Origin of the sequence: Sinorhizobium sp. FG01 (genome assembly GCF_002531875.1) — a bacterium.
Classification (GTDB): Bacteria; Pseudomonadota; Alphaproteobacteria; order Rhizobiales; family Rhizobiaceae; genus Sinorhizobium; species Sinorhizobium fredii_C.
Window position 1 is genome coordinate 170584 of the sequence record NZ_NWTB01000009.1, and the last position, 57395, is coordinate 227978.

General features: G+C 62.8%; 50 protein-coding genes and 1 pseudogene (2 of these 51 only partly in view). 31 read left to right on the forward strand and 20 right to left on the reverse strand.

From position 1 onward, the window contains the following. Together CO656_RS16880 and CO656_RS16885 are read left to right on the forward strand one after the other, a co-directional pair. Positions 1 to 380, forward strand: the 3' end of a protein-coding gene (locus CO656_RS16880; RefSeq protein ID WP_037413933.1) for a carbohydrate ABC transporter permease. 472 nt of this gene lie to the left of the window's left edge; only the last 380 of its 852 coding nucleotides appear in the window; the start codon falls outside the window, past its left edge; it ends in the stop codon at positions 378 to 380. Positions 381 to 460: 80 nt separating this feature from the next. Then, on the forward strand, positions 461 to 1786 hold the full coding sequence (locus CO656_RS16885) for an extracellular solute-binding protein (RefSeq protein WP_097526475.1): 1326 nt from the start codon (positions 461 to 463) through the stop codon (positions 1784 to 1786). A 212-nt stretch (positions 1787 to 1998) separates the two neighbouring features. Here CO656_RS16885 and CO656_RS16890 read toward each other — a convergent pair whose 3' ends face one another. Beyond that, complete coding sequence (locus tag CO656_RS16890; RefSeq protein WP_097526476.1) at positions 1999 to 2379, reverse strand: rhodanese-like domain-containing protein; 381 nt, start codon at positions 2377 to 2379, stop codon at positions 1999 to 2001. Between the two features lie 253 nt (positions 2380 to 2632). Next, positions 2633 to 4420 (reverse strand): aspartate--tRNA ligase, encoded by a 1788-nt coding sequence (gene aspS, locus CO656_RS16895; protein WP_097526563.1) that lies wholly within the window; start codon positions 4418 to 4420, stop codon positions 2633 to 2635. Between the two features lie 292 nt (positions 4421 to 4712). On the opposite strand from aspS, the gene CO656_RS16900 reads away from it, so the two are divergent. The 5 genes from CO656_RS16900 (at position 4713) to CO656_RS16920 (ending at position 11396) form a co-directional block, all read left to right on the forward strand. Further along, complete coding sequence (locus CO656_RS16900) at positions 4713 to 5999, forward strand: MFS transporter (RefSeq protein WP_097526477.1); 1287 nt, start codon at positions 4713 to 4715, stop codon at positions 5997 to 5999. A gap of 72 nt (positions 6000 to 6071) precedes the next feature. Further along, positions 6072 to 7472: a multicopper oxidase family protein gene (locus CO656_RS16905; RefSeq protein WP_097526478.1), complete on the forward strand. Its 1401-nt coding sequence runs from the start codon at positions 6072 to 6074 to the stop codon at positions 7470 to 7472. 80 nt (positions 7473 to 7552) lie between these two features. Next, the gene (rnd, locus tag CO656_RS16910; protein WP_097526479.1) at positions 7553 to 8704 is read left to right on the forward strand and encodes a ribonuclease D; all 1152 of its coding nucleotides are present in this window, start codon (positions 7553 to 7555) and stop codon (positions 8702 to 8704) included. A gap of 159 nt (positions 8705 to 8863) precedes the next feature. Beyond that, the gene (locus CO656_RS16915) at positions 8864 to 9925 is read left to right on the forward strand and encodes an adenylate/guanylate cyclase domain-containing protein (RefSeq protein WP_097526480.1); all 1062 of its coding nucleotides are present in this window, start codon (positions 8864 to 8866) and stop codon (positions 9923 to 9925) included. Positions 9926 to 10043: 118 nt separating this feature from the next. Further along, entirely contained in the window at positions 10044 to 11396 is a 1353-nt protein-coding gene (locus CO656_RS16920) for an esterase-like activity of phytase family protein (RefSeq protein ID WP_097526564.1), read from the forward strand. Between the two features lie 71 nt (positions 11397 to 11467). Here CO656_RS16920 and ppx read toward each other — a convergent pair whose 3' ends face one another. The 4 genes from ppx to CO656_RS16940 form a co-directional block, all read right to left on the reverse strand. Continuing rightward, positions 11468 to 12991 carry an exopolyphosphatase gene (gene ppx / locus CO656_RS16925; RefSeq protein WP_097526481.1) on the reverse strand — a complete coding sequence of 508 codons (1524 nt, stop codon included), beginning with the start codon at positions 12989 to 12991 and terminating at the stop codon, positions 11468 to 11470. An 11-nt stretch (positions 12992 to 13002) separates the two neighbouring features. After that, positions 13003 to 15189 carry an RNA degradosome polyphosphate kinase gene (locus tag CO656_RS16930; RefSeq protein WP_086022722.1) on the reverse strand — a complete coding sequence of 729 codons (2187 nt, stop codon included), beginning with the start codon at positions 15187 to 15189 and terminating at the stop codon, positions 13003 to 13005. Positions 15190 to 15253: 64 nt separating this feature from the next. Continuing rightward, a complete protein-coding gene (gene hdaA, locus CO656_RS16935) occupies positions 15254 to 15943 on the reverse strand; it encodes a DnaA regulatory inactivator HdaA (RefSeq protein WP_037413926.1) in 690 nt (229 codons plus the stop codon). Further along, positions 15927 to 17093: an AI-2E family transporter gene (locus tag CO656_RS16940; RefSeq protein ID WP_097526482.1), complete on the reverse strand. Its 1167-nt coding sequence runs from the start codon at positions 17091 to 17093 to the stop codon at positions 15927 to 15929. Before CO656_RS16940 ends, hdaA begins: the two co-directional genes overlap by 17 nt. 239 nt (positions 17094 to 17332) lie before the next feature. Between CO656_RS16940 and purM the strand changes: the two genes are divergently transcribed. Continuing rightward, the gene (purM, locus tag CO656_RS16945) at positions 17333 to 18403 is read left to right on the forward strand and encodes a phosphoribosylformylglycinamidine cyclo-ligase (protein ID WP_097526483.1); all 1071 of its coding nucleotides are present in this window, start codon (positions 17333 to 17335) and stop codon (positions 18401 to 18403) included. Next, a complete protein-coding gene (gene purN, locus CO656_RS16950) occupies positions 18400 to 19065 on the forward strand; it encodes a phosphoribosylglycinamide formyltransferase (RefSeq protein ID WP_097526484.1) in 666 nt (221 codons plus the stop codon). Before purM ends, purN begins: the two co-directional genes overlap by 4 nt. A 16-nt stretch (positions 19066 to 19081) precedes the next feature. On the opposite strand, the gene CO656_RS16955 is transcribed toward purN, so the two are convergent. The 5 genes from CO656_RS16955 to CO656_RS16975 all read right to left on the reverse strand — a co-directional run bounded on the left by CO656_RS16955 (position 19082) and on the right by CO656_RS16975 (position 27984). Further along, a complete protein-coding gene (locus CO656_RS16955; RefSeq protein WP_097526485.1) occupies positions 19082 to 20956 on the reverse strand; it encodes an adenylate/guanylate cyclase domain-containing protein in 1875 nt (624 codons plus the stop codon). A gap of 156 nt (positions 20957 to 21112) precedes the next feature. After that, entirely contained in the window at positions 21113 to 22492 is a 1380-nt protein-coding gene (locus tag CO656_RS16960) for an AcvB/VirJ family lysyl-phosphatidylglycerol hydrolase (protein WP_097526486.1), read from the reverse strand. Beyond that, positions 22489 to 25101 carry a bifunctional lysylphosphatidylglycerol flippase/synthetase MprF gene (mprF, locus tag CO656_RS16965; RefSeq protein WP_097526487.1) on the reverse strand — a complete coding sequence of 871 codons (2613 nt, stop codon included), beginning with the start codon at positions 25099 to 25101 and terminating at the stop codon, positions 22489 to 22491. Before mprF ends, CO656_RS16960 begins: the two co-directional genes overlap by 4 nt. A 95-nt stretch (positions 25102 to 25196) precedes the next feature. Then, positions 25197 to 25793, reverse strand: a complete 597-nt coding sequence (locus tag CO656_RS16970; protein WP_097526488.1) for an NUDIX domain-containing protein — start codon at positions 25791 to 25793, stop codon at positions 25197 to 25199. A 58-nt stretch (positions 25794 to 25851) separates the two neighbouring features. Next, positions 25852 to 27984: a molybdopterin oxidoreductase family protein gene (locus CO656_RS16975; protein ID WP_097526489.1), complete on the reverse strand. Its 2133-nt coding sequence runs from the start codon at positions 27982 to 27984 to the stop codon at positions 25852 to 25854. 68 nt (positions 27985 to 28052) lie between these two features. Here CO656_RS16975 and CO656_RS16980 point away from each other — a divergent pair, with 68 nt between their 5' ends. The 4 genes from CO656_RS16980 (at position 28053) to CO656_RS16995 (ending at position 30833) form a co-directional block, all read left to right on the forward strand. After that, complete coding sequence (locus CO656_RS16980) at positions 28053 to 28934, forward strand: 23S rRNA (adenine(2030)-N(6))-methyltransferase RlmJ (protein WP_037413912.1); 882 nt, start codon at positions 28053 to 28055, stop codon at positions 28932 to 28934. A 152-nt stretch (positions 28935 to 29086) separates the two neighbouring features. Further along, the gene (locus tag CO656_RS16985; protein ID WP_037413910.1) at positions 29087 to 29530 is read left to right on the forward strand and encodes a hypothetical protein; all 444 of its coding nucleotides are present in this window, start codon (positions 29087 to 29089) and stop codon (positions 29528 to 29530) included. After that, positions 29527 to 30228 carry a ribonuclease T(2) gene (locus tag CO656_RS16990; RefSeq protein ID WP_234819787.1) on the forward strand — a complete coding sequence of 234 codons (702 nt, stop codon included), beginning with the start codon at positions 29527 to 29529 and terminating at the stop codon, positions 30226 to 30228. The genes CO656_RS16985 and CO656_RS16990 overlap by 4 nt, the downstream gene beginning before the upstream one ends. Before the next feature lie 14 nt (positions 30229 to 30242). Further along, positions 30243 to 30833, forward strand: a complete 591-nt coding sequence (locus CO656_RS16995) for a glutathione S-transferase (protein ID WP_097526490.1) — start codon at positions 30243 to 30245, stop codon at positions 30831 to 30833. A gap of 58 nt (positions 30834 to 30891) precedes the next feature. Here the strand turns inward: CO656_RS16995 and CO656_RS17000 are convergent, their stop codons facing one another. Then, positions 30892 to 31530 carry an outer membrane protein gene (locus CO656_RS17000; protein WP_037413904.1) on the reverse strand — a complete coding sequence of 213 codons (639 nt, stop codon included), beginning with the start codon at positions 31528 to 31530 and terminating at the stop codon, positions 30892 to 30894. Between the two features lie 370 nt (positions 31531 to 31900). Between CO656_RS17000 and CO656_RS17005 the strand changes: the two genes are divergently transcribed. The 5 genes from CO656_RS17005 to CO656_RS17025 all read left to right on the forward strand — a co-directional run bounded on the left by CO656_RS17005 (position 31901) and on the right by CO656_RS17025 (position 36215). Then, positions 31901 to 32665: an SDR family oxidoreductase gene (locus CO656_RS17005; protein ID WP_037413902.1), complete on the forward strand. Its 765-nt coding sequence runs from the start codon at positions 31901 to 31903 to the stop codon at positions 32663 to 32665. Further along, on the forward strand, positions 32662 to 34683 hold the full coding sequence (uvrC, locus tag CO656_RS17010) for an excinuclease ABC subunit UvrC (RefSeq protein WP_097526491.1): 2022 nt from the start codon (positions 32662 to 32664) through the stop codon (positions 34681 to 34683). Before CO656_RS17005 ends, uvrC begins: the two co-directional genes overlap by 4 nt. Before the next feature lie 218 nt (positions 34684 to 34901). Continuing rightward, positions 34902 to 35489: a CDP-diacylglycerol--glycerol-3-phosphate 3-phosphatidyltransferase gene (gene pgsA, locus CO656_RS17015; protein ID WP_037379793.1), complete on the forward strand. Its 588-nt coding sequence runs from the start codon at positions 34902 to 34904 to the stop codon at positions 35487 to 35489. Next, on the forward strand, positions 35486 to 35746 hold the full coding sequence (moaD, locus tag CO656_RS17020; RefSeq protein WP_037413895.1) for a molybdopterin converting factor subunit 1: 261 nt from the start codon (positions 35486 to 35488) through the stop codon (positions 35744 to 35746). The genes pgsA and moaD overlap by 4 nt, the downstream gene beginning before the upstream one ends. Before the next feature lie 4 nt (positions 35747 to 35750). Continuing rightward, positions 35751 to 36215 (forward strand): molybdenum cofactor biosynthesis protein MoaE, encoded by a 465-nt coding sequence (locus tag CO656_RS17025; RefSeq protein WP_097526492.1) that lies wholly within the window; start codon positions 35751 to 35753, stop codon positions 36213 to 36215. Between the two features lie 10 nt (positions 36216 to 36225). On the opposite strand, the gene CO656_RS17030 is transcribed toward CO656_RS17025, so the two are convergent. Beyond that, a complete protein-coding gene (locus CO656_RS17030; RefSeq protein WP_097526493.1) occupies positions 36226 to 37122 on the reverse strand; it encodes a branched-chain amino acid ABC transporter permease in 897 nt (298 codons plus the stop codon). Here CO656_RS17030 and CO656_RS30245 point away from each other — a divergent pair. The 3 genes from CO656_RS30245 (at position 37121) to CO656_RS17040 (ending at position 38452) form a co-directional block, all read left to right on the forward strand. Next, positions 37121 to 37288: a hypothetical protein gene (locus tag CO656_RS30245; protein ID WP_158254925.1), complete on the forward strand. Its 168-nt coding sequence runs from the start codon at positions 37121 to 37123 to the stop codon at positions 37286 to 37288. The genes CO656_RS17030 and CO656_RS30245 overlap by 2 nt on opposite strands. Before the next feature lie 106 nt (positions 37289 to 37394). After that, on the forward strand, positions 37395 to 37955 hold the full coding sequence (locus tag CO656_RS17035) for a CGNR zinc finger domain-containing protein (RefSeq protein WP_097526494.1): 561 nt from the start codon (positions 37395 to 37397) through the stop codon (positions 37953 to 37955). Next, positions 37952 to 38452 (forward strand): hypothetical protein, encoded by a 501-nt coding sequence (locus CO656_RS17040; RefSeq protein WP_097526495.1) that lies wholly within the window; start codon positions 37952 to 37954, stop codon positions 38450 to 38452. Before CO656_RS17035 ends, CO656_RS17040 begins: the two co-directional genes overlap by 4 nt. 74 nt (positions 38453 to 38526) lie before the next feature. Here CO656_RS17040 and ndk read toward each other — a convergent pair whose 3' ends face one another. Both ndk and CO656_RS17050 read right to left on the reverse strand, forming a co-directional pair. Next, positions 38527 to 38949, reverse strand: a complete 423-nt coding sequence (gene ndk / locus CO656_RS17045; RefSeq protein WP_012707487.1) for a nucleoside-diphosphate kinase — start codon at positions 38947 to 38949, stop codon at positions 38527 to 38529. A 102-nt stretch (positions 38950 to 39051) separates the two neighbouring features. Continuing rightward, positions 39052 to 39741 (reverse strand): glutathione S-transferase family protein, encoded by a 690-nt coding sequence (locus CO656_RS17050; RefSeq protein ID WP_097526496.1) that lies wholly within the window; start codon positions 39739 to 39741, stop codon positions 39052 to 39054. 139 nt (positions 39742 to 39880) lie between these two features. Between CO656_RS17050 and CO656_RS17055 the strand changes: the two genes are divergently transcribed. After that, complete coding sequence (locus CO656_RS17055; RefSeq protein WP_097526497.1) at positions 39881 to 40393, forward strand: DinB family protein; 513 nt, start codon at positions 39881 to 39883, stop codon at positions 40391 to 40393. Here CO656_RS17055 and CO656_RS17060 read toward each other — a convergent pair. Both CO656_RS17060 and CO656_RS17065 read right to left on the reverse strand, forming a co-directional pair. Beyond that, positions 40337 to 42997, reverse strand: a pseudogene (locus CO656_RS17060) (AMP-binding protein); the annotation flags it as partial. The gene CO656_RS17055 and the pseudogene CO656_RS17060 overlap by 57 nt on opposite strands. 224 nt (positions 42998 to 43221) lie before the next feature. After that, complete coding sequence (locus tag CO656_RS17065) at positions 43222 to 43500, reverse strand: hypothetical protein (protein ID WP_097526498.1); 279 nt, start codon at positions 43498 to 43500, stop codon at positions 43222 to 43224. A gap of 319 nt (positions 43501 to 43819) precedes the next feature. Here CO656_RS17065 and CO656_RS17070 point away from each other — a divergent pair, with 319 nt between their 5' ends. After that, positions 43820 to 45709, forward strand: coding sequence for an ABC-F family ATP-binding cassette domain-containing protein (locus CO656_RS17070; RefSeq protein WP_037413879.1), 1890 nt, complete (start codon positions 43820 to 43822; stop codon positions 45707 to 45709). Positions 45710 to 45721: 12 nt separating this feature from the next. On the opposite strand, the gene CO656_RS17075 is transcribed toward CO656_RS17070, so the two are convergent. After that, a complete protein-coding gene (locus CO656_RS17075) occupies positions 45722 to 46561 on the reverse strand; it encodes a GNAT family N-acetyltransferase (RefSeq protein ID WP_037413876.1) in 840 nt (279 codons plus the stop codon). Between the two features lie 187 nt (positions 46562 to 46748). Here CO656_RS17075 and CO656_RS17080 point away from each other — a divergent pair, with 187 nt between their 5' ends. Beyond that, on the forward strand, positions 46749 to 47675 hold the full coding sequence (locus tag CO656_RS17080) for a Gfo/Idh/MocA family oxidoreductase (RefSeq protein ID WP_097526499.1): 927 nt from the start codon (positions 46749 to 46751) through the stop codon (positions 47673 to 47675). 203 nt (positions 47676 to 47878) lie between these two features. On the opposite strand, the gene CO656_RS17085 is transcribed toward CO656_RS17080, so the two are convergent. Continuing rightward, positions 47879 to 48343 (reverse strand): DNA polymerase III subunit chi, encoded by a 465-nt coding sequence (locus tag CO656_RS17085; protein WP_097526500.1) that lies wholly within the window; start codon positions 48341 to 48343, stop codon positions 47879 to 47881. 120 nt (positions 48344 to 48463) lie between these two features. After that, positions 48464 to 49957 carry a leucyl aminopeptidase gene (locus tag CO656_RS17090; RefSeq protein WP_097526501.1) on the reverse strand — a complete coding sequence of 498 codons (1494 nt, stop codon included), beginning with the start codon at positions 49955 to 49957 and terminating at the stop codon, positions 48464 to 48466. On the opposite strand from CO656_RS17090, the gene CO656_RS17095 reads away from it, so the two are divergent. The 7 genes from CO656_RS17095 to rsmA form a co-directional block, all read left to right on the forward strand. Then, the gene (locus CO656_RS17095; RefSeq protein WP_158665318.1) at positions 49935 to 50273 is read left to right on the forward strand and encodes a hypothetical protein; all 339 of its coding nucleotides are present in this window, start codon (positions 49935 to 49937) and stop codon (positions 50271 to 50273) included. The two genes, CO656_RS17090 and CO656_RS17095, sit on opposite strands and share 23 nt — an antisense overlap. Then, positions 50270 to 51442 carry an LPS export ABC transporter permease LptF gene (gene lptF / locus CO656_RS17100; RefSeq protein ID WP_097526503.1) on the forward strand — a complete coding sequence of 391 codons (1173 nt, stop codon included), beginning with the start codon at positions 50270 to 50272 and terminating at the stop codon, positions 51440 to 51442. The genes CO656_RS17095 and lptF overlap by 4 nt, the downstream gene beginning before the upstream one ends. Beyond that, complete coding sequence (gene lptG / locus CO656_RS17105; protein ID WP_097526504.1) at positions 51439 to 52521, forward strand: LPS export ABC transporter permease LptG; 1083 nt, start codon at positions 51439 to 51441, stop codon at positions 52519 to 52521. The genes lptF and lptG overlap by 4 nt, the downstream gene beginning before the upstream one ends. Continuing rightward, complete coding sequence (locus CO656_RS17110) at positions 52521 to 54869, forward strand: LPS-assembly protein LptD (protein WP_097526505.1); 2349 nt, start codon at positions 52521 to 52523, stop codon at positions 54867 to 54869. Before lptG ends, CO656_RS17110 begins: the two co-directional genes overlap by 1 nt. Before the next feature lie 198 nt (positions 54870 to 55067). Beyond that, complete coding sequence (locus tag CO656_RS17115; RefSeq protein ID WP_037413859.1) at positions 55068 to 56006, forward strand: peptidylprolyl isomerase; 939 nt, start codon at positions 55068 to 55070, stop codon at positions 56004 to 56006. Positions 56007 to 56017: 11 nt separating this feature from the next. Next, on the forward strand, positions 56018 to 57046 hold the full coding sequence (gene pdxA / locus CO656_RS17120) for a 4-hydroxythreonine-4-phosphate dehydrogenase PdxA (protein WP_097526506.1): 1029 nt from the start codon (positions 56018 to 56020) through the stop codon (positions 57044 to 57046). After that, a protein-coding gene (rsmA, locus tag CO656_RS17125) for a 16S rRNA (adenine(1518)-N(6)/adenine(1519)-N(6))-dimethyltransferase RsmA (RefSeq protein WP_097526507.1) crosses the window boundary here: on the forward strand, positions 57046 to 57395 show its 5' portion. Its footprint extends 475 nt past the window's final position; the window shows 350 of its 825 coding nt (coding positions 1–350); it begins with the start codon at positions 57046 to 57048; the stop codon falls past the right edge of the window. The genes pdxA and rsmA overlap by 1 nt, the downstream gene beginning before the upstream one ends.

The window sequence follows — 57395 nt, forward strand, 5'->3', positions numbered from 1 at the left end:
TCGGCGTGTTCCTGATGACGCAATATTTCCGCGCCATTCCGAAGGAGCTCGACGAGGCGGCACTGCTAGACAATGCCAGCCGCTTCAAAATCTTCTGGAAGGTGCTCTTGCCGCTGACGATCCCGGCACAGGCAACCCTCGGCATCTTCACCTTCCTGTCGTCCTGGAACGACTATTTCTGGCCGCTGATCTCCGGCACCAAGAAGGAGATGTACACACTGACGATCGGGATCGCTTCGACGCAGACGAACTTCGCACAGTCGGAAGGCCTCGGATTCCTAATGTCGCAGGCGGTCTTTGCAGGAGCACCGATCCTTGTTCTCTACCTGTTTTTCCAGAAATACATCGTGACGGCCGTCTCCGGCGCCGCCGTGCGCTGAAGCCACCACCCATAGTGTCGCAACCGGCTCTCTGGGAGGGGAGCCAAGCCAGGGGCGAGGCCCCATGAGGAGGAGATAACATGACGCATAGCCTGAGGAAGTACATGCTGGCGGCCGCCTCGGCGCTCGCGCTCGCCGTCGCCACGCCTGCCCTGGCGGCAACCGAACTTACCGTGCAGCGCTTCTTCGGCGCCTGTGACGCGGAGTTCGGCACCAATACCGACGTCAGCAAGGCCGTCGGGGAATGCGGCATCATCACCTCGCTGATCAACAAGTTCAACGCCGACAACCCGGATGTGCATGTGACCGTGACCACCGTCGAATGGCCGGGCTACGACCAGCTGACGGCGCAGTTTGCGGCCGGCGACCCGCCGGACATCGTCACCGTCCACCACTCCGTGCTCGGCGACTACCAGTCCAAAGGCCTGTTGATGCCGCTTGACGATCTCCTGAAAACCGTTGGCGTCTCTCCCTCGGACTTCACCGACGCGAGCCTCAGCGGCGTCACCAAGGACGGCAAGATCTATGGCTTGCCGATCGACAACTGGACGATGCTGTTCCACATCAACCTGGACCTCTTCAAGAAGGCCGGCCTCGTCAATGCCGACGGCACGCCGAAGCTGCCGGCGAGCGTCGACGAACTCATGGCACAGGCCAAGCAGTTCAAGGAAAAGACCGGCAAACCCTATTTCGTCCAAAATCTCGCGAACGAAGTCGCGCTCTACACGCGCAACCTCTACACCTATCTTTTCCAGCAGGATTCCGATTTCTTCGCCGATCCCAAGCAGGTCAAGATGAATACGCCCGAGGCCAGGAAGGTCCTCGAGATGTACAAGGCGATCTACGACAACGACGACACCACGAAAGACCTGGACTACGCCGCCAGCATCAATGCCTTTCTCGCAGGAGAAGGCGGCGTGCATTTGAATGGAACGTGGGTGATCGGCGACTATACCGCCTCCTCGGAAACATCCGGCACCGCGCTCAACGCCGGCGGCTACGCGGTCTACCCCTATCCTCAGCTTTTCTCGGGCAAAAAGGCCCAATATGCCGACGGCCACAGCTGGGCCGTTTCGCAGAAGGACCGCACGCCGGAGGAAGAGGCGGCGATCGGCAAGTTCCTGAAGTTCTTCAACGACAATGACTACGAATGGTCGCGCACCGGCCACCTTCCGGCGGTTAAGGCCGTGCTTGAGTCGGACGCATTCAAGAAGCTGCCGCATCGCGATACGATCGCGCCGATCGCAACACTCGGCACGCCGCTGCCGTCGACCGTGCAGCGCCAGTTCGCGATTCAGGACATCATCGGCCAGGAAATGAATGCGGCGATCACCGGGCAGAAGGAGATCGACGCCGCTCTGGCAGACATGGAGTCCCGCATCAACGAGTTGCTCGCGAATATCTGAGGCGCGTTGCCCGCAACGCGGGCGCCTCGGACGGTCGCTATGGCACCTTGAGCTGCTGCATGCGTTGTCCTTTGTCGGTCCCGATCGGGGGAACCATGCAACAGCCGGAGCGGGATGGGGAACTCTTTCCGCCTCATCCCGCTCTGATCTGTTGCATGTTCATCGGCCGCGATTGCGGCCGGAATGGCCAAGGCTCGACAAGGACCTCACGGTCACGCGGGTTCCGTATCGATACCGGCGTCGGCCAGTTCCTTGAAGCCGCCGATGTTGAAAACCGCCGTATATCCCATGTCCTGAAGTGTCTTGCCCGCGAGTGCGGACCGGCCGCCGGAAGCGCAATGCAGAAGGATGGTCTTGTCCTTCTGAAAGGCCGGATTGTGGTATTGGCTCTCCGGATCTGCGCGAAACTCCAGCATGCCGCGCGAGACGTTCAACGCTCCCTTGATCCTGCCGGTCTGCTGGACTTCCGTCGGATCACGGACGTCCACGATGAGCACATCACCGGCGCGCATCTTCGCGGCGGCTTCGGCGGGAGACAATTTCGGGACTGCACTATTTGCTTCCGCCAGCAGATCCTTGACATTCCTTGCCATCATTCTTCTCCCATTGACGCGCTGCTACTGCATGTCTCCTTAAATCGACCTCAATTTAGGGACGAAGATACGCAGATTCAAAGTACTACAGCGACCTTTGCGCGTCTCGTAAAACGCGCGGCGCTGTGGTGAGCAGCGGCATAAGGGAACGCCTCAAGAGAATCCCTGTCAAGGCGAGCGGCCGGACGGCGTAGTTTCCCAAAGAAAAACCCGGCGAGTCGTCTCGCCGGGCTTACTTCGCTTCTTCTGGAGCTCAGTCCTTTTTCTGCGGGATCGGCCGGATCGCCAGTTCGCGCAGCTGCGCCGGCGTTGCCGGCGACGGCGCACCCATCAACAGATCGACCGCCTGTTGGTTCATCGGGAACAGCGAGATCTCGCGCAGGTTCTTGGCTCCGACCAGCAGCATGACGATTCGGTCGATGCCGAAGGCCATGCCACCATGCGGCGGGGCGCCGTATTGGAAGGCGCGGTAGAGACCGCCGAACTGCGCTTCGACATCCGCCTGGCTGAGGCCGACATTCTCGAAGGCCTTGACCATCAGCTCCGGCGACTGGTTACGGATCGAGCCGGATGCGATTTCGAAGCCGTTGCAGACCATGTCGTACTGGAATGCCTTGATCGACAGCAGGTCGTCGCCCGAGAGCGCCTCGAGGCCGCCCTGCGGCATAGAGAACGGGTTATGGGCGAAGTCGACGCGCTTCTCGTCCTCGTTCCATTCATAGAACGGGAAGTCGACGATCCAGCACAGTTCGAAGCGGTCGCGATCGACGAGGTTCAGCTCCTCGCCGGCCCTGGTGCGGGCTTCGCCGGCGAATTTGTAGAACTTGGCCGGCTCGCCGGCGACGAAGAAGCAGGCGTCGCCATCCTCGAGGCCGAGCTGCGTCCGGATCGCATCGGTGCGCTCCTCGCCGATGTTCTTGGCGAGCGGGCCTGCCCCTTCGAGCTTCTCGCTTTCCTTGCGCCAGAAGATATAGCCGAGGCCGGGCTGGCCCTGGCTCTGGGCCCAGGCGTTCATGCGGTCGCAGAAGGCGCGGCTGCCGCCGGTCTTGGCCGGAATAGCCCAGATTTCCACCTTCGGGTTGGAGGCAATCATGTTGGCAAAGACCTTGAAGCCGGAGCCGGCGAAATGCCGGGTGACGTCCTGCATCTCGATCGGGTTGCGCAGATCCGGCTTGTCGGATCCATATTTGCGGATCGCCGTGTCATAGGGAATGCGCTGGAACTTTTCGGTGACGGGCTTGCCGCCGGCGAAATCCGAAAAGATCGCGCGGATCATCGGCTCCATCGTGTCCCAGACGTCTTCCTGCTCGACGAAGCTCATCTCCAGGTCGAGCTGGTAGAATTCGCCCGGCAGCCGGTCGGCACGCGGGTCCTCGTCCCGGAAGCACGGCGCGATCTGGAAATAGCGGTCGAAGCCGGCAACCATCAGGAGCTGCTTGTACTGCTGCGGCGCCTGCGGCAGTGCGTAGAAAGTACCGGGATGAATGCGGCTCGGCACGAGGAAGTCGCGCGCGCCCTCCGGCGACGAAGCCGTCAGGATCGGCGTCGTATATTCGGTGAAGCCGATGTCGGTCATTCCCCGGCGCATGGCGGCAATGACCTCGGTGCGCTTGATGATATTCTTGTGCAGCGTCTCGCGGCGCAGATCGAGGAAGCGGTACTTGAGGCGCACGTCTTCCGGATAGTCCGGCTCGCCGAAGACCGGCAGCGGCAACTCCTTGGCGGCCGACAACACCTCGATCTCGCGGGCATAGAGCTCGATCTCGCCGGTTGGCATGTTCTTGTTGACGGTCTCGTCGGTGCGCGCCTTCACGGTTCCGTCGATGCGGATGACCCATTCACCGCGCACGGTTTCCGCCATCTTGAAGGCGGGCGAATCCGGATCGGCGACGACTTGGGTGACGCCATAATGGTCGCGCAGGTCGATGAAGAGCACGCCGCCATGGTCGCGGACGCGGTGAACCCAGCCGGAAAGGCGAACGGTGGAGCCGACATCCGACTTGCGGAGAGCGGCACAGGTGTGGCTGCGGTAACGGTGCATCGTCTGGTCCTGGAATTGCAAATGGCCGCGCGAGGCTCGCCAAGGCGGGCGCGGCGGCATAGCCAAAGTCGGGCGGAAAAGCGCATGATGCGCCGGATTTGTCAAGGCCGCGGCGCTCCCGCTGCCCGTCCGATCGGCACTGTCCATCGCAACGTCGCTGCGACTATGCGCCCCTCGGCGGGGACGACACCCGAAAAGGTCACAAATCGCGACTGTCCCCGCCTATCCCGGATCGCTAAACAGAAGAAAGACCCACCCGCTCACGAGTCGCCGCCGTAAAGCCGGATGCGCCATGTCCCAGATTCGCCCGCTCATCCCCCTCCTCCTCACCGCCGGCATCCTGATCGGCGGCAACGGACTGCAGGGCACCTTCATATCCTTGCGTGCGCTGGAGGAAGGCTTTTCGACGTCGCTGATCGGCCTCGTCGGCGCCGGCTACAATATCGGCTTTGCGATCGGCTGCGTCTATGTCGCCCGCATCCTTCGCGCCATCGGTCATATCCGTACCTTCTCGGCAATGGCGGCAATCGCCTCGGCGGCAGCAATCGCGATGGTGCTCGTCATCGATCCGGGCTTCTGGTTCCTGATGCGGCTCGTCGCCGGCATCTGCTTCGCCGGCCTTTTCGCAACGGTAGAAAGCTGGCTGAACGCCAGCGTCACCAATGCCAACCGGGCCCGCACGCTGTCGGTCTACCGCCTCGTCGATCTCGGCTCGGTGACCGCCGCGCAATATCTGATACCCGGCGTTGGGATCGGCGGCTTCGAGCTCTTCGCCATCATCTCGATGGCGCTGACGCTCTCGCTCGTACCGATCTCCTTTGCCGACCGGTCGAGTCCGATCGCACCGGAGGCGATCCGCTTCGACGTCAAGGCGCTCTGGAACATCTCGCCGCTCGCCACTATCGGCTGCATCGTCGTGGGGCTGACCAATGCCGCCTTCCGTTCGCTCGGGCCGATCTATGCGCAGGAGATCGGGCTTTCGGTGACCGCCATTGCGACCTTCATGAGCGCCGGCATCATCGGCGGCGTGGTGTTGCAATATCCGCTCGGGCATTATTCCGATCAGATCGACCGGCGGCTGATCATCCTCATCGCCACTTTCGGCTCACTTGTCGCCGGTCTCTTCCTCGCCTTCGGCGCCGGCAGCGACGAATGGCTGAATTTTGCCGGCATCTTCGCCTTCGGTGCCTTCGCCATGCCGCTCTATTCGCTCTGTTCGGCCCATGCCAACGACCACGCCGCCGAAGGCCAGCATGCGCTGGTCTCCGCCGGCATGCTGTTCTTCTGGTCGCTCGGCGCCATCATCGGACCGCTCTTCGCCTCCTTCATGCTCGACCTTTTCGGACCGCGGGCGCTCTTCATCTATACTGCTGTTATCCTTTTCCTCTTCATGCTCTACACGCTGCAGCGCATGACGGCGCGGGAGGCCGTGCCGGCCGGCGAGCGTGCGATGCCGTTCCGCAATCTGCTACGCACCTCGTCCTTCTTCAACAAGCTGGCCGGCGGCAGTCAGCAGCAAGATCGCCTGCGGCAAGATGCACGGTCTCCGCGAATTGCTGAACGCGAGGATCAGGTTTAAAACGGCGCCATTCCCGAAACGCTGCGGGCAACGCCATCGCTCTGCCGCCCGCCTTTTTCGAATGTGGACGCCATGACCCCGATGCTGAGCCGCCGCAGTTTTCTTCAGGGCTCGGCGGCGCTCGGCGGCGCCTTTGCGCTCGGCGCCGGACTTGCAGCACGCGCCGAAGCGACTGCCGAACCGCAAGTGCTGACGGCACAGCTTGCGCAAGCGCAGATCGCGGCCGACGGCGTGACGCCCGTCATGACCTACGGGCTCGGCGATGCGCCCCATTCCGGCATGCCGCCGGTCTTGAGGATGCGCAAGGGCGAGGCCTATGCGGCCAGGCTGGTGAACCGGCTCGATGAACCGACAACGATCCATTGGCACGGCTTGCGGGTCGCTAACGCCATGGATGGAGTGCCGGAGATGACCCAACCTTACGTTTATCCCGGCGATCACTTCGACTATGTCTTCACCCCGCCCGACGCCGGCACCTTCTGGTACCATCCCCATTGCAACACGCTGACACAGATGGGCCACGGCCTCACCGGCGTCATCGTCGTCGAGAATCCGGCGGACCCCATTTACGACGCCGAGATTGTCCTCAATCTTCGCGACTGGCGGCTTGGCGCCGGGGGGAAATATATCGACCCGTTCAAACCGCGGGATGCGGCGCGGGGCGGCACCTACGGAACGGTCAGAACCGCCAATTGGCAGAAGGAACCGGTTTACGACGCGCCCGCCGGCGGCCTCGTCCGCGCCAGGATCGTGGCGACCGACGTGACGCGGATCTATACGGTCGGTGTAGAGGGCGCAAAGGCGAAGGTGGTCGCGCTCGATGGCAACCCGGTCGAACATCCGTTCCTGCTCGACCGCTTGGATATCGGGCCGGGGCAGCGCGTCGATCTCGTCCTGCGCATGCCCTATAGCGAAGGGGGGCGCGCGACGCTTGGCAACTTCCGCGGCTCGAACCCTTGGACGATCGCAAGCTTCCGGGCGGCCGGACCTGCCCTGAATCGGGATCTTGGCGACGTCGCTCCCCTCCCCGCCAACCCTGTCGCCGAAGCCGACCTGTCGACGGCGAAACGGATTCCGCTCGAGCTCACGGCGACCGCGGAACACAAGGCGACGCCGTCGATCTGCGGATCGCTCGGCTACACCTTCTGGGCGCTGAACAAGGTTCCGTGGCCGGGGGACACGCCCGAGCCGATTGCGCCGATCGAGGAAATGAAGCTCGGCAAAAGCTATGTGCTCGAAATCGCCAATCGCACGCCGCATGCGCACCCGATCCACCTGCACGGCTTGAGCTTCCGCATCCTCAGCTCAAACAAGCGGAGCTTCCTGCCGCCGCCAACCGACACGATCCTGCTCCTGCCGGACGAACAGGCGGAGGTGGCGCTCGTGGCCGACAACCCCGGCGACTGGGTGATCCACTGCCACATCATCGAACATCAAAAGACCGGGATGACCGGCTATTTCAAAATTATCTGACATTTTCGATTGTTACCGCCGCAGCGAAACGATAGAGGGAAGGCTCAAGCCTCATTTTCGCCATAGTGATTTCAGTCCCGATGATTCAGACGACAGTAGAACTGGAGGCCGCCTGCCAAGAGCTGGCCCGCTCGAGCTATATTACGATCGACACGGAATTTCTGCGCGAGACCACATTCTGGCCGGAACTCTGCCTGATCCAGATGGCGAGCCCGGATGCGGCGGTGATCGTCGATCCGATGGCGCCGGGAATCGACCTCGCGCCCTTCTTCGCGCTGATGGCCAATGCCGACGTCGTCAAGGTCTTCCACGCGGCGCGCCAGGACATCGAAATCATCCACCACCTCGGCAACCTCATTCCGCATCCGCTTTTCGACACGCAAGTGGCGGCCATGGTCTGCGGCTTCGGCGACAGCGTCTCCTATGACCAGCTCGTCAGCCGCATCAAGAACGTGCAGATCGACAAGTCGTCGCGCTTCACCGACTGGAGCCGCAGGCCGCTCACCGACAAGCAGCTCGAATATGCGCTGGCCGACGTAACGCATCTCAGGGACATCTACCATTACCTCAAGGCGGAGCTCGAGCGGGAAGGACGCTCCTCTTGGCTGGCCGAGGAAATGGCCATTCTGGAGAACCGGGAGACCTACGATCTTCACCCGGAGAATGCCTGGCAGCGCCTGAAGATGCGCGTCAGAAAGCCGATCGAGCTGGCGGTGCTGCAGAAGATCGCCGCCTGGCGCGAGCGCGAAGCACGGGCCCGCAACGTGCCGCGCGGCCGAATCATCAAGGACGACGCGATCTACGAGATCGCCCAGCAGCAGCCGAAGGATGCGGAAGCACTCGGCCGGCTGAGGACCATTCCCAAGGGTTGGGAGCGTTCCGCTGCCGGGACCGCGATCATCGAGGCGGTCACCGAGGCGCTGGCGCTTCCGAAGGCCGATCTGCCCCGCCTGCCGCGCCAGAACCACGCGCCGGAGGGCGCTGCGGCAGCGGGCGAGATGCTCAAAGTGCTCCTGAAGCTCATCGCCGAAAAGGAGGGCGTGGCGGCCAAGATCATCGCCAGCAGCGACGATCTCGATCGGATCGCCGCCGAAGGCGAAAAGGCCGACGTCGCCGCGCTGCACGGCTGGCGCCGGGAGCTTTTCGGCGACATGGCGCTGAAGCTTATCAATGGCGAGGTGGCGCTTCGCTTCGTCGGAAAGAAGATCGAGGCGATGGAAATCGGCGGTTGAACGGCGGCAGCCGCCAACACCTTTCCGCCCGAATCCGGTCTTAGCCAGACGAATTGAAATGCTGATCCGACTCAACGGATCAGGTGTTCGCACTGCCGCGAATGAGACTTCCGCAGGCGCGGCCATCCTTCCGCTGTTTGATTCCCGAGGCCATCGCGCATGCGCTGGAGATTTTCCACGCTCGAATTCATTTTCCTGCTTCTGGTTCTTGCCGGCAGCGGCGTGGCCTATGCATGGGTCGTCTATGGCGACGGAGCGCTGATCGGCGCGACCTTTGCGGTGTTCATCTGCATGCCGGTCCTTGCCTTTGAACGCCGCATCATCCTGCGGCGCCTCTACAGGGCGATCCACAGCCTTCCGACACCAGCCTTTCTCCTGTCCTCCATCGCCGTCTATTTCGCCGTCGAAAATCTCGGTTTTGTGGCGGCGGGGGTGGTGCTGAAGACGACGGGCGTGCTGCAGCAGTCCTGGAGCGAGGCGATGGTGCCGTCCTTCAATGTGCTCGTCTATGCGCTCGTCGTTTCCGGTCCGATCATTTTCGTGCTGCGGGTGCGGGAACTGCTCGGCCGCGACGTCTTCCTGAGCTTGCTTATGGGACGCTACCGCAAGCCGGTGCAGGAGGAACGCGTATTCCTGTTTATCGACGTCGCCGGCTCGACCGCCTATGCCGAGCGCTTCGGCGACCTCAGGATGCAGGAATATCTCGGCAAACTGTTTGCGGAGCTCGCCGATCCGGTGCTGCGCTATCGCGGCTCCATCGACGACTATATCGGCGACGCCGCGGTCATCACCTGGCCTTTTGACCGAGCCGTGGCCGACGCCGCCTGCATTCGCTGCGTCTTCGACATTCTCGACCAGGTCCAAGCTTCCGCCTCCCGCTGGCACAAGGTGTACGGCGAGGTCCCACGCCTGCGCGCGGCCCTCCACGGCGGAACGATCGTTGCCGCTGAAATCGGCGTCGACAGGCACAAGATCACCTATTTCGGGGACACCGTGAACACGACGGCGCGTCTCGAAGGTCTCTGCCGAACGCTCGATCGGCAGGTGCTGATTTCCGCCGATCTGTTGCGGCGCATGCGCCTGCCGACCTTCGTCGGAAGCGAGGACCTGGGAGAGCACGAGATCAAGGGACGCGGCCAGAAACTCGGCGTATTCTCGCTGCGCCCCGCGCAGCTGGAGCGTGCCCTGAGACGCTCCGTCTTCGCTCCCGTGGACGGCTAGTGTCTCCGTCATCAAAGCTTCACCGGCCTGTCAGAGAAGCGTCAACTCGCCGTCATCAAAGCCGCCTATCGGGAAGCGACACAGCTCGAACCCAACAGCTCGAACCCAGGTGAATTTGATGACGAAATCCATCCTCGCCGTTGCCTTGACGCTCCTGTCGGCGACCACCGCGCTCGCCGATGAAAAGGTCTTTCCGGCGACGCTGAAGGCCCATGCGGTCCTGCCGGCCAATACGATCATCGCCGCGCCTGGGGATGCGGCGGACTACCTCAAGACGTCGGGCAAGTTCTCGACCGCCGACCGCAACCGCGCGACGGAGCTCGGCAGCGTAGCGGGCAAGGACGGCGTCCGCCCGACCGGCCTTTCTCTCCCCTTCAACGGCCAGCCGATGCAGGGCTTCTCCGGCATCAAGGCGATGCCGGACGGCACTTTCTGGAGCCTTTCGGACAATGGCTTCGGCAACAAGCTCAATTCGACCGACGCGATGCTGATGCTGCATCATCTGAAAATCGACTGGGACGCCGGCAAGGTCGAAGCATTGAAAACCGTCTTCCTGTCCGATCCCGACCGCAAGGCGCCCTTCCCGATCGTCATGGAAGGCTCTGCCACACGCTATCTCACCGGCGGAGACTTCGACGTCGAGTCGATCCAGCCGGTCTCCGACGGCTTCTGGATCGGCGAAGAATTCGGTCCCTACGTGCTGAAGTTCGACACGACCGGCAAGCTCACCGACGTGATCCCGACGACGGTGGACGGCAAGCCGGTGCTGTCGCCGGACAATCCGACGCTGACGCTCCAGGCGGACCCGTCGAAGAGGGCGCCCGCTTTCAACCTCAAGCGCTCCGGCGGCTATGAAGGTCTGGCTCTGTCCAAGGACGGCACCAAACTCTACGGCCTGCTCGAGGGGCCGATCTGGACCGACGGCGAAACGGTCGAACAGGCGGATGGCCGCCCGGCGCTCCGCATCGTCGAGCTCGATGCCGCAGCCAAGGCCTGGACCGGGCGTAGCTGGCTCTATCCGCTCGCCGAAGGCGGCGAGGCGATCGGCGACTTCAATATGCTCGACGAAAAGTCGGCGCTGGTAATCGAGCGCGACAATGGTGCCGGCACCGTCGACAAGGCCTGCGCCGATCCCAAGGATCCGAAGCCGGATTGCTTCGCGGTCGGGTCGAAGCTGAAGCGCGTCTACAAGATCGCGATGGACGATGAGTATGTCGGCAAGGCCGTGCGCAAGATCGGTTACATCGACCTCCTGAAGATTTCCGATCCGGACAACAGGAAGCGCCAGGGCGGCGACGGCTATTATGACATGCCTTTCGTCACCATCGAGAACGTCGATCGCGTCGACGACGCGCATATCATCGTCGGCAACGACAACAACCTGCCCTTCTCCGCCGGACGTGCGCTCGACAAGGCAGACGACAACGAATTCGTGCTGCTCGAAGTCGGCGACTTCCTGAAAGCCGAATAGCCGAACGGTCGCGCGTGGAGACCCGCGCGCGACCGTTCCCACCATCTGAAACGACGCCGCTTGGTGACCGCTCAGCTCTCGAAGTGGAAAGCGAGCTTCTTGCCCGTCAGCCGGCTCAGTTGCTGCAGGCGGCCGTCGAGACGTTCGCCCTCGAAATCGAGATAGGCCGCGGGCACGACGAATTCGAGATCGACCTCCGGCCGCGGCGACGGCCGCAGGGTCAGATGGCGCGCGACGCCCGGCATCGAGGCGGAGAAGAGATAGGCAACCCGCAACAGGCCGCCGAGCAGCTTTGCCAGTTCGAGCAGGCGCGGCGTGGTGATGCCGGCGAGCGGGCTGGTGGCGCCGTCGTCGTTGAGCCCCTCGAAACGATAATAATTTGCAAGCGCGATATAGGCGCGGCCGGCATGGGTAATGCCGGTGAAAGCGGAGTGCGCGATGATGTTCAACGCCTGCAGGCCGCGATAGTCCGGATGCGCGCGCCAGCTGATATCCGCCAGCAGGCAGGCGGCCTCGCGGTAACGGCGCTCCTCCTCGGCTTCCTCGATGCCGAAATGCGGCACCATCCGCCCGGTCCACTCGGCAAGCTCGCGCGCATGTTCCGGGGAGCGGGCACGCAGGATGGCGATCTCGTCGGCAGCGGTCAGCAACGGGTCCTGAAGGCGTTCGTCGTCGGAAAGGAGCGAGTAGAGGTAGCCTTCGCGAACGCCAAGCGCCGAAAACGAAATGCGCTCGGGCTTCATGATCGAGATCGCCTCCTGCATCGTCACGGCGCCGAATGGCAAGAGGCTGCGACGGCTCTTGGAAATCGTCGCGAAGGCGGAGGGCTTCAGGGTCTTGGGCTCGATCACTTCGGCCAGGATCGCCATCGCCTCGTCATAGGAGATCTCATAGCCCTGCATCATGTGCAGCGGATAGCCACGCATTTCCATCTGCAGCTTGGCGATGGCGCGCCAGGTTCCGCCAACGGCGTAGAAGGTGCGCCCGGTACCCCGCCCCAGTACATCCGCGCCCTTCATGAACTTCCGCACCCAGGTGCGCGCCCGGCTCAGGGAGCCGTTGCTGTGCTCGAACAGCCGGATGCCGCCGAGCGGCAAGGTGATCCCGTTGCCGATGCGCCTGCCCTCGACCTCGACCAGTTCGAGCGAACCGCCGCCAAGGTCGCCGACGATGCCATCCGGATCGTGGTAGCCGCTGACGACGCCCATGGCCGAGTAATAGGCTTCCTCCTCGCCGGTGAGGATCCGAACCTTCTGATCGAGAATGGCTTCCGCCTTCTCGATGAAGACGGCGCCGTTCGAGGCCTCGCGCGCGGCGGCCGTCGCCAGCACATACATTTGCGTGGCGCGGGCCTGGTCGGACAGCGCACGGAACCGGTGCAGCGCTTTCAGCGCCCGCTGAACGCTCTCCTCCTCCATCCGGCCGGTGGCGTCGATGCCCTTGCCGAGGCCGCACATCACCTTCTCATTGAAGAGCACGGTCGGGGCACGGCTAAGCCCCTCGTAGACGACGAGGCGAATGGAGTTGGAGCCGATGTCCACGACGGACACCGGGCGTATGCCGGGCAGACGCCCCTGCGCTTCAGATTCGACCATGCGATTCCAGTTTACTTGCGCCAACCGCTATTCCAGCCGGCAATCAGCTTCGGTGCACTGGACTTCAGAGCCTCACCCCGGCCCGAAAGGCTGGGATTGGTCATGAAATAATGCTGCGCGTTGAACGGCTCGGCGTCCTTGTCGACTTCCATGCGGCGCGAGGTGCCGTCCGGAAGAATCTCGTAGCTCTGCTGGTTGTCGATGAGATTGCCCAGCATGATCTGCGAAAGAACCTGTTCGTGCACAGTCCGGTTGATGAGAGGCACGAGCGTCTCGACCCGCCGGTCCAGGTTGCGCGGCATCATATCCGCCGAACCGATATAGACAAGCGCATTTTCCGAAGGCAGGCCGTGGCCGTTGCCGAAGCAGAAGATCCGGGAATGCTCGAGGAAGCGGCCGACGATGGACTTGACACGGATGGTTTCGGAAAGCCCGGGGACCTGCGGCCTCAGGCAGCAGATGCCGCGAACGACGAGATCGATCTCTACGCCTGCGCGGCTTGCCCGGTAGAGAGCATCGATGATTTCCGGATCGACGAGCGCGTTCATCTTCATCCAGATCGCCGCCGGCCGACCCGCTTCGGCGTGCGCAATCTCCTCCTCGATGTGCTTGAGGATCCGCGGGCGCATGGTGTGCGGCGAGACCGCGAGCTTCATCCCCGCCTCCGGCTCGCCATAGCCGGTGATGAAGTTGAAGATGTTCGCCATGTCGTGGGCGATCACCGGATTGCAGGTGAAGAACGAAAGATCGGTATAGATCTTCGCCGTGACCGGGTGGTAGTTGCCCGTGCCGAGATGGCAATAGGTCCTGAGCTTGCCCTCTTCCCGCCGCACGACCATCGACATCTTCGCGTGGGTCTTCAATTCGATGAAGCCGAAGACCACCTGGACGCCGGCGCGCTCGAGGTCGCGTGCCCAGCGAATATTCGCCTCCTCGTCGAAGCGGGCCTTGAGCTCGACAAGCGCGGTGACCGACTTGCCTGCCTCGGCGGCATCGATAAGCGCGCGCACGATCGGGCTGTCGTTGGAGGTACGATAGAGCGTCTGCTTGATCGCCAGCACGTCGGGATCGCGCGCCGCCTGCAGCAGGAACTGCACGACGACGTCGAAGGACTCGTAAGGATGGTGGACCACCATGTCCTTCTCGCGGATCGCGGCGAGGCAGTCGCCGCCGTGCTCGCGGACGCGTTCCGGGAACCGTGGATTATAGGGCTCGAAACGAAGGTCCTCGCGCGGCGCCTTGGTGATTTCGGAAAGCGTGTTGAGCGCCAGCAGCCCGGGCAGCACGGCGACGCGGTTGTCCGGAACGCCGAGTTCGTGCACGACGAACTGGCGCAGCGACGCCGGCATTTCGGAATCGGTTTCGATGCGGATCACCGACCCGCGGCGGCGGCGCTTCAACGCCGTCTCGAACAGCCGGACCAGATCTTCCGCCTCTTCCTCGACTTCGATATCGCTGTCGCGGATGATCCGGAACGTCCCCGAACCCTGAACCTCATAGCCCGGGAACAGGCGGTCGATGAACAGGCCGACGACATCTTCGAGAGTGATGTAACGGATGACGTTCTTGACGTCCGGCAGGCGGACGAACCGGTCGAGTGCCACCGGCAGGCGCAGGAGCGCCGTCATCGGCTCGCGGCCGGTCTTACTGACGAGTTGCAGGCCCATGGAGAAGCCGAGATTCGGAATGAACGGGAACGGGTGCGCCGGGTCGATCGAAAGCGGCGTCAGGACCGGGAAGATCGACTGGTCGAATTCATTGGCGAGCCAGCTCTTGTCCTGCGCCGAAAGAGAAGCCGGACGCACGATCAGAATATCTTCCTTGGCGAGATATTGCTGGAGGACTGCGAGCGATGCCTGCTGCTCCATCTGGAGATTGTCGATCTCCTTCAGGATCTCGTCGAGTTGTTCGGCCGGCGTCTTGCCGTCCGGGCTGCGCAACGAAACGCCCGATCGCACCTGGCCCTCGAGGCCGGCGACGCGGACCATGAAGAATTCGTCGAGGTTGGCAGCTGAAATCGACAGGAAGCGGACGCGCTCCAGGAGCGGATGCGCGGTGTTCAGCGTCTCCTCGAGTACCCGGCGGTTGAATTGAAGCCACGAGAACTCGCGGTTGATGAAACGCTCGGGGCTCGTCAGAAGGTCAATTTGCTCCGCCGGCGCCCTGTTTTCGGTGATTGCAGACGTCGCGTTATCCATTCCCATCAGACCCCATTGCTCCGGATGAACGAGCTATCCCACTTTGACGACGGTTCTGTGACAGTCAATCGGGCCGGCGGGCAATTGCGAGTTCTTCCAAGACTTCCGCCGCAAGGGCCCGCGTCAACCGCGTGCCGCGGGCAAGCGCCAGATGGTCCATCCGCTCGACAAGGGTCTGTGCAGCCTCTAGCGAGCGCTCCATCCGATTGACTATATAGGCCACGAAACGCTCGTCGACGAGCAGCTGGCGATCGGCAAAAAGCTTGAAGAGCACCTGCGTCAGGAGTTCGTCGTCCGGTTCGCCGATCTCGACAACGGTGGCGGCCTTGAGGCGCGACTTGAGGTCTGGAAGGGTCACCGGCCAGGACATCGGCCACAGCCGCGAGGTCATCAGAAGCGCCGTACCGTTCTGGCGGACGCTGTTGATGACATGGAATAGCGCCGTGTCGTCGAAACCCTTTCGGTCGACATCCTCGAAAAGCACCGGCTTCGAAGCGGCGACGTCGGCGGCGTCCGTACCGGCAACGGGATGGATCGGTTCGGCACCCGACGCCTCTCGCCAGATGCTGGCGAGGTGCGACTTCCCGGAACCGACCGGACCGGCGATGATGACGACCGGCGACGGCCAATCCGGCCAATGATCCACGATTGCAATGGCCGCGCTCAGGCGATCGGAGACAAGCAGATCCTCCCGGCCGGTTGACGGGTCGTGGCCGAAGACGAGCGGCAGTTGTTCGTTAGGACGTCTTGTCATGCTTTGCTCTGGAGGACGGCATAGGTCGGCTGGGCTCCTGGCCCTCCGACTGCTGGTTCGCGGCCGCCCTATGCCCATGATAGAGGTCGCTATCAAGGTATCGCTGGATGCCGAAACGGACAAGCACTCCGACCGCGGCAGCCGCCGGCACCGCGACGAGCAGGCCGACGAAGCCGAACAGCGCGCCGAAGGCAAGCAGCGCGAACATCAGCCAGACGGGATGGAGGCCAACGCTCTTGCCGACCAGCTTAGGCTGAAGAACGTTGCCTTCGAGGAACTGGCCGGTGAAGAAGACGGCAAGGACGAGCAGGATCCAGAGATAGTCCGGCCAGAACTGGACGATCGCCACGCCGACGGCAAGAACCAGGCCGACCAGCGAGCCGACATAGGGGATGAAGCTGATCATACCGGCGAAAAAACCGATCAGCAGTCCGAAATTCAGGCCCACAAGCGACAGGCCAACCGCATAGTAAAGGCCGAGAATGAGGCATAACGAGCCCTGGCCGCGAACGAAGCCGGCGATCGTCGTGTTCATGTCGCGGGCGATCTGGCGCACCACGTCGACATGGTCGCGCGGCACCCAGCTATCCACCTTCTCGACCATGTGGTCCCAATCGAGCAACAGATAGAAGGCGACCACCGGTGTGATGATGAAGAGCGACAGGATATCCAGGAGCGCCATGCCTGAATTCCAGAGCTGCTGGAACAGGGTGCCGAGAAAGACTGCCCCCTGCTCGAGAAGCTTGGCGGAATTCTCCTTGATCGTCGCCATTTGCGCCTCGAGCCAGTCCGGCACGAGGGTCGACTGGGTGGTATCCGCCACGAAGGCCTGAAGCCTGGCGACATAGCCGGGCATCTTCTGGATGAAATCGGCCGCTTGGGTGAAGATCAGCGGGATGACGATGATCAGCGACAGCGCAAAGAGAAGAACGAAGGCGACGAGAATGGCGATCGTCGCCATCAGGCGGCTGAGGCCAAGGCGTTGCAGCCGGTCGGCGACCGGGTCGAGGAAATAGGCCAGCGCCATCCCGGCGAGGAACGGCAGGAGGATGGAACTGAAGACCATCAGGAAAGCGATGAAGGCGGCGAGCACGAGCAGCCAGAAGAAGATCTGGCGCTGAAGTCCTAAACCGCTGATCCGATTGCCCATGGTATCCCCGTCCCGCGGTCGTCGCACGGTGCGCGCCCGCATCTTCGTCCGACGAGATAGGGTGCAGCGCGCGCGCAGGTCAAGCCCGGCTGCCTTCAATCCGCTCCGTTCGCGCCTGAAGGCGATGAGCGAAGGCAAAAACGTGAAAAAAGGCCGCAAGGCCCGGCCTCTCCGCTTGCACTCCTTAGCTTACCGTGCCAATCGCATCCGCAAAATACGACGAGCCTTGGAGAACGAGCATGAGCCAGTCGGGAAAGAACGGCCTCACCTATAACGACGCGGGTGTGGATATCGATGCCGGCAATCTGATGGTCGAAAAGATCAAGCCGCATGTGCGCTCGACCCGGCGTCCCGGAGCCGACGGCGAGATCGGCGGCTTCGGCGGCCTCTTCGATCTCAAGGCGGCCGGCTTCACCGATCCGGTCCTTGTCGCCGCCAATGACGGCGTCGGCACCAAGCTCAAGATCGCCATCGACGCCGACAAGCACGACACGGTCGGCATCGACCTCGTCGCCATGTGCGTCAACGACCTTGTCGTGCAGGGCGCCGAACCCTTGTTCTTCCTCGATTATTTCGCCACCGGCAAGCTCGATCCCGACCAGGGGGCGGCAATCGTCGCCGGCATCGCCGCCGGCTGCCGCGAGGCGGGCTGCGCGCTGATCGGCGGCGAAACGGCGGAAATGCCGGGCATGTATTCCGGCGGCGACTACGATCTTGCCGGTTTTGCCGTCGGCGCGGCCGAGCGCGGGCAGTTGCTGCCGGCGGGCGACATTGCGGAAGGCGACGTCATCCTCGGCCTTGCCTCCTCCGGCGTGCATTCGAACGGCTATTCGCTGGTCCGCAAGATCGTCTCGCTCTCTGGCCTTTCCTGGGACACGCCGGCGCCCTTCGGCGAGGGCACACTTGCCGAAGGGCTGATGACCCCGACCCGCATCTATGTGAAACCGCTCCTGAAGGCAATCCGCGAGACCGGCGCGATCAAGGCGCTGGCGCACATCACCGGCGGCGGCTTTCCGGAAAACATTCCGCGCGTGCTGCCCAAGCATCTCGCCGCCGAGATCGACCTCGACGCCGTCAAGCCGCCGGCGGTCTTCTCCTGGCTGGCCAAGACAGGCGGCGTCGCCGCCAATGAGATGCTGCGCACCTTCAATTGCGGTGTCGGCATGATCGCCGTCGTTCCGGCAGCGGAAGCCGACAGGGTCGCGGCGGTGCTTGCCGGTGAAGGCGAAACCGTCTTCCCGCTCGGCCGCATGGTGGCGCGCGAAGAGGGTGCCGCCGGCACGATCTACAAGGGCAGCCTCGCCCTATGAGTCTATCCCCGGCCAGGAAGAAAAAGGTGGTCGTCTTCATCTCCGGCGGCGGCTCCAACATGCTGTCGCTGGCGAAAGCCGCGGCCGAACCGGATTTTCCGGCCGAAATCATTGCCGTCATTTCCGACAAGGCGGAAGCCGGCGGCCTTGCCAAGGCGGCAGCGCTCGGCATCGCCACAGCCTCGTTCGTGCGCAAGGACTTCCAAAGCAAGGAAGATCACGAAGCGGCGATCCTCGCCGAGCTCGACCGGCTGCAGCCGGACATCATCTGCCTTGCCGGCTATATGCGCCTGCTGTCCGCCGCCTTCATAAAGCGCCACGCAGGCCGGATCCTCAACATCCATCCGTCGCTGCTGCCGCTTTTCCCGGGGCTGCATACGCATCAACGCGCCCTCGAGGCGGGCATGAAGCTTGCCGGCTGTACGGTGCATTTCGTCACCGAGGGCATGGACGACGGCCCGATTATCGCCCAGGCCGCCGTCCCGATCCTTGCCGGCGACACACCGGAGACGCTCGCCGCGCGCGTCCTGACGGTCGAGCACAAGACCTATCCGCTGGCGCTCCGACAGGTCGCCGAGGGCAAGGTCACGATGCAGGATGGGCGGGCGGTCAGCCACACGGTCGGCGATGCCTCTGGCGCGCTGATTTCTCCGGCGCTTTGAAACGGGGCAAAGTCTCTTACCCGAGGAGTTCAAGCACCTTCGGGAACCGCGCATGTTCTCGGATGGGATCGAGGTCCGAGTCGTACTTCACCCATCGTTTTGTTTCGTGGGTGGCGCGCGGGAGAAGCTCCACGAGCAGATCGATTGCCCGGTCATGTTCACCCTCGAGCGAGTAAAAGCAGGCCACGTTGTATTTCGCCAGACGATCGTCGGGATCGATGGTCAAGGCGCGTCCTGCCCATTCCTTAGCACGGTCGTGGTCTCCAAGCGCCGCGAGACCCAAGGCTCCCAAATAGGCGGGTCTCGCATTCTCCGGACGCAGCCTGAGCTCACGCTCGGCCCGCGCAACACCTTCCTGTGCCGCCATCCTCATTTCCTGATCGCGCCCGAGTGATCGGAGAATGTTAACGAGCACAAGCAAGGCTTGGTAATCATCCGGCTTGAGTTCTGCGGCGCGCAGGAAAAGCCGGGCCGCTTCATCCAGCTTACCCTGCGTAAAGCAGGCACGGGCATAAAAGTAGTAAGCTTCGAAAAGATTGGGATCGAGGGCGATCGCCTGCTCAAACTCTGCCATCGCTTCCGAATGCCGCTCGCGAAGCGAGAGGGCGAGGCCACGTGAAGCATGCGCTTCTGCCAGGCCGCTCTCAAGGTCCAGCGCCTTGGCGCTCGTCGCCAGAATGCCGTCAATCGAGACATCGGCGTTATAGTGAAGGAAGAGGAAGGAATCGCAGTCCGCGATTCCCGCATAGGCCCGCGCATAAAGCGGGTCGAGTTCGACAGCCATTGCGAACATGCGCTTCGCAAGCACGTAATGCGATTTGCAGTGCCAGTGCAGAAAATGCCGACCCCTGAGGTAATACGCATAGGCCTCGAAATTCCCCGTCGGGACTCGACCGATGACTTTCTTCTCCTCTGGCAGCAGCTTGACCTTCAGATGGTCGACGATGGTATGGGTGATCTCGTCTTGCAGGGCGAATATGTCGGTGAGATCACGGTCGTAGCGGTCGGCCCATACATGACCACCACCCTTGCCCTCCACGAGCTGCGCGGTAACGCGCACACGCGACCCGGCCTTGCGGATGCTTCCCTCCAGGATAAAGTTGACCCTTAGATCCTGGCTCACCTGCTGCACCTTCACCGGTTTGCCCTTGTATGTATAGGCAGTATTGCGGGCGACGACGAACAGGCCGGATATTTTCGACAAATCGGTAATGATGTCCTCGGTGATCCCATCGCTGAAATACTCCTGCTCTGGGTCACCGCTTATGTTGTTGAAAGGTAGAACCGCGATCGACGGCTTTTCGATCTCCCAAGGATCTTGCTGGCTAGAATCCGAACCGGTCGTTCGGAGAGCCGTAGGAAAGTCCAGGGTAATGCCATAGGCGCGCACCGGACGGTCGATGTTCTTGAGTGCCTGCTCGCCCATATCCTCGAATCGAAGATCGAGCCGATTGCCGACGTTATCTCGAACGGCTGCAGAGACCGCGATCCCGCCGGGCGTCGCTATGCTTTCAAGTCGAACCGCCACATTGACGCCATCCCCGAATATGTCATCGCCCTCGACGATCACGTCCCCGAGGTTGATGCCCATCCGAAGCTCTATCCGGCTGCGCTGCGGCACACCCGCATTGCGTTCCACCATACCCCGCTGGACCGTGGCCGCGCAGGTGACAGCATTTACAACACTTGGAAATTCCGCCAGGAATCCGTCGCCCGTGAGCTTCACGATGCGACCCTCATGCTCGGCTATCTTGGCGTCGATCAGTTCCCGGCGGTGCGATTTCCATGCCGCGTGAGTGCCTGCCTCGTCCTGGCCCATGAGGCGGCTGTACGTCACGACGTCTGCAGCGAGGATGGCCGTCAAACGTCTGTGCACCGTCGGATCGTTCATGTGACCACCCAGTCTTCGTGTACTGCCACTCTCGGGTGCCAGAATTCCAGGCCGACCCAATCATACCCCAGCGGCCAGCGAATGTCTCATCTTGTGCGGCCAAGACCCCCCACCTTCCGATCAATTGTGGAGGGGTGGTCAATTGGAAGCGCCGGCTCACTTCGCCTGAGCGAGCCGCCGGTCTAGGCCGTCGAGAACGCGACGCGTCAGGGCCGGATAGTCCTCGTCGAAATGATGGCCCCCTTCGATAGCGACAACATCGGCGCCGGATGATTTCAGTTCCGGGCAGGCATCGTCCTCTTCCTCGGTTCCGTAGAAGCACTGGAGCAGCGACGGATCGATCGCCTTGATGTCGTCGACCGGGTCGCCCGCGCTGCCCGCCCCTTCCGCGCCGAGCCAACCGAAGACCGAGATCTTGAAGTCCGCCTGATGCGACAACGCCATCAGCGTCACCTGGCGGACGCGCGCCCGCTCTGCGGGCGGCAGCAGGTTATAGATGCGCGGCAGGATATCGGCGCCGAAGGAGTAGCCGATCAAGAGCACGTTTCGGACATTCCACCGCTTGCGATAGTAGTCGATGATCCGCTGAAGATCGTTGGCGCTCTCCTGCGGCTGGCGCTCCCAAAAATAGCGCAGCGAATCCACGCCGACGACGGGAACGCCCTGCTGTTGCAGGACATTGCCGACCTCCCTGTCGATATCGCGCCAACCGCCATCGCCGGAATAGATCACCGCCATCGTATCGCGGCTCGGCTTGGCGTCGAGGACCGTCAGCGGCAATCCGAACGGATTATCCGCTTCGTCATCCTCCCCTAGATAATTCGACAGCGCGTCGGAGAGCGCCTTATAGGCTTCGTCGTCCGTCTCGTCGGTCTCGATTTCGGAATGCTTCTCGATAAGCGCAGCGACATGGTCTCGACCTGCCGCAGACGCTGCCGGAGAAAAGGTGACGGATACCGGGTCGGGCAAGGCTCCGTCGGTCAAGCCGTACACCATGCGGTCGTTCTTGCGGCTCTTCTCGGCCGGCGTGCAGAGCTGCTTGGTCAGAGCGATTCCTTCTTCTGGATCGACTGCAAGCGTCCTGCCGATCGTCGCGGCGGGGGATTGCGCGGCGATCGCCAGCGCCATTGCGCCGCCGGCGCCGACACCGGCAATGACAGGCGGGCGATAGGCGCCACTGCCCGCCGCGCGCTGCACCTGCTGGCTCAAGGATTCGAGGTCGGAGACCGTATAAATGCAGTCACCGTCGTCCTTGGCGAGCGACGCCAGATAGGCCTTCAGGTCGATGCCGATGACGATCGCGTTTTCGTCGGAAAGCGCACGAGCCGCGGTATCCTCCCTCGCCGTCCATCCGCCGGCATCCGAAAGCAGCACGACGAGTCCTGCCGCCTCTTGATTGGGGAACAGGATATGCGGCGACGGGATCATCCCTGTGTCGAACTTCTGCGCGTCCTCGGCCGCGGCCGAGAGGTTGGCCGCCCCGAGGACAAGGGCCGCGAGGATCGCGGCTTTCCGAACTTTGCCCATGACTGTCATTTCCTTATCACTCCCTTGAGGCCGCCGCCGATCAGGAAGGTCGCGTCCATCAGCGCCAGGATCGGGTTGAGCCCGCCGCTCGCTACCAGATAGCGTGGCTGCCAATGCGGATGGAACTTGGACTTGAAGGCGCGCAGGCCCTTGAAGTTGTAATAGCGTTCGCCGTGCTCGTAGAAGGTCCGTCCCGCACGGTCCCAAACCGGGGCCAGCCGGCGAGAGGACATGCCGGAAAGCGGCGCCATTCCGAGATTGAACCGACGATAGCCCTGCGCCTTCAGATATTCCATCAGCTGCGCGAACAGGAAATCCATCGCGCCCCGGGGCGCCTCCGGCGAGAAGCGCATCAGATCCACGGATCCCTCTTCCTTGGTGCCGGTCACAAGGATGTTCGCGAAGGCGACGATGCGGCCATTGCATTTGAGGATCGCTACCGGCTGTTCCGCAAGATAACCCGGATCGAAGGCGCCGAGCGAAAAGCCCTTCTCGCGGGCGCTGTGGTGCGCAAGCCAGGCATCGGATATCTGCGCAAGTTCCGGCAGGATCGCCGGCACATCGGCGGGCATCACCAGTGAAAATTCCAGCCCATCCCGCTGGCCGCGGCTCACCTGCTGGCGCAGGTTCGCCCATTTGCCGCCTTTCATCTCGAAGCGCGCAAGGTCGACCTCGGCGAGCTCGCCGAGGCGGAAGGCCCTCAAGCCCGCATCGGCGTAGTAAGCTAGGCCCTTGGGCGAGACCTGATAGAAGACGGCACGGCAGCCGTTGGAACGCGCCGTCTCGATGAACTGCCAGATCAAGTCCGGCCAGGCATCCAAGGGCCCGACAGGATCGAAAAGTGCGATCCAGGAGCGCGCCCAGCGGCCATACATGATGAAGGCGCGGCCGTCCGCCGAGAACATGATGCTCTTGTCGCCCATCCGCACCAGGTTGGCATCAGACATGTCCTGGGCGTCGAGAATGGCGATGGCGCGCTCGAGCTCCTCCTCGGATGCGGGCGCCACTGCCGTGGTGGCCGGCCGCATGAGGCTCCAGATCGCCACGGCGGTCGCGCCGATCGTCACGCCCAGCAGCGCGCGCAGGCCGCGCGGCGCCTCCGCCGAAAACTCGAACTGCCACCAGAGCTCATGGCTGTAATCGACGTTTCGATAGACGAAGAGCAGAACGACATACGCACCGAGGCAGATGACGCCCATCGCCATCAGCCAGGGGGCTGTCAGCGCCTGCCCGAACAGCGAAGCGGGACGGACGAAAAGCCGGCGGCTGGCGAGGAGGCCGAGGATGAAGAAGGCGAGCATGCCTGCTTCGACGAGCGCCACCGCCTTGACGAGCGAGAGCAAAAGCGCGGTGAGCGCGATGACGACCGATGCCCACCAGGCGCCATCGAGCCGCAGTGCCAGCCCGCGCGCGACGATGACCAGGGCCAGGCCCAGCAGGCTTGCCAGGAAATGCGCCCCTTCGACGATCGGCAGGGAGACATGGTCGGCGAGGAAGGCCAGGTTCTCGTCCGGCGTCGGCGTGACGCTCGAAAGAACCAGCATCAGGGCGAGCACGAGAGCGAGTGTCGCAAGCAGCAGCGGCGTCATCCGTCCGCCGGCGCGGCGCAGGCTGGACGCGGCCGGATGTCCAGCGAGCTGGCGGAGCTCCATGCCGATGATCACAAAAATGGCGATCAGCAGCGGCAACACATGGTAGATCACACGGTAGAGGACCAGTGCGCCGAGGACCGCATCGACATCAGCGGCCCGGCCGAGGGTCGCGACGATCACCGTTTCGAAGACCCCCAACCCGGCCGGGACGTGGCTCAGCACGCCGAGGCCGACCGCGACGGAATAGATCGCCAGGAATGCCGGCCAGCCGATCGTGCCCGACGGCAGCAGCACGTAGAGCACCGTAGCGGAGGCAGCGAGATCAAGCGCCGTTACCAGAAACTGACGCGACGAGGTCCTGGTATCCGGCAGGCGCAGGGTGACGCGGCCGATGCTCACCTCATGACCGCTCCGCGCCGCCACCATGACCGCGAGCATGGCGGCAAGCACGAGCATGGCGATTGCCCGCAGCCAGAACGGCTCGATCCCCATCAGCGGCGCAACATACTCGGCAACGGCGAGCAGGCTGAGGCAGGCGACGGCGGCAAGGCCGAGGCCGAAGGTGAGCGTGACGAAGGCAATGACCCGGCCGATTTCATCGGGCTCCAGGCCGAGACGGGAATAGGAGCGGTACCGGATCGCGCCGCCGCTCAACGGTCCGAAGCCCGCGGTGTTGCCCACAGCATAGGCACAGGATGCCGTCAGAGCGACGTCGACATAGGGGAGCTTGCGTTTGACGTAGTCGAGTGCGCCGACGTCGTAGAAGGTAAGCGCAAGAAAGCTCAGACCAGTGAGCAGAATGGCGGTTGCCACCGCGCTCCAGCTCGTGCCTGCCAGTGCCGCCACCACATCCTCATACTGCACTTCGGCAGTGAGGTGAAAAATCGCCACCCCGAAGAGCGCGATCATCAGGAGGATGCCCAAGGCGGAAAGATAACGTTGATTGCGCCTCAGGAATGGCCGCCACCCGATCTCCGCCGGTTCTGGCTGCGCTTCAATCTCGTGGGGGGTAGAAGGGGACGTCATGGATCGCCCGTGTCGTTGGAGTAGACACGAGGGATTTACCTCAGCGCATCGCCGACAAAAAGTGAATTATCGGTAATGTATGCCGTATCAAGGGGTTAGCCCGCGAGCGCCGCCCGGTTCAGCACGGCCCATTGCAGAAGCATGATCGTCTTGGCATCGCAGATTTCGCCGGTGCCGATCATTGCGACGGCGTCGTCCAAGGCGATTTCCAGCACCTCGATGTCTTCGCCCTCATGCGCCAGCCCGCCGCCGGCGGCCACCTTCTTGGACGTATCGATGCGGCCGAGGAAAAAACTCGTCCGTTCGGTTATCGAACCGGGGCTCATATAGGCGTCGAAGAGATGCATGGCACTCTCGATGCGATAGCCGGTCTCCTCCATCGCCTCGCGGCAGATCGCCACTTCCGGCGCCTCGCCGTCGAGCAGGCCCGCCGGCGTCTCGACCAGATAGGCGGGCTCCCCCTGCAGCAGGACGGGAAGGCGGAACTGGCGGACGAGCACGACGATCTGGCGTTCCGGGTCGAAAAGCAGGATCGTCGCTGCCCGGCCATGATCGTGCACCTCGCGAACGAGGCGGGCAGTCCTGCCGTCGGACATCTGTTGCTCGAGGGTGACCTGCTCGAGGCTGATGAAGCCCTTCCAGAGAGACCGGCGGTCGAGTATCCGGATGCGCGGGTCTTCATGCTGCGTCATGGGTGATCCTTGATGAAAGCGTTTTCACACGCATGCTGCGCGTGTCGAACATGGCTGCTCAGGCCCGGCGCATCCAGACCCGGTTGTCGTGGAAGGCCGCCCCTCCATAGGGTGCGACCGCGTCCGCACCGGTCAGGATATTGATCCCCTCGCCATCGAGATGGGCGCCGTTCGGCCAGAGACCCTCGGCAATCACCACGCCGCGGCGCGCACCGCCGCCGATCCTGGCATGAAGTCGGATCTCGCCGCGGTCGTTACCGAGCCGGACGATATCGCCGTCGGCGATGCCGAGCCCGGCTGCGTCCTCCACATGGATCATGACCTCCGGGCGCCCCTCCTTCTCGATCGAAGAGGGCGTCTCGGAAAACGTCGAGTTCAGGAACGAACGCGCCGGCGAGGTCGCCAGCCGGAATGGATGACGGCCGTCGGCGATTTCGATCAGATCGACATGGTCGGGAAACTCGGGGAGGCTGCCATGCGGTCCCTGCGGGCCCATCGATTTCGGCGGCCGGTTCGGTGCGGGTGTTCCGGTCCAGTCCGCCTTGAAGCGGAACTTGCCGTCCGGGTGCCCGAAACCCTTGAGGAAATGCGCTTCCTCGAACCCGGGCTGGCAATCAAGCCATTTCCGCTCCTTCATTTCTTCGTAGCCGAGGCCGTAATTGGCGAGGAGCCTGTCGATATGCTGCCGCTCCGAGAGGCCAAAGCCCGTTCGATCGGCAACGCCGAGGCGCTTTGCCAGTTCTTCGATGACGAACAGGTTGGTGCGCACCGTCGACGGCGGTTCGACGATCTTCGGGCCGATCAGAATGTGCTGGTGTCCGCCGCCGCGATAGAGATCGTCATGCTCCAGAAACATCGTTGCCGGCAGGACGATGTCGGCAAGCCGGGCGGTGTCGGTCATGAACTGCTCATGCACGGCGACGAAGAGGTCGCCGCGCAGGACCCCCCTCTTCACCAGCCGCTGCTCGGGCGCGACGTTTACCGGATTGGTGTTCTGGATCAGCATCGCCGTTACCGGCCCGCGATGGCGCAGCGCCTCGGCGTCGCCGGTCAGCACGCGGCCGATCTGCGATTGATCGAGCATGCGTATGTCGGGGTCGTGCAGAGCGGTGCCGACCAGTTCGCGCTTGTCGAGCTTGAAGATGTCGTTGTTGGAATGGAAGGCTCCGCCGCCCTCGTGCTTCCACGAGCCGAGCACGGTGGCGACCGATGCTGCGGCGTGGATTGCGACCGAACCGTTGCGCTGGCGGGTGAAGCCGTAGCCAAGACGGAAATAGGTTCTCGGCGTCGTCCCGACGAGTTTCGCGAAGGCCTCGATTTCCTCGACGGAGAGCCCGCTGATCGCCGACGCCCATTCCGGCCCGCGTGTCTCGAGATGCGCTTCGAGGCCGGCCGGGTCGTCGGCATACTCCGCCATATAGGGGCGGTCCGCGTAGCCGTCTCGGAAGGCGATATGCATGACGGCGCAGGCGAGCGCGGCATCGGTGCCGGGCTTCAGGATGAGGCCGAGATCGGCCTGCTTGACCGTCGGATTGTCGTAGACGTCGATGACGACAATCTTGGCGCCGCGCTCCTTGCGCGCCTTGACCGCATGGGTCATCACGTTGACCTGGGTTGCCACCGCATTGGTGCCCCAGATTACCACGCAATCGGACTTGGCCATTTCGCGCGGGTCCGGGCCGCGCAGGGCTCCGGTCGCCATGGTGAAGCCGGTCCAGGCCATGTTCGTGCAGATCGAGCCGAAGAAGCCGGAATAGCGCTTGGCATGGCGCAGGCGCTCGACGGAATCGCGCTGCACCTGCCCCATGGTGCCGGCATAGAAATAGGGCCAGACCGCTTCCGAGCCGTGTTCCTGCTCGGCCTTGACGAATTGTTCGGCGATCTCGTCGAGTGCCGCCTCCCAGGAGATTTCCTGCCAGCGCCCCTCGCCTTTCGCGCCGATGCGGCGCTGCGGCACCATCAGCCGGCCGGGATGATAGATGCGCTCGGCATAGCGCGCGACCTTGGCGCAGATGACGCCGGCCGTGTAGCTGTTGGCGGCCGCGCCGCGGACGCGCCCGATCCGGCCTTCGGCGGTCAGGTCCACTTCCAGCGCGCAAGCCGAGGGACAATCATGCGGACAGACAGAGTGGCCAACCGACTTTTCTGCTCTGATGGGGGTCGCAACGTTCATGGCTTTTCTATATGGCATCCGAAAGAGGGCTCAAAGTCCCATTCGCCATCCATCGAAACAATTGATCGCAGCCATCGGCGGCTCTTATGAACTATCGGCACATTTATCATGCGGGCAACTTCGCCGATGTCCTGAAGCACGCGGTGCTGGCCAGGCTCGTCACCTATCTCAAACAGAAGGATAGGGCCTTCCGGGTGCTGGATACCCATGCCGGCATCGGTCTCTATGACCTCTCCAGCGAGGAGGCGCAAAAGACCGGCGAGTGGCGCGACGGCATCGGAAGGCTGGTCGACGCCGAACTCCCTCCACCGGTAGCCGCCATTCTCGAGCCCTATCTTGCGGCCGTGCGCGATCTCAATCCGCATACTGGGGCGGATGCCGGGATCACGCATTATCCCGGTTCGCCGAAGCTTGCCCGCATGCTGTTTCGGCCGCAGGACCGGCTCTCGGCAATGGAACTGCATCCGGACGACTATGAAACGCTGCACCGGCTGTTCGACGGCGATTTCCAGAGCCGGATCACCCGGCTCGACGGCTGGCTGGCGCTCGGCGCCCACCTGCCGCCGAAGGAAAAGCGCGGCCTCGTGCTCGTCGATCCGCCATTCGAGAAGGAAGGTGAATACGAGCGGCTGGCCGAAGGGCTTGCCAGGGCCTATCGCCGCTTTGCCGGCGGTATCTACTGCCTCTGGTATCCGCTGAAGAAAGGCGCGCCGGTCAAGGAATTTCATGAGGCGCTGAAAGCGCTGGAAATACCCAAAATGCTGTGCGCCGAGCTTGCGGTCCGCAGCGATCGCGACATCACCGGACTGGCAGGCTCGGGCCTTGTCATCGTCAATCCACCCTATACGCTCAAGGACGAGCTCGACATCCTGCTGCCCTTCCTGAAGGAACGACTTCGCCAGGATCGCTTCGCGTCGGCACGCTGCTTCTGGCTGCGCGGCGAAACAGCTCTCAACCGAGGGCCTTGACGCGTCGGGTGCCGTGGCATCAATCTCTAGCGCATCGGCCCGGAAATCGGAATCCATTTTCGGAAAGCACGATGCGTAGGTTCAAAGTCTTGCAGCGTCCTTTGCGCGTCTGAAAGACGCGCGGCGCTGTAGAGACGATCCAGGAGGAAGTCATGATTTGCAAGCTTGCCGCAATGCTTCTGACCTCGCTTTCCCTCGCCGCCGGTGTGGTCACCAGTGCCGCCGCCGCGGATTTGGCCGCGGTGCCCGTCGCCCCGCAGGCTTACAATATCGGCATTTGCGGCAACCCGTCGGTGCTGGGCTTCATCACGCGGCGCTTCGACTATAAGGCGGCAAACTATCTTCATGCCAATCTCGCGATCGCCGAAATCCGCGACATGGGCCAGAACCGCTTCGAGCCGCGCGACTACACCCATCTGGTCGAACGTGAATATTGCTATGCGACCGCGGTGATGAGCGACGGGGTCCGGAGGCCGCTCTGGTACCTCATCGAGCGACCCTGGGGATTTGCCGGCGTCGGCTCCAATGTCGAGTTCTGCGTCGGCGGCCTCGATCCCTGGTATGTCTACGGCGCCCATTGCTCTTCGCTTCGTTGATTGCCGCAAGAAACCGGCTTCTGGCGACCCTTGCCCTGTTGGCGATCGCCGGCTGTAACGGCGAAGGCGACAAGACATCCGGCTCCGGGGTGGACGCCCCGGCGGGTGCCGCATCGGCGAGCGTACCGCTCGGCAAGGGCTTCGACTTCTATGTGCTTTCGCTCTCCTGGTCCCCGACCTGGTGCCGAGGCAATGACCCGAAGGGCAAATCCGAACAATGCGAGCGCGGCAGCGGCCTGATCGTCCACGGCCTTTGGCCGCAATATGAACGCGGCTATCCGCAGTTTTGCCAGACGGGGCAATCCGCCCGGGTCCCTGAGTCACTTGGCCGGCAATATCTCGACATCGTTCCGTCGATGGGCTTGATCGGGCATCAATGGCGCAAACACGGCACCTGCTCCGGCCTCAGCCAGGCGGATTATTTCGCTGTGACACGGGCGGCCCGCGAGCGGCTTGAGATTCCTGCCGAGTTTACCTCCACGGAGGGTTCGCGAGACCTCTCCGCCGCATCGATCGAGACCGCTTTCACGACGAAGAACCCCGGCATGGCGAAAGACATGATCGCCGTGACCTGCGAGGGGCCTCTGATCGAGGAAATCAGGGTCTGCTTCGACAGGGAATTGCGTTTCAGGGCCTGCCCTGAAATAGATCGCCGCGCCTGCCGACGAGGCGCGGTGCTACTCCCCGCCGCACCATAAGAACGGAAAGACGAATGAAGATACTCTACTCGCCCGCCTCCCCCTATTCCAACAAGGTTCGGATGGCTGCCCATCATCTCGGAATCGCTGCGGAAAGCGTGCTCACCGACACCAATGCCAATCCGCCGGAACTGGTCGACAGCAATCCGCTTGGAAAAATCCCGACGCTGATCACGGCCGATGGCCGGTCGATCTACGACAGCCGGGCGATCATGCATTTCCTCGACCGCGAGACCAAAGGCGGGCTCTATCCGAAAACCGCCGAGAAGCGCACCCAGATCGAGATCTTCGAAGCGCTCTGCGACGGCATCTGCGACAGCCTGCTGGCGATCGTCTACGAAAAGCGCTTTCATCCGCCGGAAAAGGTGCATCAGCCCTGGATCGACCGACAATGGGAAAAGGTCGAGCGCGGGCTCGACCACCTGGAAGCTCATCTGCCGAAGACCGGCGGCAAGCTGAATGCGGGACATTTCGCGCTCGCCGCCATGCTGCGCTATATCGAGCTGCGCTTTGCCGGCGAATGGCAGAAAGGGCGGCCGAAGCTCAAGGCCTGGCCGGCCAAGTTCGAGAAACACTTTCCGGATTATCCCAAATTCAAGACCTGAATCAAGGGTACAAAAAAGGCCGGGTCACCCCGGCCTTTTCTTGATCCGTTTGAAAGGATCAGAACTTGACGCCCATACCGACGCGGACGCTGTGCTCGTCATAGCCGGAGGAGACCGTCGAGCCGCCGGTGCGGAAGTCCTTGGAGGCGTAGTCCGTGTAACGGTATTCGACGCGGGCCGTAACGTTGTCGGTGACGAAGGTTTCGGCACCGGCGCCAGCCGTCCAGCCGACCAGGGTCTTGTCGTCGGAGCCCGCCGGGGTGGAGAGCTTGGCATTGCCAAGGGCGAGACCGGCCGTGCCGTAGACCAGCACCGGGTTGAGGTCGACACCGACGCGGCCGCGGAGCGAGCCGTTGACGCCCTGCTTCACGCGGCGGCCGCTGGAGTGGGAGTCGTTGCCGGCGTAGTTGACGTCGGCTTCACCGCCGTAGACCATCTGACCGTCCTGCACGTTGTAGCCGCCGTAAAGGCCGCCGCCGAAGCCGGCCGACGTGTTCCCGCCGGTGGCATCGGCTTCGCCGTGATGCCAATTGGCCGTGCCGCCGACATAGGCGCCGGACCAGTTCTTGACGGCCGGCTCGGTATATTCGGCAGCCGGAGCAGCCGGAACTTCGTCGACCGCGTCGGCGGCGTGAGCTGCCTGGAAGGTTACCAGGGCAATGGCCGAAGCCATGAGAGTGGTGGTGAGCGTACGCATACTATTCTCCTTTCAGACCGGCGCCCCGAAGCATCTCTTTGGCGTGCTTTATCGAGACACCGGGTATCTACAATCAACCCGTCCGGTTGACCGGAAATTGGACAGAAAATGCGGATTCTCAAGAGCTAAAATGTGAAATTTTAGCGGCGTAGCCGCGTCCAAACTTTGATGTTGCCTTGACGACACAGAGGATTTATTAACCATAATTGAAGATTAACCAAAGATATACTATAAGAATAAAAGATAATTCAAAATACGCCGCTCACGTTAATTTTTCCGAAATGAATCGTCCGGGGGAGTTTTTCAGCCCGGCCTTTCCTGCCTATATCTGTGTCCGACCGGAACAGGATTCGCAGAACGGGAAAGAACGTTGAAAAGGACATTCAAGGCGGCGCTGGTTACAGGCGGCGCCCGGCGCATCGGCAGGGCAATAGTTGAGGATCTCGCCGTCCACGGCTTTGCGGTCGCCATCCATGCAAACGGCTCCATGGCCGAGGCCGAGGCGCTGGCGGCAGACCTCAGAAAAGCCGGCACAAACGCTGTCGCCCTCCAGGCGGACCTCACCGATGTGAGGGCGGCGTCGGAATTGATCGCGCAGGCGACCTCGCTGCTCGGCCCGCTCGATCTCCTCGTCAACAATGCCTCGGTCTTCAACAAGGACAGTCTCGACGAGTTCGACGAGGACGCCTGGGAGCGGCACTTCGCCCTGCATGTGCGGGCCCCCTCCCTGCTTGCCCGCGACTTCGCGCGGCAGCGTTCGGGCGATGTTTCCGGCCTTATCGTCAATGTGATCGACCAGCGCGTCTGGTCTCCAAATCCACGCTTTTATTCCTATATGCTCTCCAAGTCGGCGCTCTGGACGGCAACCCAGACGATGGCGCAGGCGCTGGCGCCTGACATTCGCGTCAACGGCATCGGGCCCGGTCCGACGCTGCCGAACGAGCGGCAGGACCGGCGCGATTTCGAAGCCCAGGTCCACGCGCTGATTCTCAGGCGAGGTCCGGCGCTCGACGAATTCGGACGCGCAATCCGCTTCCTTTTCGAGACGCCCTCGGTTACCGGACAGATGATCGCGCTCGACGGCGGCCAGCACCTCGCCTGGGAGACGCCGGATATTCGGGAGATAGTGGAATGAACGGGCGGACGCCCACCGACGGCGGCATCCTCTATGACGGCAGCGAAACCGATGACGAAGACGATCTCGTCGAAGTTGCCGAGAGCGAACGGCCGGCGCCCACTGTGGAATGGGCGGAGAGCAAGGCAGAAACGCAGGGGCTCAAGGGCGCCGAACTGATCCAGGCCTTCGTCAAGCTGCTGCCGAATGGACCCGGCGTCTACCGAATGTTCAACGAGGCCGGCGACGTGCTCTATGTCGGCAAGGCGCGCAGTCTGAAGAAGCGGGTGAGCAACTACGCACAAGGGCGCGGCCACTCGAACCGCATCGCCCGCATGGTGCGCGAGACGGCGAACATGGAGTTCGTCACGACGCGCACCGAAATCGAGGCGCTACTGCTCGAGGCGAACCTGATCAAGCGTCTGCGCCCGCGCTTCAACGTGCTTTTGCGCGACGACAAGTCGTTCCCCTACATTGTCGTCACCGGCGACACCCGGGCACCGGCGCTCTACAAGCACCGCGGCGCGCGCAGCCGCAAGGGCGACTATTTCGGGCCGTTCGCCTCCGCCGGTGCGGTGGGGCGGACGATCAATTCGCTGCAGCGGGCCTTTCTCTTGAGGACCTGCACCGACAGCGTCTTCGAAACACGCACGCGGCCTTGTCTGCTTTATCAGATCAAGCGCTGTTCGGCGCCCTGCACGGGCGAGATCAGCGATCCGGATTATGCCGAGCTCGTGCGCGAGGCGAAGGACTTCCTCTCCGGTAAGAGCCAGGCTGTGAAGGCGACGATCGCCGCGGCGATGGCCGAAGCGTCGGAAAATCTCGACTTCGAGCGGGCGGCGCTTTACCGGGACCGCCTGGCGGCGCTCAGCCATGTGCAGAGCTACCAGGGGATCAACCCTGCCGGTGTCGAGGAAGCGGACGTCTTCGCCATTCACCACGAGGGCGGCATTTCCTGCATCCAGGTGTTCTTCTTCCGCACCGGCCAGAACTGGGGCAACCGCGCCTATTTTCCGAAGGCCGACCCGTCGCTCCCGGCCGCCGAGGTACTCAGCGCCTTCCTCGCCCAATTCTACGACGACAAGCCGTGCCCGCGGCAGATCCTGCTCTGCGAGGCGGTCGACGAGCAGGAATTGCTTGCCCAGGCGTTGAGCGAGAAGTCCGGCTACAAGGTGTCGATCCTCGTACCGCAGCGGGGCGAGAAAAAGGACCTTGTCGAGCACGCACAGGCCAATGCGCGCGAAGCGCATGGCCGCAAGCTTGCGGAGACGGCCTCGCAGTCGCGCCTGCTCGAGGGCTTTGCCGAGACCTTCAAGTTGCCTTCGGTGCCGCGTCGCATCGAAATCTACGATAACTCGCACATCATGGGCACCAATGCCGTCGGCGGCATGGTGGTCGCCGGCCCCGAGGGCTTCGTTAAAGGTCAGTATCGCAAGTTCAACATCAAATCGAAGGACATCACCCCGGGCGACGACTTCGGCATGATGCGTGAGGTGATGACGCGTCGCTTCTCGCGTCTGCTGAAGGAGGAAGGCAAGCCGGACCGCTCGACAGAGGTGAGCGAAGAGGCGGCCTTCCCGGCATGGCCTGACGTCATCGTCATCGATGGCGGCCAGGGACAGATGACGGCCGTCCGCGCCATTCTCAAGGAACTCGACGTCGAGGACTGCGTGACGGCGATCGGCGTCGCCAAGGGCGTCGACCGGGACGCCGGTCGCGAACGCTTCTTTGTCGAAGGCGTGGACGGGTTCACGCTGCCGCCCCGCGATCCGGTGCTCTATTTCATCCAGCGGCTGCGCGACGAGGCGCATCGCTTTGCAATCGGCTCGCACCGGGCGCGGCGAAAGAAGGAGATGGTCAAGAACCCGCTCGACGAAATCGCCGGCATCGGCCCGACCCGCAAGCGAGCGCTTCTCACCCATTTCGGCACCGCCAAGGCGGTTTCCCGCGCGGGCATCAACGACCTGATGGCCGTCAACGGCATTTCGGAGACCGTGGCCCGCCTCGTCTACGAGCATTTTCACGAGGATGCCAAATAAGCGCAGCGGCGGCGCAATTCAGACTGCGTTCAGGCGAAATCCGCCAAATATGACAGGAGTAGCGCAATGACCTGTTGACCTTGTGGTCGCAAAGTCATTCTGTACACCTGAAACCGGAGGGTCTGGGAGCTGGCGCTTACCCGATGCCATCCGAACAATAAAATCGCATCGATGACCCGCGGGAAATGGGGATTGTCGTGTCCAGAGAAACCGAGTCCATGCCAACGCCCATTGCCTACAGCATCCCGAATCTGCTGACCTACTTCCGTATCCTCATCGTGCCGCTGATCGTGCTGTGCTTCTTCATCGAGGGCCGGCTGCACAGTTCCGATTTCGCCCGCTGGACCGCTCTCGTGCTGTTCGTCACCGCCTCGGTCACCGATTTCTTCGACGGCTATCTTGCGCGCATATGGAAGCAGACTTCCAATATCGGCCGGATGCTCGACCCGATCGCCGACAAGCTGCTGGTCGCCTCGATCCTGCTGCTGGTCGCTGCGGACGGCACCATCGCCGGCTGGTCGATCTGGGCCGCGATCATCATTCTTTGCCGCGAAATCCTCGTTTCCGGGCTTCGCGAATATCTTGCAGCGCTGAAGGTCAGCGTGCCCGTTACGCGAATCGCCAAGTGGAAGACGACCATCCAGATGGTGGCGATCGCCTTCCTGCTTGCCGGTCCGGCCGGCGACAAGATCGTGCCCTATATAACCGAGGCTGGCATCGTCCTTCTGTGGATCGCCGCGGCAATCACGCTCTATACCGGCTATGATTATTTCCGCGCTGGCCTGAAGCATGTGGTCAACGAATGAGCACCGTCAACCTCGTCTATTTTTCCTGGGTGCGCGAACGCATCGGCAAGGGTGAGGAAACGCTGGATCTCCCGGACGGCGTCGTCACGGTCGGCGATCTGCTGGCGCATTTGAAGACGCTCGGCGCCGAGTATGAATCGGCGCTCGAACACCAGAACGTCATCCGCGCGGCGATCAACCAGGAACATGTCGATCACGGCGAGCCGATCGCCGGTGCCCGCGAGATCGCGCTCTTTCCGCCGATGACGGGCGGCTGAGGCGATGGACGCTTCGGTCAGCGTGCGTGTCCAACCCGAGGACTTCGATCTTGCAGCCGAAGTCTCCGCGCTCACCCGCGGCCGGGCGGACATCGGTGCTGTCGTCACCTTTCTGGGCCTCTGCCGCGATGAGGCAGGGGCTTTGAACGCGCTCGAACTCGAACATTATCCGGGCATGGCGGAAGCCGAGATCAGCCGCATCTGCCACGAGGCGGTGCAGCGCTTCGGGTTGCAGGCCGCGACGGCCATTCACCGCTACGGCCGTATCGAGCCCGGTGAGAACATCGTGCTCGTGGTCACCGTCTCGCCGCATCGGCAGGCCGCTTTCGACGGCGCCAACTTCATCATGGATTTCCTGAAAACCTCGGCGCCCTTCTGGAAGAAGGAACACCGTGCCGATGGCAGTGCCGACGACTGGGTCAGCGCCAAGGACGCCGACGACGCGGCACGCGGCCGTTGGGGCCGCTGAGCGAGCGCCGTCAGGGGATGACCTTTTCCTGCCTGGTCACGACGAGCACGATGACGAGAAAGCCGAAGATCGCGAAATCCCGCCAGAGGATCGGCCCGTAGGCGCTCCACAGCGTTTCCAGGAGCCCTACGCCGGCGGCGCCGAGGGCAGCATAGAGTGGCGCCGCCTGGCCGCCGATTGCCGCGATGAACAGGACCTTGACGCCGAAGGTCAGGCCCATGCCGAAGTCCATGTTGCCATAATAGGAGGCGGCCAGAATGCCGCAGAAGGCGGCGATCACCGACGCGACGCCATAGGCAAGAATGTAGACGATCGAGGGATCTATGCCGCAAAGGGCGGCAGCCTCACGATCCTGGGAGACGGCCCGCCAGTATCGCCCGACATAGGAGTGCGTCAGCAGCCAATGGCCGGCGGCGACGAGCGCCGCCATCAGCGCGGTGTTCAGCAGTTGCACGACTGTCAGCGTCACGGGAAATTCCGGATCCGGCCAGAAGACGATAACCTGGTTCAGAAATGGCGGCAGCCAGAGGCTTCTCGTATCTGACGCGAGACGCGCCGTTTCCATGAGCACGATAAGGCTACCGAGCGAGGCGACAACCACCGCATTTGCCGAGGAGAAAGCCAGCGGCCGCATGATGTAGCGGCCGGCGACCAGCCCCGCGCCAAGCCCGAAGCTCAGCGCCGCCGCCGCACCGACGCCGAGGGCCGCAGGCAGCACCAGCCACAGCCGGTTCCAGCCGAAATCCGAAAAGAGAACGAACATCTGCCCGGCAAATGCGAAGAGCGCGCCATAGGTCAGGTCGGCCCGCCGCGTGACGGCGAAGGCGATCGCGTAGCCGAAGGCAAGTGCCGCATAGAGCGCTGCCACGGGAACGGCATTGGCGATCTGCTGAAGGAAATAGGCCATGGCATATCCGGTCGGTCGCGGCGGTCAGGATCGGGTCGATCCGAGAACGAAACTGCATCAAGTTCACCTGCAAAACGCGGAGGCCGAAGGCGCAACCAACTTTGCTCTGCGGCTCTACAGCGCCGTGCGTCTTGTCGGACGTGCAAGGATCGCTGTAGCGCTTTGAATTGCTGCATATCTTTGTCCTTAAATCGATGTCGATTTAAGAGACATGCAGTGGTGACAGGATCAATATAACTGGTAAAATGAGTTTTACTAGTTAGGATTTTCGCATGAGCTTCACCTGGACCGCGCATCGATTTTCGGGCGGCGCATTGGCGCTAGATGTCGCCAATTCGGTGGTCCTGCGCTTCGACCCGCAACGCCGCATCGATCGTTTTGCCGATGAAAGGGCGATCGACAGCTTTGCCGAAGCAGCCAATCTCCATGGTTGCGAGAAGCAGCGGTTCGGCAGGCTCGGTCCGATCGCGCCTGAAAGGCGGGCGTCGCTGATCGATCTGCGCGAGGCGACGGACCGGCATTTCCGGGCTCTGGTGCGGGACGAAGACCGGCCGGAGCTTCTTGCCGACCTATTGGAGGCGATCGCCGCGGTAGTGCGCCGACCGGGGGATGGCGGCGGATACATCGCCCTCGACGTCGCCACTGCGCATTCGGCGCTCAGCCTCGTCGCCAATCCGGAGCCCGACCGCCTTAAGATTTGCCCGAACTGCGAATGGCTGTTCCTTGACCGCAGCCGCAACCGGAGCAGGACCTGGTGCGACATGGCGGTTTGCGGCAACCGCACGAAGGCCAAACGCCACTACCGCCGTTCCAAACAGGAAACACAGCCATGAGACACGCCATTGCAATCGCCTTGGTCGCGGCCGCGCTTGCCGGCTGCCAGCGCGAGGCCGGACCGGATCCACTGAAATTGACCGGCAAGATGTTCGTCTTCAACTACCGGCTCGCCTACGCCACCTACACGATCACGCTCAACAAGACGGAACCGCTGCCGGACGGCAGCATCGTCGTGGCAAGCTTCGAGAACCCGGCCGGCGGCGAACCGCTGACATTGACGCGCAAGCTCTTCCCGAAGCTCGACAAGGTGGTGCTGGAAAGCCCGGACCTAACCTGCGTCAGGAAGGAGAGGCCCTATGCGGTGACGATCGAGGTCAAGGGGCCGGACGGAGCGACGCTGCAGAAGCTGGAAACGACGGTGGTTTCCGATGTCGACCAGAGCGTCATGCCGGCAAGACCCTTGGTCGTCGGCCCTGCCTACGACAAGAATCCGGAAGTCTTCAGGAATGGGCTGGCGCCGACGCATTTCGACACGTCCGCCTGCCCGACATAAGGAAAACCGGGGCGTTTCCGCCCCGGTTTCGAAGACCGTTTCAAGCCCTTAGAGCGCAAAACGAAGAAAATGGATCAGCCGACGATCTCGGTGCCCGCAAACCAGTAGGCGATTTCCTCGGCAGCCGTTTCCGGACCATCGGAACCGTGAACTGAGTTTTCGCCGATCGACAGCGCGTGAACCTTGCGGATGGTGCCTTCGTCAGCGTTGGCCGGGTTGGTGGCGCCCATCACTTCGCGGTTCTTGGCAATGGCGTTCTCGCCTTCGAGAACCTGAACGATGGTCGGGCCGGAAGACATGAACTCGACCAGCTCACCGAAGAACGGGCGCTCCTTGTGGACGGCGTAGAAGCCTTCGGCTTCGCGGCGGCTCATCCAGACGCGCTTCGAAGCGACGACGCGCAGGCCGGCGTCTTCGAGCATCTTGGTGATGGCGCCGGTCAGATTGCGCTTCGTTGCGTCCGGCTTGATCATCGAAAAGGTACGTTCAATCGCCATTGGCTCAATTCCCTTGCTCTTGAGAAAGTGGCGGTTCATTAGCCGCCAATGCCGCGCAAAACAAGGGGGAGCGGCGATGATTCGCCTGAGCCGGCGACAGTTTCACGCGGCTGTCACGGAACGGCCGAGGCCATCGTGGAGATCGAGGCAACGCTCGAACCAGTCCGAAACGACGTCACCCTCAGCGAGCAGACGATGCGGCGAGACGATCCGCGCCCATTGCAGGGCACCGAAGACGATGTAATCGGCAAAGAGTGGCCCATCGCCGCCGATGAAGGGCTGGAATTTCAGCATGTGGCGAAGCGGTTCGAGCTTCACCGAGAAGGTTTCGAGATCCGCTTCTCCCGCCTCCGCGGTCGCCTCGAGCGACTTACCGAAGCGCTGCTCGCGGCTCTGCCGGAAATAGGCCTGATCCACCGGATCGAGGCTGTCATGGATATTCATGATGGCGATGCGGCCGATCGCCGGATGCAGCGTCATCTGCGACCAGCCTTCGACGAAGCGGGCCGCTGCCTTGCCACCCTCGCAGCCGAACAGGGCCGGGTGGTCGGGATAGGTCTCCTCGAGATAAAGAGCGATTTCGAAACTGTCGCTGACGAGATTGTCGCCGTCGCGGAGCAGCGGGACGATCTTCGTCGCTCCTTGCTCGAGCTTTGGGATTTCGGTGAAGCCGACAGGCGCCACGTCGAAGCCGAGCCCCTTGTGTGCGAGCGAAAGCTTGGTCTTCCACACATGCGGCGAAAAGGGGCGCGTCCGGTCGGTACCACAGAGCGCATAAAGTGTGCGGGTCATGTCCCCTCCTGTTCTGAACATCGTTCGACGCATAAAAGGAGAGCGAGCCCGGGCGATCAAATCAGTAATTTTCATGAGTTGCATTCGACACGCGAATATCAATCAGAGCTAGGGTGGGCGGACAGCAAGGGAGAATGTGATGCTCGACCATTACCGGATGTTTGCCGACTACAATCGCTGGGCCAACCGGCTGCTCTACGCTGCCGTAGCCGAACTCTCCGAGGCGGAGTACCGGCAGGACAAGGGCGCCTTCTTCGGTTCTCTGCATGGAACGCTCAACCACCTCCTCGTGGCCGACCGGATCTGGATGAAGCGGTTCACCAAGGAGGGCGACGCGCCCACGAGGCTCGACGCGATCCTCCATGAAGACCTATCGGCCTTGACGGCGGCGCGGGAGGCGGAGGACGAGCGCATCATCGCCTGGATCGACAGCCTCGACGAGGCGCGGCTCGGCGCGCACTTCACCTACTCGCCGATCAGCAGACCCGGCGAGATCACCCAGAAAGTCGCCCTGGCGCTCGACCATTTGTTCAACCACCAGACCCATCACCGCGGACAGGCGCATGCGATCTTGACAGCGCTCGGGCGGCCATCCTTGACGCTGGACCTGGCTTTCTTCCTGTGGACCGAGGGGAAGAAGTGGTCGGCCTGAAAAGAGCCGGGCCATGAATGCGGCCGGCCAATCTATCCGGAGAGAACCCACCCGGCCGCGGACGAGCCACTTCACCAGCTGGCGCTGCCCCGACCAGACCGCGATCCCCAAGGCGACGCCGCCGGCGATCGAGCAGAGCGAGAAAGCAAGCGGCGGGAGGAACGGCTGCATTGGCGCAAGCAGCAGCTCCGGCACGAAGCGGTGCAGGATGTAGATATGAAAGCCTGCCGCCGCGAGCGGCAGGACAAGCTGCACTGCCCATTGCGGCAGGCGGATGCGCGGCAGGAACAAAAGCGCCACGAGCACGACGATCTGCAGCAGATATTTGATCTTCGTGCCGATCCAGACGCCCTCATAGAGGCCGAGAAACAGATAGATCGCCGTTCCTGCCGCCATGACCGCGAGCCGCTGGGCCCAGTTTTTCGCCAGTGCCGCGCACCAGCCCGCGACCGCCAGGTGAAAGATCCAGGGAAGCGTGAATATCTGCCGGTTACCGATTTCCCAGAGCTCAGGCAGTGCCATGCGGGCGGCAAAGGCGCCAGCGAGCAGCGCCATGCCGGCAGCAAACGGCCGCACCGCGGCGAACCGCCTGACGGACGGCACTGAAAACAGAGCGGCAAACACCAGCACCGTCTGGCAATAGGCCTCGATGAACCAGTAGAGATAGGGCACCATGCTGTGCCGCTCGGGATCGGCGAAGCCGAAATTGCCGACGAGGAAGACCGAGGCCCAGGGCACGTTTCCCCAGGCAAGAGCGTAAGCGGCGACGATCAGATAATAGGGAACAAGAATCTGCGCGAGCGGCCGCAACAGCTGCCCGAGCGCGCCCGACAGGAGCGCGCCACTTTGAAACCGTGCCAGGCCGAATCCGGCGAGAATGACCATTGTCGCCGACCCTCCCGGGATCGGCCACAGCGTCTCGTGGTGGAGCACGACCAGCAGGATGGCCAGCGCCCGAATCAAGAAGTCGGTGCCGATCTGCGGAGCCTTGCGCTCCTGGCGGACCATGACCGCCAATGTGTTGACCGGTATGCTTTCCCACGCCTCGGGCACGTCACCGAGGATCTTCTCAAGACCCATCGATAGCTGCACGAATCGGAGCGAATCCCCGCCGAGCGACAGGAAGCTGTCCTCGGGTCGGACCTTTCGCGGATAGAAGACCTGCTCGAACAGGGCTTCGACACCTTCTTCGCGTGAAGACCCGCTGCCGCGCCGGCTCCGCTGACGGAGAGCTTCGTAATCGACCTTTCCGGACGCCAGGCGCGGCAGCGCGTCGATGCGCGTCGCCCCCACCTGCAGCAGGGTCAAGCCGCTGGCGGCGACGAGCAGCTGGCGGACGTTGTCGGGAGCGCGTTCGCCGGCGAAAAAGGCGTGGATTTCGACATCGTTGCCAATGACTGCGACGGCGATATCGTGCCGCTCCAGAGCCGCTTCGAGAGCGTCATGGCCGATCCTCAGCCCGGCGATCTTCGATATGCGCTTCGTCCGTCCGACGATGCGGAAGAACCCGTCGGTGTCCCGCACGGCCAGATCGCCGGTTCGCAATTCGGAAAGCTCGGCGCCTCGGGCGAGATCGGCCCGCGCACCGGCATAGCCCATCATCACATTGGCGCCGCGATAGACGAGTTCGCCGGCTTCCTGCGCATCGGTGATCAGTCGCCCGCTCTCATCCTCGATGGTCAGGCTGCCGCCGGGTATCGCGACACCGATCCGGTCCTCCCTGCCCACTAGCCGATCCGGAGGCACATAGGCGATGCGGGCGGTCGCCTCCGTCTGGCCGTACATCACGAAAAAGGCTGCGCCACGCGCAGAGAGATGTTCGTTGTAGAGGCGAACCTTCTCGGTCGGCAGGCGTCCGCCGGCCACGGTCATGAACCGCAGTCGCGGAAATGCCCGCTCGCGGAAGCCCACCTTTTCCAGAAGCTCGTAGGAATAGGGAACCCCGGACAGATTGGTGCAGCCGCTTTCGGCAAGTCCGTCGAGGAAGCCCTCATCGAGAATGGATCCGCCGGGGATGTAGATGCTCGCGCCGACCGTGATGTGAGCGTTCAGGACCGACAGGCCATAGGAATAGTGAAGCGGCAGAACGAGACAGGTCCGGTCCGTCGCCGTGAGGCCGAGATATTCGGCGATGGAACGTGCATTGGCCTCGATATTCGTCCTGGACAGCCGGACATATTTGCCCTGGCCGGTGCTGCCCGAGGTCGATAGCAGGACGGCGAGATCGGGATGGAGAACGACCCGGCCTCCCTCCAGCCGCTCCGTACGCCAGCGTCCGTCGATCCTGCGATGGCAGAAATCCGGCTTGAAGATCTCACGATCCGCATTCATGGCTGCCGTACCCTGCAGCGCAACGGCGTGTCCGGCATCGAGCGCGGCAAGATAAGCAATGATCGCATGCTCCGAGAGGTCGGCCTCGAGCATCACCAGTCCGCGCCCGTTGCGCCACTTCGATGCCTGGCGATCGACGCGGGCGGCGAGTTCGCGATAGCTGACGACCCGCTGGCCGGGAAACATGAGCGCCGGCTTGTCGCCGTGGGCGGCCAGGTGCGCAACACAGAATGGGAATATCGACAAATCGCCAGCGCCCAAAGCCACCTCCATTTTAGCGAGGCGGCATATTATTGCTGACTCTCGTCGTCAAGTATAAGCGCTGAACTAATATCGGGGCTTGCGCAGGAAGGTCTGCGACAAAACGCGGCACGCAGATCCGGCGCCGGGCAAAGTCATCTCAATGGAGACGAGGATGGCCCGGCTCCGCAAAGGGGACCGGGCCATGGGAAGAGCAGTCTGCCTAGGAGGACGAATGCTACGCGATCGATTCCGCGTTATCGGCTAATGCCCTGATAATATTCACCCTCTCCGCCACGGACCAGCTTCGGCTGCACGGCGTAGTCCGAGACAGACCCAGTAGAGGTACGGTCGATGGACCCGTTCGTGCGGCGAACAGAGGCCTCATCGCCTGCCTTTGGAGCGCGTTCAGTAAAGAGCGGCTTGTCGCTGATGCCTTCGTAATAGCTGCCGCCGGCAAAGGCAGCAGAAGCGCCGCCAAGAACGGCAGTGGCGACAAGGGCGGCGGCGAGAGCGGTGTGGACTGCATTTCTCATGTTGAACACTCCTGATCAGTCGTTCTCTTGAACGATGGGTTGGTCGCGACCACCTGTGAACGGATCAGTCTTTTCGAACGCGGCGGCCTTGCCGATGGCGTTCGATCCGAGCCGGATGGTCGGAAGAGCAGTTGCTCGGCTCTTCGGGGATAGATGTGGGGCCTCATGATGAGGAGCGGAAGTATTTATTATCGGAACACGTCGTCCAGGAATCGATAACAATAGGCTCTTGAAAATGCCGACTTCGGACTTATCGGGAAGCCGCGATGCTCGTCCCGTGACCCTTGCCTTCGGATAAAACTCGAGGCAAAAGGCCGCAATGATCCAGATTACCGGCCTCTCCGCCCGCGTCGCGGGCCGTCTTCTTATCGAAAACGCCTCCGTGACGCTTCCGGCCGGCACGAAGGCCGGCCTTGTCGGCCGCAACGGCGCCGGGAAGTCGACGCTCTTCCGGATCATCACCGGCGAACTTGCCGCCGAGACCGGCAGTGTCTCCGTGCCGAAGAACGCGCGGATCGGCCAGGTGGCCCAGGAAGCGCCGGGGACGGACGAGCCGCTGATTGAAATCGTGCTGAAGGCTGACAAGGAACGCGCCGCCCTTCTGGCAGAGGCCGAAATCGCCACCGACCCCCACCGGATCGCCGACATCCAGATGAGGCTTGCCGATATCAGCGCCCATTCGGCGGAAGCACGGGCGGCAAGCATCCTCGCCGGCCTCGGCTTCGACCATGAGGCGCAGCAGCGCCCCGCCTCCTCCTTCTCCGGCGGCTGGCGCATGCGCGTGGCGCTTGCGGCCGTGCTCTTTTCCGAGCCTGACTTGCTGCTGCTCGACGAGCCGACCAACTATCTCGATCTCGAAGGTACCTTGTGGCTCGAGGATTACATCCGCCGCTATCCACATACGGTGATCATCATCAGCCATGATCGGGACCTGTTGAACACGGCCGTCAACGCGATCGTCCACCTCGACCAGAAGAAGCTCAACTTCTATCGCGGCTCCTATGACCAGTTCGAGCGGCAGAAGGCGGAAGCCGACGAACTGCAGATGAAGGCGAAGGCCAAGAACGAAGCCGCCCGCAAGCATCTGCAGAGTTTCATCGATCGATTCAAGGCGAAGGCATCCAAGGCCCGGCAGGCGCAAAGCCGCATCAAGGCGCTCGAACGCATGGGCACGGTCGCCGCCGTCATCGAGGAGCATGTCCAGGGCTTCTCCTTCCCAGATCCGGAGAAGCAGGTCGCCTCGCCGATCGTCGCCATCCAGGGCGGTGCGGTCGGATACGAGCCGGGCAAGCCGATCCTGAAGAGGCTCAGCCTGCGCATCGACGCGGACGACCGCATTGCGCTGCTCGGCTCCAACGGCAACGGCAAGTCGACCTTTGCGAAATTCATCTCCGGCCGCCTCGCGGCAGAGGCCGGCGAGGTGCGGATCGCGCCGGGCCTGAAGACCGGCTTCTTCGCCCAGCATCAGCTCGACGATTTGATCCCGACGCAAAGCGCCGTGGAACATGTGCGCCGCCGCATGCCGGATGCGCCGGAAGCAAAGGTCCGCTCGCGCGTCGCACAGATGGGGCTGTCGACCGAGAAGATGGATACGCCAGCCAAGGACCTTTCCGGCGGCGAGAAGGCGCGGCTGCTCATGGGGCTCGCCGCTTTCGATCAGCCGAACCTTCTGATCCTAGACGAGCCGACCAACCATCTGGACATCGACAGCCGCAACGCGCTGATCACCGCCCTCAACGACTATTCCGGCGCCGTCATCCTGATCTCGCATGACCGCCACCTGATCGAAGCAACCGCCGACCGGCTTTGGCTGGTGCGGGACGGAACGGTGACGAGCTATGACGGCGATCTCGAAGACTATCGAAGCGTCATTGTCGGCGGCCCCAAGGCGAAGGACGAAAAGCCGAGGGCCAACGGCTCGGACGAAAGCCTGTCGAAGGCCGACCAGCGCAAGGCCAATGCCGGCAAGCGTGCTTCGCTGGCGCCGCTCAAGAAAAGGATCAACGAGATCGAGTCCTTGACGGCAAAACTCGAGAAACTGATTCAGGCCCTCGATGCCGAGTTGGCCGACCCGACGCTCTACGAGAAAGCGCCCGCAAAGGCGGCTCAGCGCGCAAGGGAACGGGCGGAGGCGGTAGCAAAGCTCGCCCAGGCCGAAGAGCAATGGCTCGAGCTTTCGGCCGAATACGAGGAGGCGATGGCCAGTTAGAGCAGGCCACGCTCAGCCGAGTTCGAAGGTCGTAATCCCGTAAATCCGTGGAAGCGGCAGGTCCGGCGCCGGTCCACGATACATGCGCGCGGTCTCGAAAACCGGCTTCATGTTGTAGCGCTCGCAAAGTGCCCTCGCCGAGGCGTTCGGCTCGGGAATGTCGAGGAAGATCCGCTGCCCCTTTGCTCCCGCAGCCAGCTTGCGGAACACGAGGTCGGCGCCGGTCTCGTTGTCGGCAAAGAGCGGGCCGATCTTCAACCCTTCGCGGCAGGCGCGGATCGTCCCGTATCCGGCGATGGTGCCGTCGCGCAGGAGAAGCACGCTCCGACGGGTCGGCAACTGTTTCGTCCATTCGTAGAGAAAGGCGTCGCGTCGGGCCGGATTGAAGCGGCGGTCATAGTCAATGAGAGCGGCGACATGCACCGGGGCCGCGTCGACAAGATGGGTGCCCGGAGGCTCGGTGACATCGACGGAACCGCCATAGCGGACGTTCGCATGCGCCCAGGCGAAGCCCGATTTTCGATAGTTGCCCTGCTGCGCCACCACCCCGTCAAGGCCGATGACGCGGCCTTCGCTGCTGGCAATCGCCCGATCCCAGAGGGCGAAGCCGATGCCCCTGCCCCGAAACACCGGATCGGCGATGTAAAGGCCAAGAAAGGCATACTGGCTGCCGTAGCGCACCAGCGATAGGCCAGCCGCCAGGGCTTCCTCTTCCGTTGCGACCCAATAGCCCTCCGGATCGGCCGCCCAGAAGGCGTTGCCGTCCTCCAGGCCGGGATTCCAGCCCTCCCTCGCCGCCCAGTCGATGATTGTGTCAAGCTCGGCGCGCGTCGCATGGCGGATGTTCGGCATGGCAAATCCTCGACTGTACTCCGAATGATGAGGGCGCAAGACCATCGTCATCCGAGGCATAACAGATTTGTTTGCATCTTGTGCCCCGAGGTGCCAGCTTGTTTCAAGACCGAACCCCGCTTGCCCGCCGCCCTCAATCTGCTACAAGAGGCGGCAATAAGTCATACTAATTAAGAGCGAAGCACCCATGTCCCCCATTCGAATTGCCATTGTCGGCGTCGGCAAGATCGTGCGCGATCAGCATCTGCCGGCGCTTGCCAAGGATGCCGACTATCAACTGATCGCGGCAGCGAGCCGCCATGGAACGGTCGACGGCATCGACAATTTCAAGTCGATCGAGGCGATGCTCGAGGCGGTACCGGCGATCGACGCGGTGTCGCTCTGCATGCCGCCGCAATACCGCTACGAAGCGGCCCGCACTGCCCTCGAGGCCGGCAAGCACGTCTTCCTCGAGAAGCCGCCGGGCGCGACCTTGAGCGAGGTCGCGGACCTTGAGGCGCTGGCGGCGGCCAAGGGCCGTTCGCTCTTCGCCAGCTGGCATTCGCGCTATGCACCGGCGGTCGAAGCCGCCAAGGCCGTTCTGGCGTCGACGACGATCCGCACCGTCAGGATCATCTGGAAGGAGGATGTCCGCCACTGGCATCCGAACCAGGAATGGATCTGGGCAGCCGGCGGGCTCGGCGTGTTCGATCCGGGCATCAATGCCCTGTCAATCATCACCCACATCCTGCCGCGGCCGATCTTCATAGCCTCGGCGACGCTTGAATTCCCCGAGAACCGCGACGCACCGATCGCCGCCTCGATCGCCTTCAGCGATGCCCAAAAGCTCGACGTTTCGGCCGAATTCGACTGGCGCCAGACGGGCAAGCAGAGCTGGGACATCATTGCCGAGACCGAAGCCGGCGAGATGGTTCTTTCCGAAGGCGGTGCCAAGCTCGCCATCGACGGCAAGATCGTCCACGACGAGCCGGAGCAGGAATATCCGATGCTCTATCGCCGTTTCGCCGAGATCATCAAGGAGGGTCGGTCGGACGTCGACCTGTCGCCGCTCCGGCACGTCGCCGACGCCTTCATGCTCGGCCGACGAAAATTCGTGGAAGCATTCCACGACTGAGATGAAGTGCCGGCGGGGTATCGTTTGCCTCTCGCCGCTGTTTGCAGATTTGCCCCTCACCCTAACCCTCGCCCCGCACGCGGGGAGAGGGGACTTAGAGGGGCCGCGAGTCTCCTTCGCCCGAACTTAGAGGGGCCGCGAGTCTCCTTCGCCCCGGCTGCGGGGAGAAGGAGGCCGGCAGGCCGGATGAGGGGCACGGGCGATCATCCCTGCTGTGATTCGGCCTTCTTCTCCCACCTTCCGTCGCGGTTTTGCTGCCAATAGGTGAGGTTATGCCCCTCGCCCTTCAGCCGCTTCCATTGACCGCGCGCCGCCTCGAGTTGCCCCTGGTCGTACCCGTCGAACATGAAGACGACGCGCTCGTATTCGGAAAGCGGCGGCGGCTCGGCGCCGTCGACGAGGAAGCGCACGGTCGCGCTATTCCGGTTGCCACTGTCGGCGACGATCAGGATCGGTTGCTCGGCGGCAAACTCACCCGCATCCGTGCCGTGCGGCAGAAAGCTGTCGTCGCGGTAGACCCAGAGATGCGTGTCGAGCGCGTCGCGCCTCTCCGCATCGACCGTGTGCACGGCCACCCGCCAGCCGCGCTCGAGGCTTCTGTCCAGGAGCGGCGGCAGGGCGTCCTCGAGTTTCGATTCGGTCAGGTGGTAGAAAAGGATTTCGGTCATTCCCGCAGCCCACTACAGCGCCGCGCGTCTTATCAGACGCGCAAAGGACGCTGTAGCACTTTGGATTGCTGCATGTCTTTATCCTTAAATCGGCTATTTAAGGATACATGCAGTAGGCAATCAGGATTCGTAGTTTGCCCGGACCAGTTCGTCGAGGAGACGCACACCGAAGCCGGAGCCCCAGGACTGGTTGATCTCATCGGTCGGCGAACCCATCGCGGTGCCGGCGATGTCGAGATGCGCCCAGGGCGTATCCTTGACGAACCGCTTCAGGAACTGCGCCGCCGTCACCGAACCGCCGTGGCGGCCGCCGGTATTTTTCATGTCTGCAAATTTGCTGTCGATCATCTTGTCGTATTCCTTGCCGAGCGGCATCCGCCACAGGCGCTCCCGCGTCGTCGTGCCGGCCTTCAGCAGCTGTTCGGCGAGGTGATCATCGTTCGAGAACAGCCCGGCATAATGATTGCTGAGCGCCACCATGATCGCGCCGGTCAGCGTGGCGAGGTCGATCATCGCCTTCGGCTTGAAGCGATCGTTGCAATACCAGAGCGCGTCGCAGAGGACGAGCCTGCCTTCGGCATCGGTGTTGATCACCTCTATCGTCTGGCCGGACATGGACGTGACGATATCGCCAGGGCGCTGCGCACTGCCGTCCGGCATGTTCTCCACGAGCCCGATGATGCCGACGGCATTGACGTTCGCCTTGCGGGCCGCCAGCACATGCATGAGACCGGTCACGGCGGCGGCACCGCCCATATCTCCCTTCATCTCCTCCATGCCGGAGGCGGGCTTGATCGAGATGCCGCCCGTGTCGAACACGACGCCCTTGCCGATGAAGGCAATCGGCTTGTCCTTTGCCTTGCCGCCCTTCCACTGCATCACGACCAGCCGCGGCGGGCGGGACGATCCTTGCGCGACGCCGAGGAGCGCGCCCATTCCGAGCTTCTTCATTTCCCGCTCGGTCAGGATCTCGACCTCGATGCCGAGCTTCTCAAGTTCCTTCGCACGCGCCGCGAACTCCACGGGGCCGAGCACATTGGCGGGCTCGTTGACGAGGTCGCGCGCCAGGAAAACGCCCTCGCCGACCGCCTGGGCGGTGGCGAATGCCTTCTTCGCGGCGATGACCATACCGGTGACGATGGTGACCTTCACCACTTTCTGAGCAGACTTCGAGTCGTCGTCGGACTTGCGTGTCTTGTAGCTGTCAAAGGCATAGGCGTTCATTTCCATGCCGAGGGCGAAGTCGGCCGCCGCCTTGCCGGTTACCTCGGCATCCGGCGCATCGATGAAGATGGTGGCCTTCTCGGCGTTGCGCAGCTTCGCGGCCGCGGCACCGCCGGCTTTCAGCCAGTCGTGGCTCGTGAGCGCTGCCGCATCTCCAAGGCCGAGCAGAATGATCCGATCCGCCGGCGAGCCGTGCGGGGCGACGACGTCGAGCGTGGAGAGCGCCTTGCCGGTGAACTTGCCGATCTTCGCCGCCTTCGGCAGCACTCCCTCGGGATCCACGACAGCGGCACCTGCCGGTTCCTTCGCGCCGGCGACCTGGAGGAGGACTGCGGAGCCCCCGGCCGGGCGGTGGGATTTGCTGAACGTGAACTCGAACTTCATCGGCATACAGGGGACTCCGGCATTTCTGGTGGGCTTCCGTCCGGCTGTTACCGGACGGCTACAGTGGCGGACATTCGCGACGTCGACCATGTTCAAAACCGTGGCGCGCACCCTTCTCGCTTTTGAAGCGCTTGGCAAGATGCCCGCACATGTTTACATGCGGTTAACCGCAGTTCTTCGCCTTATATTATCCCTGTTGTTCGAGACTCTGGGTTTCGACGAAGGAGACGGGAAACCGGTTCGGCCGGAACGCGAATACGAGGCTCGTAAGCGCATGAACGGCTCGAATGAAGAGCAGGATTTGGGTCGGAAACGGGTATGAAGCTGATCGAACGCTACATCTTCCGGCGCGCCACGATCATGTTCCTGGCAACGCTCCTGCCGCTGCTCGGCATCGTCTGGACCACGCAGGCGCTGAGCAACGTCAACCTGGTCACGGACAGCGGCCAGTCGATCTTCGCCTTCCTCAAGCTCGCGACCTTGATCCTGCCTTCGGTCGTTCCGATCATCCTGCCCTTCGCGCTTTTGATCGGCGTCACTCAGACGCTGAGCGTGATGAACACCGATTCGGAGCTGACGGTGCTCAACGCCGCCGGCAGCTCACGCATGTCGGTCATCCGGCCGGTGATCTATTTTGCCGTGGGGCTCAGCGTCCTTTCCTTCGTCATCGACAATTTCGTCGAGCCCTATTCGCGCGTCGCGGTGCGCAAGATGATTGCTACGGCCCATGCCGACCTGCTTTCCTCAGTGGTGCAGGAAAACGCCTTCCGGAAGATCACCGACGGACTTTACGTGCAGGTCGCGGCGCGGCGCAGCGGCGGCGTCCTGCACGGCATCTTCGTCGCCGATTCGCGCAATCCGAACTTCGAGCTCGTCTACTATGCCCGCGAGGGCGCGGTCGACGAGGAGCGTTCGGCGCTGGTGATGAAGGACGGCGAAGTCCATCGCAAACTGCCGGACGGCGGCGTCTCGGTCATCAAGTTCGATTCCTACGCCTTCGATCTTACCGACATGACCAGGGCGGCGGGCGAAGCCACCATTCGGGCCAAGGATCGCGACCTCTTCTATCTCATCGATCCCGATCCGGAAGATCCTTCCTACAAGCGCTCGCCGCTGACCTTTACGGCGGAACTGCACCGGCGCCTCACCGAGTGGACCTATCCGCTCCTCTTCGGTTTGATCGCCCTCGTCGTCAGCAGCGATGCCCGCTCGCACCGGGAGGCGCGCGTTCATCCGACGATCAGTGCCGTGGGCGCGGCCCTCGTCATCCGCTGGATGACCTTCTACGCCGGCAACAGCGCCGAAGATTCGATCTGGTTCATACCGCTCATGTATCTGGTGCCGCTGGTGACCGGCGCCCTGGCGATTCGCCAGCTCGGCAGCAACCGCCGCCTCGACATACCGATGACGTGGAAGGAAAAATTCACCGATCTCATGCTGCGGCTTCGGCTCGTGCGGCCGGCTGGCGCCGACGGGGAACAGGCGTCATGATCCTCAACACCCTCGGACTCTATTTCTTCAAGCGTTACATCGTCACCACGTTCTGGTTCCTAGTCGGCATCTTCGCGCTGATCTTCATCATCGATTTCAGCGAGCTCTCCAGCCGCATGTCGGCCCTGCCGCACTACACGGTCAGCGGCGCCCTGTTGATGACGACGTTCCGCATCCCGACCATCCTGCAGCAGACGGTACCCTTCGTGGCCCTGTTTTCCGCCATGGCTGCACTGATCTCGCTCAACCGCCGCTACGAGCTGGTCGTCACGCGGGCCGCCGGCATTTCCGTCTGGCAGTTCCTGAGACCCTTCGTGCTGGGTGCGTTCCTCTTCGGCATTCTCGCCGTCGCAGCCCTCAACCCGCTTGCCGCCTGGGGAACGAAACGGGCGGAAGCGCTGGAGGCGGAATGGGGTTCCTCCCGCTCGGCGCAATCCAATTCGATTCCGTGGCTTCGACAGATCTATGACGGCACCGACACGATCATCGGCGCCCGGTCCGTCCAGAACGGCGGCACGGAGCTCATCAACGTCACCGTCTTCCACTTTGATCCACAGGGAACCATCATCCTGCGTCAGGATGCCAAGTCGGCGAAACTTGAAGATGGTTACTGGCTCCTTAACGGGGTCACCGAAAGCGGCAACGGACGGCTGCCCCGACGTCTGGAAACGGTACGTCTTCGTACCAATCTGAAAGCCGATTTCGTCCAGGAACGCTTGGCAAAGGCTGATTCCATTCAGTTTTTCGACCTGCCGCACAAAATCGAAGTGGCCCGATCCTTCGGCTTCTCGACCGACGCCATGGAGACCCAGCTACACTCGCTCCTGTCGCTGCCACTGCTTCTCGTTGCGATGACTTTGATCGCCGCCTGCGTGTCTCTAAAGTTTAGCCGGTTCAACCAATCGCGCTCCGTAATTCTCGGTGGAATCCTGTCAGGCTTCGTGCTTTATGTCGTCACCGTGCTTGTCAAAGCATTCGGGAGCAGCGGTATCGTGCCTCCGTTCGTTGCAGCCTGGTTGCCAGTTGTTGTAGCGATGGCGCTGGGCTCGACGATTCTATTGCATCAGGAGGATGGCTAGTGGCGGCAGGCAACCGCGGACCTATGAAGCTTATCAACGCCGCCCTCCTCGCAGGCGTGGCGCTGCATGCGCTTGCTATCGGAATGCATGCGCCGGCCATGGCGCAGGACACATCTACCCGAATCGACCAGCTGCAGCCGAACATCCCGGCCGACGCGAAGCTCCTGCTGACCGCCAATGAGCTGGTCTACAACCGCGACACGGAAATCGTCATCGTGCGCGGCAACGTCCAGATCGAATATGGCGGCTACAAGATGGTGGCCCGCCAGGTCGAGTACAATCAGCAAAGCGGCCGTATTCTTGCGACCGGGGAAGTGCAGCTGATCGAGCCCGGCGGCAATGTCGTCTATGCCGACAAGATGGACGTCACCGACGATTTCGGCGATGGTTTCGTCACGGCGTTGCGGATTGAAACCACCGACCTGACCCGGCTTGCGGCCGAAAGCGGCGAACGGCGCGGCGGCGAAGAATTCATCCTCAACAAGGCCGTCTATACTGCCTGTACGCCCTGCTCGACCAAACCGGAGCACCGCTCGCTGTGGCACATCAAGGCGCAGCGTGTCATTCAGAACGGCCGCACCCGCACGATTCGCCTTGAACACGCCTATTTCGAGCTCTTCGGAAAGCCGATCGCCTACATACCGGTGATGGAAATTCCCGACCACACCGTCAAACGCAAGAGCGGCTTCCTGTTTCCGACTTTCCGCTACGCGCAGAAACTCGGCGCCGGCGTCGGCATCCCCTATTATTGGGCGATCTCGCCCTATATGGACGCAACCGTCACCGCGACTGGATTGACGCGCCAGGGCTTCCTGCTCGAAGGCGAGTTCCGCCAGCGGTTCCACAACGGCATGCATACGCTGAACGTGGCCGGCATCAGCCAGATGGACCGGGACCAGTTCACGCCCGGAACCGTCGATGCGCAGGAGACCGCACGCGGCATGGTGGCGTCCAAGGGCCGATTCGAGATCAATCCGCGCTGGACCTTCGGCTGGAACGTTCTCGTCCAATCGGACAACAACTTCGCCAAGACCTACGACCTTTCGTCGTTCGATGGCACGACCTATGTCAACCAGGCCTACTTGTCCGGTCTCGGCAAGCGCAACTATTTCGACCTGCGCGCCTTCTATTTCGACATCCAGGATGCCGATCCGGACAGCATCGCCGAAAACCAGCAGCCGATCGCGCAGGTCCTCGACTATTCCTACACGGCGCCCGAACCGGTGCTGGGCGGCGAGCTCAATGCCGACTTCAACTTCACGAACGTCAAGCGCAACCGGCTCGACCGCGACACGACGGTTTTCGGCGTGGATCGCTTCCGCGGGCTTGAGGGAACGTCGCATCGCCTGACCGGCGAACTCGAATGGAAGCGGACCTTCATCGCCCCAGGCGGTCTGGCGCTGACGCCATTGCTTGCGGCGCGCGGCGACGCGATCGGCGTCAATGTCGACGACCCCGTCGGCTACACCGGCGATTTCACCAGCAGCGATGCCGTGACGCGGAGCATGCTCACCGCGGGTCTCGAGGCGCGCTATCCGATCCTTTTTGCCGGTGAAACGAGCAGCCACGTGCTGGAGCCGATCGCACAGCTCTATGCGCGGCCGAACGAACAATATGCCGGCGCACTGCCGAACGAAGATGCCCAGAGCTTCGTCTTCGACGCCACCAATCTCTTCGACCGCGACAAGTTTTCCGGTTTCGACCGGATCGAGGGCGGAACACGTGCCAATGTCGGCTTCCGTTACACCGGAAGCTTCGACAACGGCTACGGCCTGCGCGCCATTGCCGGGCAATCATTCCACCTCGGCGGCCTCAACTCCTTCGCAACTGACGATCTCGTCAAGGCTGGGGCGGATTCGGGCCTGGAAAGCGACCGATCCGATTACGTGGCGATGTTCGGCGTCGACGCGCCTTCCGGCTTGATGGCAAGTCTCTCCGGCCGTCTGGACGAAGAGGACTTCAGCCTGCGGCGTGCCGATGCGACGGTCGGCTATCTCGGGCTGACATGGCAGGCCGCCTTCACCTATACGCGGATCGAGGCACAGCCGCTCTACGGCTCGGCCTTCGACCAGGACGAGATCCAATCGGCTGCCGCCTATCGGTTCCACGACTACTGGTCGGTGTTCGGCGGCGTGACTTACGACATCAATGAGGGCGTCGTAACCCGGCATGGCTTGGGACTGACCTATGACGATCAGGACACGCTGTTCTCGATCGTCTACAAGTCGGAGCGGGATACGGACAGCACGGTCGCCAACGACTGGTCGATCGGTGCCCGCATCAGTTTCCGCACGCTCGGCGACATCAATGTGGGCGAGACCACCTTCGAAGAGCTGGACTATTTCTGAGACGTCCCTCGCTCCTCTTCTAATCTCGAGCGCCGTGATCGCGCCGCATAAATGCGGCGCGATCGTTTGATCACGCGCTCTTGTCATCGTTTAGCCGCATGTATTATGCATTTCCCACAAATTGACAGTGGGCAGGCGGACGGTTGAGGCTGTGGCAACGGCTGCGAGCAATCGACGCGGGATGAGCAGGGAACGATAATGGGCGGGAAATTCTCGATCGTGAAGGCGCTCTCCGCCCTGGCGGTCGCCGGGGTGCTGAGCTTTGCTTCGGGTACGGCCGTTCAGGCTGCGAGCGGAGTAAGTGTAATCGTCAACAATACGGTGATCACCTCAGGTGATATCGCCAAGCGCGTGGCGTTCCTTCGCCTGCAGCGCCAGGGCGGCGGCGCGGCCGAAGCCAAGAAGCAGCTGATCGACGAGGTGCTGAAGCGCGCCGAGATCGCGCGCGTCCAGCAGTCGGTGAGCACCCAGGAGGTCGACGCCGCCTATGCGCGATTTGCCGCCGGCAACAAGCTGTCGCCTGAACAGCTCGGCAAGATTCTCGACCAATCCGGCGTCGGTGTCGAGCATTTCAAACAATATATCGCTGTCCAGATGAGCTGGCCGCGGGTCGTCAATTTCCGCTATGGCAGCGCCACGCGCCTCTCCGGTGGCGATCTCGTCAAACGCATGATGGAAGGCGGCGGCGACAAGCCGGTCACCACCGAGTACTTCCTGCAGCAGGTCATCTTCGTCATACCGGAAAAGAAGCGCGGCGCAATCACCGCCAAGCGGCAGGCCGAAGCCAATGCCTCGCGCTCGAAGTTCCCCGGCTGCGAGACGTCGAAGGTGTTTGCCGCGAACTACCGTGACGTATCGATCCGCAGCCTCGGCCGCGTGCTTGCCCAGCAGCTGCCGGAAGATTGGAAGCCGCTCGTCGAAAAGGCGGGCGACGGCATGACGACAGGTACGCGCGTCACCGAAAAGGGCGTCGAATATCTGGCAATCTGCAAGAAGCGCCAGGTCAATGACGACGCCGCCGCCGAAGTCGTCTTCCGCGCCGAGGATATCGGCAAGAAGAAGGCCGGCGGCGAAGATCCGAACAGCGAAAAATATCTCGAGGAACTGCGCTCCAAGGCGCAGATCGTCAACAAGTAATACGGGCTAACATGAGCGACACGCGCGGCAGGCCGGTTGCCCTGACGATGGGCGACCCGGCCGGTATCGGCCCGGACATCACTCTTGCCGTTTGGGCAAAGCGGGAGGCGCAGGCAACTGCGCCTTTCCTCTTCATCGGCGACCCCGCGGTGCTTTCGGCACGCGCCAAGACGCTCGGGATCACCGTGCGGATCGAGGAAACCGATTGTCTCAACTCCGCCGCCGTTTTCCCGAATGCCCTGCCGGTATTGCCGATCCCATGTCGCGCTACCGTTATCGCCGGTGAACCGAGCGCGGAGAATGCCGCTGCCGTGACCGAAGCGATCGATACAGCCGTTCGACTCGTCATTGCCGGTGAGGCGTCGGCCGTGACGACAAATCCCATCGCCAAAGCCGTGCTCTACGAGGCGGGCTTCCGCTTCCCCGGCCATACGGAATACCTCGCCGATCTGGCGGAGAAGGCGACCGGAACCGCCGTCCGGCCGGTGATGATGCTGGCGGGGCCGAAACTGCGCGCCGTTCCCGTGACGATCCATATCCCGCTCAAGGATGTTCCCGCCGCACTGACGCCGGATCTGATCTACCGGACCTCTACGATTACCGCCGCCGATCTCAAGAGCCGCTTCGGGCTGGAGACGCCGCGCCTGGCGATCGCCGGACTGAACCCGCATGCCGGAGAAGGCGGCGCGCTCGGTTTCGAGGACGATGCTGTCATCCGCCCGGTCGTCGACCGGCTTCGCGGCGAAGGTCTGAACGTCGTCGGCCCGCTTCCGGCGGACACCATGTTCCACGACCGGGCAAGAGAGACCTACGACGTCGCGATCTGCATGTATCACGATCAAGCGCTGATCGCAGCCAAGGCGCTCGGCTTCGACGAGAGCGTCAATGTGACGCTTGGCTTACCTTTCATCAGAACATCGCCGGACCACGGCACCGCCTTTGCGATTGCCGGAAAGGGAATGGGTCGCGAAGACAGCTTGCAGGCGGCCTTGCGGCTTGCCGCGGAACTTTCGGCAAATGCCGGGAAGGCTCAGCGCTGATGGCAGCTCTCGATGGTCTGCCGCCGCTTCGCGACGTCATACAGCGCCACGGGCTGGATGCAAAGAAGGCGCTTGGGCAGAACTTCCTGCTCGATCTCAATCTCACCCAGAAGATCGCCCGCACGGCCGGCCCCCTTGACGACGTCACCGTCATCGAAGTGGGGCCGGGCCCCGGCGGGCTGACGCGCGCCATCCTGGCGCTCGGCGCAAAGAGGGTCGTGGCAATCGAACGAGACTCGCGTTGCCTGCCGGCACTTGCCGAAGTCGGCGCCCACTATCCCGGTCGGCTCGACATCGTCGAAGGCGACGCCCTGAAGGTCGATTTCGAGAGCCTTGCCGAGGGTCCGGT

Bases quoted from the DNA above. Each gene is read 5' to 3' on its own strand.
- CO656_RS16885 (WP_097526475.1), top strand. From the start codon at position 461: ATGACGCATAGCCTGAGGAAGTACATGCTGGCGGCCGCCTCGGCGCTC.
- CO656_RS16890 (WP_097526476.1), bottom strand. From the start codon at position 2,379: ATGGCAAGGAATGTCAAGGATCTGCTGGCGGAAGCAAATAGTGCAGTC.
- aspS (WP_097526563.1), bottom strand. From the start codon at position 4,420: ATGCACCGTTACCGCAGCCACACCTGTGCCGCTCTCCGCAAGTCGGAT.
- CO656_RS16900 (WP_097526477.1), top strand. From the start codon at position 4,713: ATGTCCCAGATTCGCCCGCTCATCCCCCTCCTCCTCACCGCCGGCATC.
- CO656_RS16905 (WP_097526478.1), top strand. From the start codon at position 6,072: ATGACCCCGATGCTGAGCCGCCGCAGTTTTCTTCAGGGCTCGGCGGCG.
- rnd (WP_097526479.1), top strand. From the start codon at position 7,553: ATGATTCAGACGACAGTAGAACTGGAGGCCGCCTGCCAAGAGCTGGCC.
- CO656_RS16915 (WP_097526480.1), top strand. From the start codon at position 8,864: ATGCGCTGGAGATTTTCCACGCTCGAATTCATTTTCCTGCTTCTGGTT.
- CO656_RS16920 (WP_097526564.1), top strand. From the start codon at position 10,044: ATGACGAAATCCATCCTCGCCGTTGCCTTGACGCTCCTGTCGGCGACC.
- ppx (WP_097526481.1), bottom strand. From the start codon at position 12,991: ATGGTCGAATCTGAAGCGCAGGGGCGTCTGCCCGGCATACGCCCGGTG.
- CO656_RS16930 (WP_086022722.1), bottom strand. From the start codon at position 15,189: ATGGATAACGCGACGTCTGCAATCACCGAAAACAGGGCGCCGGCGGAG.
- hdaA (WP_037413926.1), bottom strand. From the start codon at position 15,943: ATGACAAGACGTCCTAACGAACAACTGCCGCTCGTCTTCGGCCACGAC.
- CO656_RS16940 (WP_097526482.1), bottom strand. From the start codon at position 17,093: ATGGGCAATCGGATCAGCGGTTTAGGACTTCAGCGCCAGATCTTCTTC.
- purM (WP_097526483.1), top strand. From the start codon at position 17,333: ATGAGCCAGTCGGGAAAGAACGGCCTCACCTATAACGACGCGGGTGTG.
- purN (WP_097526484.1), top strand. From the start codon at position 18,400: ATGAGTCTATCCCCGGCCAGGAAGAAAAAGGTGGTCGTCTTCATCTCC.
- CO656_RS16955 (WP_097526485.1), bottom strand. From the start codon at position 20,956: ATGAACGATCCGACGGTGCACAGACGTTTGACGGCCATCCTCGCTGCA.
- CO656_RS16960 (WP_097526486.1), bottom strand. From the start codon at position 22,492: ATGACAGTCATGGGCAAAGTTCGGAAAGCCGCGATCCTCGCGGCCCTT.
- mprF (WP_097526487.1), bottom strand. From the start codon at position 25,101: ATGACGTCCCCTTCTACCCCCCACGAGATTGAAGCGCAGCCAGAACCG.
- CO656_RS16970 (WP_097526488.1), bottom strand. From the start codon at position 25,793: ATGACGCAGCATGAAGACCCGCGCATCCGGATACTCGACCGCCGGTCT.
- CO656_RS16975 (WP_097526489.1), bottom strand. From the start codon at position 27,984: ATGCCATATAGAAAAGCCATGAACGTTGCGACCCCCATCAGAGCAGAA.
- CO656_RS16980 (WP_037413912.1), top strand. From the start codon at position 28,053: ATGAACTATCGGCACATTTATCATGCGGGCAACTTCGCCGATGTCCTG.
- CO656_RS16985 (WP_037413910.1), top strand. From the start codon at position 29,087: ATGATTTGCAAGCTTGCCGCAATGCTTCTGACCTCGCTTTCCCTCGCC.
- CO656_RS16995 (WP_097526490.1), top strand. From the start codon at position 30,243: ATGAAGATACTCTACTCGCCCGCCTCCCCCTATTCCAACAAGGTTCGG.
- CO656_RS17000 (WP_037413904.1), bottom strand. From the start codon at position 31,530: ATGCGTACGCTCACCACCACTCTCATGGCTTCGGCCATTGCCCTGGTA.
- uvrC (WP_097526491.1), top strand. From the start codon at position 32,662: ATGAACGGGCGGACGCCCACCGACGGCGGCATCCTCTATGACGGCAGC.
- pgsA (WP_037379793.1), top strand. From the start codon at position 34,902: ATGCCAACGCCCATTGCCTACAGCATCCCGAATCTGCTGACCTACTTC.
- moaD (WP_037413895.1), top strand. From the start codon at position 35,486: ATGAGCACCGTCAACCTCGTCTATTTTTCCTGGGTGCGCGAACGCATC.
- CO656_RS17025 (WP_097526492.1), top strand. From the start codon at position 35,751: ATGGACGCTTCGGTCAGCGTGCGTGTCCAACCCGAGGACTTCGATCTT.
- CO656_RS30245 (WP_158254925.1), top strand. From the start codon at position 37,121: ATGGCATATCCGGTCGGTCGCGGCGGTCAGGATCGGGTCGATCCGAGA.
- CO656_RS17030 (WP_097526493.1), bottom strand. From the start codon at position 37,122: ATGGCCTATTTCCTTCAGCAGATCGCCAATGCCGTTCCCGTGGCAGCG.
- CO656_RS17035 (WP_097526494.1), top strand. From the start codon at position 37,395: ATGAGCTTCACCTGGACCGCGCATCGATTTTCGGGCGGCGCATTGGCG.
- CO656_RS17040 (WP_097526495.1), top strand. From the start codon at position 37,952: ATGAGACACGCCATTGCAATCGCCTTGGTCGCGGCCGCGCTTGCCGGC.
- ndk (WP_012707487.1), bottom strand. From the start codon at position 38,949: ATGGCGATTGAACGTACCTTTTCGATGATCAAGCCGGACGCAACGAAG.
- CO656_RS17050 (WP_097526496.1), bottom strand. From the start codon at position 39,741: ATGACCCGCACACTTTATGCGCTCTGTGGTACCGACCGGACGCGCCCC.
- CO656_RS17055 (WP_097526497.1), top strand. From the start codon at position 39,881: ATGCTCGACCATTACCGGATGTTTGCCGACTACAATCGCTGGGCCAAC.
- CO656_RS17065 (WP_097526498.1), bottom strand. From the start codon at position 43,500: ATGAGAAATGCAGTCCACACCGCTCTCGCCGCCGCCCTTGTCGCCACT.
- CO656_RS17070 (WP_037413879.1), top strand. From the start codon at position 43,820: ATGATCCAGATTACCGGCCTCTCCGCCCGCGTCGCGGGCCGTCTTCTT.
- CO656_RS17075 (WP_037413876.1), bottom strand. From the start codon at position 46,561: ATGCCGAACATCCGCCATGCGACGCGCGCCGAGCTTGACACAATCATC.
- CO656_RS17080 (WP_097526499.1), top strand. From the start codon at position 46,749: ATGTCCCCCATTCGAATTGCCATTGTCGGCGTCGGCAAGATCGTGCGC.
- CO656_RS17085 (WP_097526500.1), bottom strand. From the start codon at position 48,343: ATGACCGAAATCCTTTTCTACCACCTGACCGAATCGAAACTCGAGGAC.
- CO656_RS17090 (WP_097526501.1), bottom strand. From the start codon at position 49,957: ATGCCGATGAAGTTCGAGTTCACGTTCAGCAAATCCCACCGCCCGGCC.
- lptF (WP_097526503.1), top strand. From the start codon at position 50,270: ATGAAGCTGATCGAACGCTACATCTTCCGGCGCGCCACGATCATGTTC.
- lptG (WP_097526504.1), top strand. From the start codon at position 51,439: ATGATCCTCAACACCCTCGGACTCTATTTCTTCAAGCGTTACATCGTC.
- CO656_RS17115 (WP_037413859.1), top strand. From the start codon at position 55,068: ATGGGCGGGAAATTCTCGATCGTGAAGGCGCTCTCCGCCCTGGCGGTC.
- pdxA (WP_097526506.1), top strand. From the start codon at position 56,018: ATGAGCGACACGCGCGGCAGGCCGGTTGCCCTGACGATGGGCGACCCG.